52 protein-coding genes and 1 riboswitch (2 of these 53 cut by a window edge) are annotated in these 57671 nt (G+C 70.7%); of the genes, 26 read left to right on the top strand and 26 right to left on the bottom strand.

The features are described from left to right. From G3I78_RS13605 to fahA, 7 genes are all read right to left on the bottom strand, one after another. Nucleotides 1-133, bottom strand: partial view of an ABC transporter ATP-binding protein gene (locus G3I78_RS13605; RefSeq protein ID WP_164423906.1) — the 5' portion only. Its footprint begins 656 nt before the window's first position; only the first 133 of its 789 coding nucleotides appear in the window; it begins with the start codon at nt 131-133; the stop codon falls past the left edge of the window. Further along, the gene (locus G3I78_RS13600; RefSeq protein ID WP_164423904.1) at nt 117-1007 is read right to left on the bottom strand and encodes an ABC transporter permease; all 891 of its coding nucleotides are present in this window, start codon (nt 1005-1007) and stop codon (nt 117-119) included. Before G3I78_RS13600 ends, G3I78_RS13605 begins: the two co-directional genes overlap by 17 nt. After that, a complete protein-coding gene (locus tag G3I78_RS13595; RefSeq protein ID WP_164423901.1) occupies nt 1004-2341 on the bottom strand; it encodes an ABC transporter substrate-binding protein in 1338 nt (445 codons plus the stop codon). The genes G3I78_RS13600 and G3I78_RS13595 overlap by 4 nt, the downstream gene beginning before the upstream one ends. Nucleotides 2342-2358: 17 nt before the next feature. Next, nucleotides 2359-2586, bottom strand: a complete 228-nt coding sequence (locus G3I78_RS13590) for a ferredoxin family protein (RefSeq protein ID WP_164423899.1) — start codon at nt 2584-2586, stop codon at nt 2359-2361. 40 nt (nt 2587-2626) lie between these two features. Next, nucleotides 2627-3412 carry a GntR family transcriptional regulator gene (locus tag G3I78_RS13585; protein WP_164423897.1) on the bottom strand — a complete coding sequence of 262 codons (786 nt, stop codon included), beginning with the start codon at nt 3410-3412 and terminating at the stop codon, nt 2627-2629. Between the two features lie 156 nt (nt 3413-3568). Further along, nucleotides 3569-4510 (bottom strand): M56 family metallopeptidase, encoded by a 942-nt coding sequence (locus G3I78_RS13580; protein ID WP_164423895.1) that lies wholly within the window; start codon nt 4508-4510, stop codon nt 3569-3571. Nucleotides 4511-4725: 215 nt separating this feature from the next. Further along, on the bottom strand, nt 4726-5946 hold the full coding sequence (fahA, locus tag G3I78_RS13575) for a fumarylacetoacetase (protein WP_164423893.1): 1221 nt from the start codon (nt 5944-5946) through the stop codon (nt 4726-4728). Nucleotides 5947-6194: 248 nt separating this feature from the next. On the opposite strand from fahA, the gene G3I78_RS13570 reads away from it, so the two are divergent. Together G3I78_RS13570 and G3I78_RS13565 are read left to right on the top strand one after the other, a co-directional pair. Further along, nucleotides 6195-7433, top strand: coding sequence for an ATP-grasp domain-containing protein (locus G3I78_RS13570; RefSeq protein WP_164423891.1), 1239 nt, complete (start codon nt 6195-6197; stop codon nt 7431-7433). A gap of 50 nt (nt 7434-7483) precedes the next feature. After that, nucleotides 7484-8683, top strand: a complete 1200-nt coding sequence (locus G3I78_RS13565) for an FAD-dependent oxidoreductase (protein WP_164423889.1) — start codon at nt 7484-7486, stop codon at nt 8681-8683. A 64-nt stretch (nt 8684-8747) separates the two neighbouring features. Here the strand turns inward: G3I78_RS13565 and G3I78_RS13560 are convergent, their stop codons facing one another. The 3 genes from G3I78_RS13560 to G3I78_RS13550 form a co-directional block, all read right to left on the bottom strand. Beyond that, on the bottom strand, nt 8748-9152 hold the full coding sequence (locus tag G3I78_RS13560) for a hypothetical protein (protein WP_164423887.1): 405 nt from the start codon (nt 9150-9152) through the stop codon (nt 8748-8750). A gap of 131 nt (nt 9153-9283) precedes the next feature. Beyond that, on the bottom strand, nt 9284-10432 hold the full coding sequence (locus G3I78_RS13555) for a glycosyl hydrolase 53 family protein (protein ID WP_164423885.1): 1149 nt from the start codon (nt 10430-10432) through the stop codon (nt 9284-9286). A 64-nt stretch (nt 10433-10496) separates the two neighbouring features. Then, nucleotides 10497-12497, bottom strand: a complete 2001-nt coding sequence (locus G3I78_RS13550; RefSeq protein ID WP_164423883.1) for a beta-galactosidase — start codon at nt 12495-12497, stop codon at nt 10497-10499. A 266-nt stretch (nt 12498-12763) separates the two neighbouring features. Here G3I78_RS13550 and G3I78_RS13545 point away from each other — a divergent pair, with 266 nt between their 5' ends. The 5 genes from G3I78_RS13545 to G3I78_RS13525 all read left to right on the top strand — a co-directional run bounded on the left by G3I78_RS13545 (nt 12764) and on the right by G3I78_RS13525 (nt 18106). Beyond that, nucleotides 12764-14101 (top strand): sugar ABC transporter substrate-binding protein, encoded by a 1338-nt coding sequence (locus tag G3I78_RS13545; RefSeq protein ID WP_164423881.1) that lies wholly within the window; start codon nt 12764-12766, stop codon nt 14099-14101. Next, a complete protein-coding gene (locus G3I78_RS13540; RefSeq protein WP_203614873.1) occupies nt 14098-15093 on the top strand; it encodes a sugar ABC transporter permease in 996 nt (331 codons plus the stop codon). The genes G3I78_RS13545 and G3I78_RS13540 overlap by 4 nt, the downstream gene beginning before the upstream one ends. Beyond that, complete coding sequence (locus G3I78_RS13535) at nt 15090-15956, top strand: carbohydrate ABC transporter permease (RefSeq protein WP_164423879.1); 867 nt, start codon at nt 15090-15092, stop codon at nt 15954-15956. The genes G3I78_RS13540 and G3I78_RS13535 overlap by 4 nt, the downstream gene beginning before the upstream one ends. 40 nt (nt 15957-15996) lie before the next feature. Then, complete coding sequence (locus tag G3I78_RS13530; RefSeq protein ID WP_164423877.1) at nt 15997-17025, top strand: LacI family DNA-binding transcriptional regulator; 1029 nt, start codon at nt 15997-15999, stop codon at nt 17023-17025. Between the two features lie 268 nt (nt 17026-17293). Next, the gene (locus G3I78_RS13525) at nt 17294-18106 is read left to right on the top strand and encodes an HAD family hydrolase (protein WP_164423875.1); all 813 of its coding nucleotides are present in this window, start codon (nt 17294-17296) and stop codon (nt 18104-18106) included. 3 nt (nt 18107-18109) lie between these two features. On the opposite strand, the gene G3I78_RS13520 is transcribed toward G3I78_RS13525, so the two are convergent. The 3 genes from G3I78_RS13520 to G3I78_RS13510 all read right to left on the bottom strand — a co-directional run bounded on the left by G3I78_RS13520 (nt 18110) and on the right by G3I78_RS13510 (nt 22566). After that, a complete protein-coding gene (locus tag G3I78_RS13520) occupies nt 18110-18592 on the bottom strand; it encodes a transglycosylase SLT domain-containing protein (RefSeq protein WP_164423873.1) in 483 nt (160 codons plus the stop codon). Between the two features lie 5 nt (nt 18593-18597). Then, a riboswitch (cyclic di-AMP (ydaO/yuaA leader) is annotated at nt 18598-18770 on the bottom strand. Between the two features lie 271 nt (nt 18771-19041). Beyond that, complete coding sequence (locus tag G3I78_RS13515; RefSeq protein ID WP_164424201.1) at nt 19042-21048, bottom strand: CocE/NonD family hydrolase; 2007 nt, start codon at nt 21046-21048, stop codon at nt 19042-19044. Between the two features lie 15 nt (nt 21049-21063). After that, a complete protein-coding gene (locus G3I78_RS13510; RefSeq protein WP_343243735.1) occupies nt 21064-22566 on the bottom strand; it encodes a peptide MFS transporter in 1503 nt (500 codons plus the stop codon). Between the two features lie 208 nt (nt 22567-22774). Between G3I78_RS13510 and G3I78_RS13505 the strand changes: the two genes are divergently transcribed. The 5 genes from G3I78_RS13505 to G3I78_RS13485 all read left to right on the top strand — a co-directional run bounded on the left by G3I78_RS13505 (nt 22775) and on the right by G3I78_RS13485 (nt 28367). Further along, on the top strand, nt 22775-23785 hold the full coding sequence (locus G3I78_RS13505) for a polyprenyl synthetase family protein (RefSeq protein WP_164423871.1): 1011 nt from the start codon (nt 22775-22777) through the stop codon (nt 23783-23785). Between the two features lie 110 nt (nt 23786-23895). After that, nucleotides 23896-24948, top strand: coding sequence for a CHRD domain-containing protein (locus G3I78_RS13500; RefSeq protein ID WP_164423869.1), 1053 nt, complete (start codon nt 23896-23898; stop codon nt 24946-24948). Nucleotides 24949-25177: 229 nt separating this feature from the next. Then, nucleotides 25178-26425, top strand: a complete 1248-nt coding sequence (locus tag G3I78_RS13495; protein ID WP_164423867.1) for an outer membrane lipoprotein carrier protein LolA — start codon at nt 25178-25180, stop codon at nt 26423-26425. 36 nt (nt 26426-26461) lie between these two features. Then, on the top strand, nt 26462-27478 hold the full coding sequence (locus tag G3I78_RS13490; protein ID WP_164423865.1) for an ABC transporter ATP-binding protein: 1017 nt from the start codon (nt 26462-26464) through the stop codon (nt 27476-27478). Then, nucleotides 27465-28367 (top strand): ABC transporter permease, encoded by a 903-nt coding sequence (locus tag G3I78_RS13485; RefSeq protein ID WP_164423863.1) that lies wholly within the window; start codon nt 27465-27467, stop codon nt 28365-28367. Before G3I78_RS13490 ends, G3I78_RS13485 begins: the two co-directional genes overlap by 14 nt. Here the strand turns inward: G3I78_RS13485 and G3I78_RS13480 are convergent. From G3I78_RS13480 to G3I78_RS13470, 3 genes are all read right to left on the bottom strand, one after another. Beyond that, a complete protein-coding gene (locus G3I78_RS13480; protein WP_164423861.1) occupies nt 28357-28947 on the bottom strand; it encodes an NAD(P)H-dependent oxidoreductase in 591 nt (196 codons plus the stop codon). The genes G3I78_RS13485 and G3I78_RS13480 overlap by 11 nt on opposite strands. Nucleotides 28948-29009: 62 nt before the next feature. Next, nucleotides 29010-30230 carry an amidase gene (locus G3I78_RS13475; RefSeq protein WP_164423859.1) on the bottom strand — a complete coding sequence of 407 codons (1221 nt, stop codon included), beginning with the start codon at nt 30228-30230 and terminating at the stop codon, nt 29010-29012. Between the two features lie 30 nt (nt 30231-30260). Next, entirely contained in the window at nt 30261-30722 is a 462-nt protein-coding gene (locus tag G3I78_RS13470; protein WP_164424197.1) for a DUF6668 family protein, read from the bottom strand. 133 nt (nt 30723-30855) lie between these two features. Between G3I78_RS13470 and G3I78_RS13465 the strand changes: the two genes are divergently transcribed. Continuing rightward, nucleotides 30856-32700 (top strand): hypothetical protein, encoded by a 1845-nt coding sequence (locus G3I78_RS13465; RefSeq protein ID WP_164423857.1) that lies wholly within the window; start codon nt 30856-30858, stop codon nt 32698-32700. A 179-nt stretch (nt 32701-32879) separates the two neighbouring features. Here G3I78_RS13465 and G3I78_RS13460 read toward each other — a convergent pair whose 3' ends face one another. From G3I78_RS13460 to G3I78_RS13445, 4 genes are all read right to left on the bottom strand, one after another. Beyond that, nucleotides 32880-33830, bottom strand: coding sequence for a M28 family metallopeptidase (locus G3I78_RS13460; protein ID WP_164423855.1), 951 nt, complete (start codon nt 33828-33830; stop codon nt 32880-32882). Between the two features lie 150 nt (nt 33831-33980). After that, complete coding sequence (locus G3I78_RS13455; protein WP_164423853.1) at nt 33981-34448, bottom strand: VOC family protein; 468 nt, start codon at nt 34446-34448, stop codon at nt 33981-33983. A gap of 85 nt (nt 34449-34533) precedes the next feature. Beyond that, a complete protein-coding gene (gene rarD, locus G3I78_RS13450) occupies nt 34534-35463 on the bottom strand; it encodes an EamA family transporter RarD (RefSeq protein WP_239157816.1) in 930 nt (309 codons plus the stop codon). A 186-nt stretch (nt 35464-35649) separates the two neighbouring features. Further along, a complete protein-coding gene (locus G3I78_RS13445) occupies nt 35650-36504 on the bottom strand; it encodes an SDR family oxidoreductase (RefSeq protein ID WP_164423849.1) in 855 nt (284 codons plus the stop codon). Between the two features lie 163 nt (nt 36505-36667). Between G3I78_RS13445 and G3I78_RS13440 the strand changes: the two genes are divergently transcribed. Further along, nucleotides 36668-37057 (top strand): helix-turn-helix domain-containing protein, encoded by a 390-nt coding sequence (locus tag G3I78_RS13440; RefSeq protein WP_164424195.1) that lies wholly within the window; start codon nt 36668-36670, stop codon nt 37055-37057. Nucleotides 37058-37285: 228 nt separating this feature from the next. Then, nucleotides 37286-37855 (top strand): DUF6082 family protein, encoded by a 570-nt coding sequence (locus tag G3I78_RS13435; protein ID WP_164423847.1) that lies wholly within the window; start codon nt 37286-37288, stop codon nt 37853-37855. A gap of 20 nt (nt 37856-37875) precedes the next feature. Here G3I78_RS13435 and G3I78_RS13430 read toward each other — a convergent pair whose 3' ends face one another. From G3I78_RS13430 to G3I78_RS13405, 6 genes are all read right to left on the bottom strand, one after another. Further along, complete coding sequence (locus G3I78_RS13430; RefSeq protein WP_164423845.1) at nt 37876-38133, bottom strand: hypothetical protein; 258 nt, start codon at nt 38131-38133, stop codon at nt 37876-37878. 194 nt (nt 38134-38327) lie between these two features. Next, nucleotides 38328-39407, bottom strand: coding sequence for a 2-oxoacid:ferredoxin oxidoreductase subunit beta (locus G3I78_RS13425; protein WP_164423843.1), 1080 nt, complete (start codon nt 39405-39407; stop codon nt 38328-38330). After that, a complete protein-coding gene (locus G3I78_RS13420) occupies nt 39400-41328 on the bottom strand; it encodes a 2-oxoacid:acceptor oxidoreductase subunit alpha (RefSeq protein ID WP_164423841.1) in 1929 nt (642 codons plus the stop codon). The genes G3I78_RS13425 and G3I78_RS13420 overlap by 8 nt, the downstream gene beginning before the upstream one ends. A gap of 306 nt (nt 41329-41634) precedes the next feature. Further along, nucleotides 41635-42294: a response regulator transcription factor gene (locus G3I78_RS13415; protein ID WP_343243745.1), complete on the bottom strand. Its 660-nt coding sequence runs from the start codon at nt 42292-42294 to the stop codon at nt 41635-41637. Between the two features lie 496 nt (nt 42295-42790). Further along, nucleotides 42791-44140 (bottom strand): sensor histidine kinase, encoded by a 1350-nt coding sequence (locus G3I78_RS13410; RefSeq protein WP_164423837.1) that lies wholly within the window; start codon nt 44138-44140, stop codon nt 42791-42793. Between the two features lie 143 nt (nt 44141-44283). Further along, nucleotides 44284-45591, bottom strand: a complete 1308-nt coding sequence (locus G3I78_RS13405; RefSeq protein ID WP_164423835.1) for a sensor domain-containing protein — start codon at nt 45589-45591, stop codon at nt 44284-44286. Between the two features lie 205 nt (nt 45592-45796). Here G3I78_RS13405 and G3I78_RS13400 point away from each other — a divergent pair, with 205 nt between their 5' ends. The 11 genes from G3I78_RS13400 to htpX all read left to right on the top strand — a co-directional run. Continuing rightward, nucleotides 45797-46189, top strand: coding sequence for an NADH-quinone oxidoreductase subunit A (locus G3I78_RS13400; RefSeq protein WP_343243734.1), 393 nt, complete (start codon nt 45797-45799; stop codon nt 46187-46189). Continuing rightward, nucleotides 46180-46962 carry an NADH-quinone oxidoreductase subunit B gene (locus tag G3I78_RS13395; protein ID WP_164423831.1) on the top strand — a complete coding sequence of 261 codons (783 nt, stop codon included), beginning with the start codon at nt 46180-46182 and terminating at the stop codon, nt 46960-46962. The genes G3I78_RS13400 and G3I78_RS13395 overlap by 10 nt, the downstream gene beginning before the upstream one ends. Further along, a complete protein-coding gene (locus tag G3I78_RS13390; RefSeq protein WP_164423829.1) occupies nt 46959-48665 on the top strand; it encodes an NADH-quinone oxidoreductase subunit C in 1707 nt (568 codons plus the stop codon). The genes G3I78_RS13395 and G3I78_RS13390 overlap by 4 nt, the downstream gene beginning before the upstream one ends. Then, nucleotides 48662-49630, top strand: coding sequence for a complex I subunit 1 family protein (locus tag G3I78_RS13385; protein ID WP_164423827.1), 969 nt, complete (start codon nt 48662-48664; stop codon nt 49628-49630). The genes G3I78_RS13390 and G3I78_RS13385 overlap by 4 nt, the downstream gene beginning before the upstream one ends. A 2-nt stretch (nt 49631-49632) precedes the next feature. Next, complete coding sequence (locus tag G3I78_RS13380; RefSeq protein WP_239157788.1) at nt 49633-50256, top strand: NADH-quinone oxidoreductase subunit I; 624 nt, start codon at nt 49633-49635, stop codon at nt 50254-50256. Nucleotides 50257-50279: 23 nt separating this feature from the next. Continuing rightward, entirely contained in the window at nt 50280-51098 is an 819-nt protein-coding gene (locus G3I78_RS13375; protein WP_239157815.1) for an NADH-quinone oxidoreductase subunit J, read from the top strand. After that, the gene (gene nuoK, locus G3I78_RS13370; protein ID WP_164423826.1) at nt 51098-51514 is read left to right on the top strand and encodes an NADH-quinone oxidoreductase subunit NuoK; all 417 of its coding nucleotides are present in this window, start codon (nt 51098-51100) and stop codon (nt 51512-51514) included. Before G3I78_RS13375 ends, nuoK begins: the two co-directional genes overlap by 1 nt. After that, the gene (locus G3I78_RS13365) at nt 51511-53505 is read left to right on the top strand and encodes an NADH-quinone oxidoreductase subunit L (RefSeq protein ID WP_164423824.1); all 1995 of its coding nucleotides are present in this window, start codon (nt 51511-51513) and stop codon (nt 53503-53505) included. Before nuoK ends, G3I78_RS13365 begins: the two co-directional genes overlap by 4 nt. A 6-nt stretch (nt 53506-53511) precedes the next feature. Further along, nucleotides 53512-55086, top strand: coding sequence for an NADH-quinone oxidoreductase subunit M (locus G3I78_RS13360; protein ID WP_164423823.1), 1575 nt, complete (start codon nt 53512-53514; stop codon nt 55084-55086). Further along, the gene (locus tag G3I78_RS13355; protein WP_203614870.1) at nt 55083-56636 is read left to right on the top strand and encodes an NADH-quinone oxidoreductase subunit N; all 1554 of its coding nucleotides are present in this window, start codon (nt 55083-55085) and stop codon (nt 56634-56636) included. The genes G3I78_RS13360 and G3I78_RS13355 overlap by 4 nt, the downstream gene beginning before the upstream one ends. A 191-nt stretch (nt 56637-56827) precedes the next feature. Then, a protein-coding gene (gene htpX, locus G3I78_RS13350) for a zinc metalloprotease HtpX (protein WP_164423821.1) crosses the window boundary here: on the top strand, nt 56828-57671 show its 5' portion. 20 nt of this gene lie beyond the right edge of the window; the window shows 844 of its 864 coding nt (coding positions 1-844); its start codon is at nt 56828-56830; its stop codon lies off the right edge, out of view.

Raw genomic sequence — 57671 nt, 5'->3', positions numbered from 1 at the left:
CGAGGTCGACACCGGAGAGCACCGGCGCGTCGGGACGGCCGAGACCGGCGGCGGTGAGGGTGAGGCGGGTGCCGCGCGCGGGCGACGGCGCCTGGGCCGCCGTGTCGACGACGGTGTCAGACGAGGTGCTCATCGCGTGCCTCCTCCGGCTCGGATGCGGGTTTCCGGGCAGTGCGGGAGGGCGTCGGCGCGGGGGACTTGGGGGCCTTGGGCCGGCCAGGCCCGTACGACGTCCTCGGCAGCCACCGCGTCAGGCGGCGCCCCAGCAGTTCCACCGCCGTGGAGGTGAGCCAGCCCAGGACGCCGATGGTGACCATGCCGACGAAGACGCCGGCGTAGTTGACGACGGTGTAGTCCTGCCAGGTCCGGTAGCCGACGCCGTACTGGCCGGAGATCATCTCGGCGGAGATGACACAGATCCACGAGACGCCGATGCCGACCGAGAGGCCGCCGAAGATGCCGGGCAGGGCGCCCGGCAGGACGACCGAGGCGAGGATCCGCCACCGGCCGCCGCCCATGGTCAGCACCGCCTCCTCCCACACCGGGGTCAGCGCGCGGACCGCGTGCCGGGTGGAGACCAGGACCGGGAAGAAGGCGGCGGTGAAGGTGATGAAGACGATGCCCTGCTCGTTCGAGGGGAACAGGAGGATCGCCACCGGTACCAGGGCGATCGCCGGGATCGGGCGGATCACCTCCAGCACCGGTCCGAGCAGGTCCTCGGCCAGCCGGGAGCGCGCCACGAGCACGCCCGTGGCCACGCCGAGCACCGCTGCGAGCAGGAACCCGGTGAGGATGCGGGTGAGGCTGTCGGTGAGGTCCGTCCAGTAGTCGGCGCCGGAGAGGCGGTCGGCGAAGGTGCGGGCCACATCGGTGACCGTGGGGAACTGCGAGAAGCGCAGCCACAGGTCGATGTCCAGGCTGGTCAGCAGCTGCCACACGCCGAGGGCGACCGCGAGCGAGGCCGCCCTGAGCGCGTACCGGCCGGCTTTCGGGAGGGGCCGGCTCACGACGCCTGCTCCAGGGCGTCGGCGTACGTGACGACACGGGCACCGCCGTGCGCGGCGACGTAGGCCCGCGCGGTCTCCGGGGCGACGAAGGGCAGCAGCCGGGAGCCGTCGGCCACCCAGACCGCCTTGTCGGCGAACCAGAGGGTGCCGGTGGTGGCGTCGGGGACGTAGGCGGCGCGGATGCCGTCCTTGTGCGCGGAGACGTACTTCAGCACCTCCGCGGGTGTCTTGAAGCTCTGCGTCTCGGTGGCGCCCTTGGGCCAGACCTCGCCGGCGGAGGCGGCCGGGGCGGCGGCGAGGCGCTTCGCGTACCCGGACCCCAGGGCCTTCTTGACGTACTGGTCGTCGACGAAGGAGTCCACGTCGATGTCGCCGGTCAGCTTGGCCGCCTTCAGGACCGAGACGTCCTGCTTCAGCGCGGAGACCAGCTGGGGCTTGACCGCCGGGTCGAAGGTGGCGATGCCGTGGGCGCCGTTGTAGAGGTAGACGACCTCGGCGGGCAGCCCGGTGGCCTTCGCGACCGACTCGGCGGCGGCGACCGGGTGGTCGTTGAGGTAGTCCGTGGCCTCGGCCTGGGCCTTCAGGAACGCCTCCAGGACCGCCGGGCGCTGCTCGGCGAAGTCCTCGCGGGCGGTGACCCCGTGGAAGGTGGGGAGGTCGAGCTCGGCACCGTCGTAGAGCGCCTTCGCCTTGCCCTGGAAGGTGAGGAGGCCCGGCCAGGCGACGAACTGGGAGAGCGCGTCCGTGCTGCCCGCCGTCAGGGCCGAAGCACCCACCGCGGGCTGCTGGTTGAGCTTCTCGATGCCCTTGTCGGGGTCGATGCCGGCGCGCTGGAGGGCCCGTACGAGGGTGCCGTCGGCGGCGGAGCCGACGCTGGTGGAGACCTTCTTGCCCTTCAGGTCGGAGAGGGCGGCCAGTTTCGAGTCCGGGGAGGTGACGATCGTGTTGAGGCCGCCGCGGAGGTTGTAGCCGGTGACCGAGACCAGGCGGGTGGGCTTGCCGAGCTGCTTGCCGCGGGCCGCGTTGATGAGGAGCGGGAAGTCGCCCATCGAGCCGATGTCGATCTTCCCGGCGGTCATCTGCGCGGTGATGGGGGCGCCGGTGGCGTAGTCCTGCCAGTCGACCTTGTAGGTCTTGCCGTCGTGCAGGGAGTTGAGCTGCTTCTCGAAGTAGCCGAGGGAGCGCAGCAGGGTGCCGGCGGTGACCGTGTTGATGGTCTTGGACTGGTAGCCGACGGTGACGGTGACCGTGGAGCTGTCACCGGCCTGGGCGCTGCCGCAGGCGGCCAGCGGCGCGAGCAGCAGCAGGACGGCGATGACTGGTTTGTGTTTCATGGGAGTTCGGGGGCCTCTCACCGCAGCAGATAGGGCATGTTGACCGTCACGGCTCCGGTGGGACAGCGGGCCGCGCACGGGCCGCAGTACCAGCACTCGTCGACGTGCATGTAGGCCTTGCCGCTGCTGGTGTCGATGGCGAGGGAGTCCAGCGGGCACATGTCCACACAGAGCGTGCAGCCGTCGATGCACTTCGACTCGTCGATGGTCACGGGCACGTCGGCCCGCTGGGGCGACAAGGGCATGGCTGTCTCCAGGAATGTGCGAGCAGGGGGTTCTACGGGTCTACAGAGAGCGGTGCAGCAGGCCGCTCATGGTGATGCGGTCGCCGCGGAAGCGGATGAACTCCAGGTCGACCGGGCGGCCGTCGGCGAGGTGCGTGAGGCGTTCCAGCATCAGTACGGCGGCGCCGCGCGGCGCTTCCAGTACGGCGGCGGAGTGGGCGTCCGCGTTCACCGCCTCCAGGGTGATCTCGGCGTGGCCGAGGCCCTGGCCGGTGATCGTCTCCAGGAGGCGGAAGACGTCGGTGTTCTCCAGGTCGGCGCCGAGCAGGGCGGTGCCGATGTCGAGGGGGAGGTAGGTGAGGTCGAGGGAGAGGGGCAGGCCGTTCAGCCGGCGCAGGCGCTCTATGTAGAGGACATCGGTGCCGGGGGCGACCTGGAGGCGCTGGGCGGCGGCGAGGGGGGCGGGGGCGGGGCCCATGGTGCGGACCTCGTTGGTGACCGTGCCGTGTTCGCGGAGGGTTTCCGCGAGGCCCATCAGACGGTCCAGGCCGTGCGGGTACTTCTGGCCCACGACCACGGTGCCGACGCCGGGCAGCCGCTCGACCAGGCCTTCCGCGCGCAGCAGGTCCAGGGCTTGGCGGACCGTGTTGCGCGAGGCGCCGTACTCGGTGGCGAGGGTGGACTCGTGGGGGAGGGTGCCGCTCTCGAACCCGCCGGTGAGGACCTGCTGGCGCAGCAGATCGGCGAGCTGCCGCGCCTGGTCCGCCCGCAGCCGGCGCCGGGCCCGGGCGGCGACGGTGGTCGCGCCCTGCCCTGCGTGGTCCCGGATACGGTCGGTGGCTGGCATGGCTGGAACCATACCTACCTGGTAGGAAAAGCTGTGTTGCGGGATTGTTGCGCCACCTGACGGGGTGACGGATAAGGCCCTGACCTGCGGTTTCGGGTGCTGCGAGGTGAGATGTGCCACCTGTGGGGGAGCGCAGGGGTGCCTGCGACCCACCCTCTACGCCAACGCCGACAACCCCGGCCCGAAGACGATCAGCAACGGCAGCAGCGGTACCAGCGTCGCCATCGCCGTGGTGAGAGCCCGTTGCCGGCGAAGCAACCTCGGCGGCGGCTCCAGCAACCGGTCCACCCGCTCGCCCAGCAGCCGATGGCTGGACGCACAGGACAGCACCCCCCGATGCTGGTTCAAGGAGATCAGCGCCAACGCCGTCGTCAGATGCCCGCACCGCCGGGACGCGGTGTCGTCCGCCGCCAGCTCCACCAGCCGATGCGTCTGGTCACAGAAGTGGGCGAACAACGGCACCCGCGGAAACCCCGTGGCCAGCGCGGTCGACAGATGCAGCAACCAGTCGTGACGGGCCCGCGCGTGCCCCCGCTCATGGGTGAGTACGGCGTCCAGCTGATGGTCGGTGAGCCGGTGCAGCGCCCCCGTCGTCACGATCAGCTGCGCCGGACTGCCCGGCATCCACCAGGCGTCCGGATACTCGTCCTCCAGCACGAGCAGCGGCCCCCGCGTCAGCGCCCCGAGCCCGGCCGGCAGATCCGGCGCCCGCTCCCGCAGATGCGCCCGGGCGGCCCCGCGCCGCCGCCGCGCCTCGACCAGTTCGCGGGCCAGCATCGCCGTGGTCCACCCGGCACCGGCCGCCAGCAGCAGTGTCAGCGTGACCGCCCAGACCGGCGCGGCCGAGAGGTCGTAGGCCGCGGTCACGGCCGGCGGGGCCGGGGCGAACACATGGTCGCGGACGGTGTGGAAGACCGCGGCCGCGCCCAGCACCAGCGCCGTCAGACAGCACAGCAGCACCGTGGCGACCAGGCACTGCCACACCCACAGGCCGACCACCGGCTCCCGTTCGGGCCACGCGGCCCGGGTGAGCGCACGCGGAACCGGCACGGCGGCCGCCACGGCGACGGCGCTCAGAAGGAGCAGGCAGAGAGTCATGCCACGGGCTCCGGATCCTGATCGGAGACAGGGGAGGTGGGGCTGTGCAATGAGGCGGTGAGACGGTGAGGCAGCGAGACGGTCCGGGGCGGCCGGTACGTCGTCCCACGTATGCCGCCCGCCGCCAGTATGCCGTGAGCCGACGCCCTACGGCAGGACTCGAACAGCCCCGGACACCTCACACACCCCCGAACACCCACCGGCCACCAGCCACCTCACACACCCCCAGCCACCACCCGCCCCACGACATCCCCCAGCCCCACCCTGACCCCGTCCGGCCCCGGCGCCCACGCCGACAGCGTCACCACATCCCCGTCCTCCAGGAACGTCCGCTTCCCGTCCGGGAGTTCCAGCGCGTCCCGTCCGTTCCAGGTCAGCTCCAGCAGTGAACCCCGCTCGCCCGCGGAGGGCCCGCTCACCGTGCCGGAGCCGTACAGGTCGCCGGTCCTGAGCGACGCCCCGTTCACCGTCATGTGCGCCAACTGCTGGGCCGCGGTCCAGTACATGGTGGAGAAGGGCGGCTCGGACACCACGTGGCCGTTGACCGCGACGGAGATCCGCAGGTCGTAGCCGCCCGGCTCGACCTCGGGGGCGGAGTCGTCCAGATACGGCAGCAGTTCGTGCGTGCGCGCCGGGGGTGCCACCCGGGCCTCCTCCAGCGCGTCCAGCGGGGTGATCCACGCCGACACCGACGTGGCGAAGGACTTCCCGAGGAACGGTCCGAGGGGGACGTACTCCCAGGCCTGGACGTCCCGCGCCGACCAGTCGTTGAGCAGGCACAGCCCGAAGACGTGCTCGCGGAAGTCACCGAGCCCGACCGGCCGGCCCAGCTCGGACGGCACGCCGACCACGAAGCCGACCTCCGCCTCGATGTCGAGCCGTACGGAGGGGCCGAAGACGGGTGCCGCGTCCGGGGCGGGCCGGCGCTGCCCTGAAGGCCGTACGACATCCGTCCCCGACACCACGACCGTGCCCGCGCGGCCGTGGTAACCGATCGGCAGGTGCTTCCAGTTGGGGGTCAGGGAGTCGGGGGCGTCGGGCCGGAAGATCTGGCCGACGTTCCGCGCGTGGTGCTCGGAGGCGTAGAAGTCGACGTAGTCCGCGACCTCGAAGGGCAGATGGAGGTCGACCGCAGACAGCGGGTGGAAGTGGTCCGCGATCGCCTCCCGGTGCGCCGGGACCGTCACCCACGCGGTCAGCGCGCGCCGGACGTCCGACCAGGCGGTGCGGCCCGCGGCCAGCAGGGGGCCGAGCGACGGCCGGGCGAGCAGCGAGGCATAGGGGGAGCCGAGAGTGGTGGCCGCCGCGCCCGCGTCGAGGACGTGGTCGCCGAGCCGGACGCCGACGGTCCGCGGGGAGGACGCGGTGGAGAAGACGCCGTAGGGAAGGTTGTGCGGGCCGAAGGGGTCGCCCTCGGGGACATCGAAGGGGGGCATGGGGTGCTGCCTCACTCTCGAGCGTGCCGTGCGGTCCGGATGGTCGCGCCACACGTTACGTCCGAGCCGCCGCCGACGGGAGTGTCTAAAGGGTTAGCAATGTGACCAAAGAGTTGGCAATGTCCCGTTAAGGCATAGTCGGAGCGGACCATTCCGGCTTAGCGTCCTTTGCGAGACACGGACGGGATGGGTGGGGTCGCGTCCGTTGGGGGACGCGTGGGGGGACCGTGGCCAGGAGCGCGAGCAGTGTGCCATTCGGGGCCGACCAGGAAGTTCCGGCCCTGATCGTCAAGTTCGGCGACTATCCGCTGCACCACGGCGGGGTCGGCGCGATCCGCAGTCTGGGCCGCCTCGGCGTGCCCATGTACGCCATCACGGAGGACCGCTGCACACCGGCGGCCGCCTCCCGGTACCTCACGCGTGCCTTCGTCTGGCCGACGACCGGCACCGAGGACCCGGGCCGGCTGGTCGAGGGACTGATCCGGATCGGGCGCCGCATCGGCCGCCCCGCCGTCCTCGTGCCGACCGACGAGGAGGCCGCGGTCCTGATCGCCGAGCACCAGAACGACCTGCTCGGCCGCTTCCTCTTCCCGCGCGTGGAGCCCGGCCTCCCACGGCGCCTGGCCAGCAAACAGGGCCTGCACGAACTGTGCGTGGAGCACGGCATCGCGAGTCCGGAGGCCGCCTTCCCGCAGTCGTACGACGACATCGCCGCGTTCGCCGAGAAGGCCCGCTTCCCGGTGGTGGCCAAGAACCGCGAGGCGTTCGTGCGGCGCCGACATCCCGCCGTGAACGGCACCACGCGCATCGCCACCCGCGAAGGGCTGCTCGCCCTCGCCCGTGACTGGGGCGAGCGGCCCGGGGTGATCCTCCAGGAGTACCTGCCCAGGGAGGAGGCCGAGGACTGGATCGTGCACGCCTACTTCGACCAGGACTCCACCCCGCTCGCCATGTTCACCGGCGTCAAGGTGCGCTCCTGGCCACCGCACGCGGGCATGACGGCCAACGCGTACGTCGTCGACAACCCGGAACTCGCCGACCTCGCCGCACGTTTCATCAAGCAGATCGGCTACACCGGCATCATCGACCTCGACCTGCGCTTCGACCGGCGCGACGGCCAGTACAAGCTCCTCGACTTCAACCCCCGCATGGGCGCCCAGTTCCGGCTCTTCGAGAGCGAGTCGGGGGTGGACGTCGTCCGTGCCATGCACCTGGACCTGACCGGGCGGACCGTTCCGGAGGGGGAGCAGCGGGCCGGGCACCGCTATGTCGTGGAGAACATCGACCTGCCCGCCCTGCTGGCCTACCGCCGCAGCGGCTATACGACCCCGCACGCGCCGAAGCGGCCCAGCGGGACCGAGCTGGCCTGGTTCGCGGGTGACGACCCGCTGCCGTTCCTCACCATGCTCGGACGCTTCGTGCGACCCGGCGCCAAGCATCTCTACCAGCTGTGGCGCGCCAACCGCCGCGGCAGCGCGACCCATTGAAGAGCGGTACCACCACGAAGTGACGAAGTGACGTCCTGGGGAGGGACTTCGTGATCCATCCGGTAGCAGTCATCGGTGCCGGGCCCTTCGGCCTGTCGACCGCGGCCCATCTGCGGGCGCGCGGCATACCCGTGCGCGTCTTCGGCGACCCCATGGTCAGCTGGCGCGACCACATGCCCGCGGGCATGCTCCTGAAGTCCACCCCGGCCGCCTCCAACCTCGACGCGCCCCAGCCAGGACACACCCTCGTCGACTACTGCGACGCGGCGGGCATCCCGCGACTGGTGACCGACGAGGACATCGTGCCTGTCGAGACCTTCATCGCCTACGGCCAGTGGTTCCAGCAGAAGCTGGTGCCCGAGCTGGAGCAGGTGCGGGTCGTCTCCGTGGACCGCGCCGAGCGGGGCTTCACCCTGAAGCTCGACTCCGGGGAGTCGTTCACCGCACGCGCGGTCGTCGTCGCCACCGGCCTCTCCGGCCTGTCCCACCTGCCCCCGGAGCTGGCCGGAGCCGCCCCCGACGGCCCGGCGCCCACCGCCCCGGTCTCCCACAGCTCCCAGCACCACGGCCTCACCCGGTACTCGGGCAAGGAGCTGATCGTCGTCGGCGCCGGCCAGTCCGCGCTGGAGACGGCCGTCCTCGCGGCGGAGGCGGGCGCGCAGGTCAGGGTGGTCGCACGCGGACGCGGCAGCGTGGACTTCGGGGCGCCGCCGTGGAAGCAGCCGAAGCTGCGCCCCGAGTCGCCCTTCGGCCGGGCCTGGTCGCTGTGGGCGCTGACCTACTACCCGCACCCCTACCGACTGCTCCCGGCCGGCACCCGCCACTACCTGGTCCGCCGGGTCCTCGGACCCCTCGGCGCCTGGTGGCTGCGCGACCGCTTCGAGGGCAAGGTCCAGGTCACCGAGGTGGACCGGATCGTCGCGGCGGACGCGGCCGGCGGTCACCCGTCCCTGGAGGTGCTCACCGCCACCGGCACCAGGGACCGCCTCTCCGCCGACCATGTCATCGCGGCCACCGGCTACCGCGTCGACCTCGCCGCGATGGACTTCCTCGGCCACGAACTGCGCACCGCGCTCGCCGTCAGCCGCGGCACGCCCAGGCTCGGCGCCGGATACGTCTCCTCCGTGCCCGGCCTGTACTTCACCGGCCTGCCGGCGGCGGCCTCCTACGGCCCGGTGATGCGCTTCGTGTGCGGCACCGAGTTCGCCTCACCACGGCTGGCACGCCACCTGGCGGCGGCCCACGGGTAGCGGCGGAAGCGGGGTGCCCGGGACGCCGGTGGTCCGGTGTCCCGGCCCGCCTGAAAAACGCGTGTCACGACGTGCAGACGTCCTTCAACCGGTCCGCCGCCGCGTCGATCCTGCTGGAGTCCGGGCTGGTGTCGCCGTTCAGGATGGACTTGTTGTAGTCCTCGATCGCCTTGTCGAGGTCCTTGACGGCCTTGTCGACCTCGCTGTCGTCCGAGTCGCCCCGGACCTTGTTGATCCTGTCGACGTTCTTGTCGATCGTGTCGATGGATTCGTCGGTCCGCGACGGGTCCTTCACCGCGTCCCAGCCGGCCTCGTGGATGGCCTTGACGCTGTCCGCGATGGTGTCGGCGTTGGACACGCAGTCCAGGGAGTTGTCGATGTCGTCCGGGTCGCAGCCCGTGACGAGGACGGCGGTGAGGGCGACGGCGGTCAGGGCGGTGACGACGGTGAGGCTACGGCGACGGCGCATGGCTGTGGCCAACCCTTTCTCGGGGCGGGATTCGATGCCCCCAACGATTCCGTCGCCCGCCCGCCGCCACGAGGGAGCTGTCCGGCGTATGCGAGGTGTAGGTGTCTACACCTCGCCGACCCGCAACGCGACTACGACCGGTAACGCCCCAGCGTCCGCAGCCCCGGCAGCTCCCGGTCCCTGAAGTCGAACAGCGCCAGGTTCTCCCACGCGTTGCCCGAGGACGCGTCCGCCGGGTCCCAGCCGCTGCCCGCGCGGTAGGTCCACAGGCCCTCCCAGTAGCAGTAGCCGAGACCCTGCCCGTCCGGCACCCCGGCCGCGAGGTCGGCCACCGCGCGCAGCCACGCGGCCTGGCCCTCGGGCGTGGCCGGGAAGCCCTCGGTCAGCTGCGCGGGGTCGTTGAGGATGTCGTTGACGGCGTCCTCGCTCTTCAGCGTGAACGGGTACGCCGTCTCGGCGATCACGCACGGCTTGCCGTAACGCACCGTGATGTCGGCCATGTTGGCCGCCGCGTCCGCGATCGGGCCGTGCCAGAAGGGGTAGTAGGAGAGCCCGATGACGTCGAAGTCGACGCCGTACGACACCATGTTGTCGAACCACCAGCGGTACAGCCCGTTGTCGCCGCCGTTCGCCAGGTGCAGGATCGTGCGGACGCGGGGCGTGGTGTCGCGCGCCGCGCTCAGACCGGCCTTGAGGAAGGCGGTCATGGTGTCGAAGTGCTCCCAGTTGCCCTCGGGCCAGATCAGGCCTCCGTTCAACTCGTTGCCGATCTGGACGAGTTGGGCCGGGGTGCCCTGCCGCTTCAGCGCGCCGAGGACGTCGGCGGTGTGGTCGTACACCGCCCTGGTCAGGCCCGTCACGTCCAGGCCCGCCCACGCGGCCGGCTTGGTCTGGTGCGCCGGGTCGGCCCAGCTGTCGGAGTAGTGGAAGTCGATCCAGATGCCGACCCCGGCCCGCTTCAACCGCCGTGCCAGCGGCAGGATGTGCGCCTTGTTGTTGTAGCCGTCGACGGGGTTCACCCACACCTTGAGGCGCGCGTGGGTGACACCGGCCCGCGCGATCAGCCGGACCGGGTCCGCACGGTGGCCGTCGGCCGCGCGGTACACGGCCCCGTGGTCCTCGTTCTTCGGCAGCGAGGAGATGTCCACGCCACGGATCTCCAGCCGGTTCCGCTTCACCGCGGCCGGTGCGGCGACGGCCGGTGCGGCCCCCAGCACGGGAACGGCCAGTGCGGCGGCCCCAGCGGCCCCGGCGGCGGACAGAACAGTACGTCTGCGCATGTCAAAGTCCCTTCACAGTGAAACGAACGACACGGAAAAACGGAGGGAAGGAAGCGGGACGACCTCAGCGAGGCTCGCGGAACACCTCGACCGCGCCCGCCCCCACCACGGCCCTGCTCCCGTCCGGCAGCACGACCTTCACCTCGGCGTCGGTGTGGTTGACCGCGAACCGGAACACCTCCGACTCGCCCTCCCGTACGACGAGTTCGACGTCCCGGGGAAGATCAGCGGGCTCGACCCCCGCGTCCGCGAGGGCCAGGTCCACGACCGCCGCCAGGTCGGCACCGGTCAGCCGCGTGGCCAGATACCAGGCCGCCCCCTCGCCGAGCGCGCGCCGGGTCAGCGCCGGGCGCCCCGCCGTACGCCCGCCCTCGAAGACGGCGACCGTCTCGCAGCCGGCGCCGGGGACGACGTACTCGGACCACAGGTCGGCCTGGAGGACATCCCCTTGAGACGTCCGTACGGCGACCCGCTCGCCCGGCAGCAGGGGGTCGAACTCCTCGACGGTCAGGCCGAGTACGTCGCGCAGCGCTCCCGGGTAGGGCCCGGGGTGCACGGTGTCGTGTGCGTCGACGATGCCGGAGAAGAAGGAGACGAGGAGGGTGCCGCCGCGGGAGACGTACCGTTCGAGGTCCGCCGACAGGCGCGGGTCGGCCGAGTACAGCTGCGGGACGACCAGCAGCGGGTGGCGCGCGGGGTCCAGCTCCGCGACCGCGTCCGGTGCGAAGAAGTCCACCGTCAGGTGCCGGTCGTACAGCGCCTCGTAGAACGCGTCGAGGCGTTCCCGCGCGTCCAGGTCCTGGCTGGGCCGCCACTCCAGGCTCTGTGCCCACCAGGACTCCCAGGACCAGACCATGGCGACGTCGGCACGTGTGCGGGTGCCGCGCAGGTCGGCGAGGTCCGCGACCCGGTGCCCCAGGTCGCACACCTCACGCCACACGCGGGTGCCCGTGCCGCCCTGCGGGAGCATCGCCGAGTGGAACTTCTCGGCGCCCTGCCGGGACTGCCGCCACTGGAAGAACATCGCGCCCTCGGAGCCGCGGGCGACATGACCCAGGGAGTTGCGGGCCAGCTGGCCCGGCTCCTTGGCCGGGTTGTGCGGCTGCCAGTTGACGCCCGAGGGGGAGTGTTCGAGCAGCAGCCAGGGCTCGCCGCTCGCGAGGGAGCGGGTGAGGTCGGCGGCCAGGGCCAGGTTGACGTGGGTGCGGCGGCCGTCGGTGATCAGGTAGTGGTCGTTGGTGACCAGGTCGACCTCGCGGGCCCAGGCCCAGTAGTCGACGGCCGAGCACTGGCTGGGCGCGGCCATGAAGTTGGTGGTCACGGGCACGCCGGGGGAGAGGCGGTGCAGGATGTCCCGCTCGGCCACGAAGTTGGCGCGGGCCTGCGAGTCGGCGAACCGCTGGTAGTCCAGCTGGTGGGCGGGGTTGGCCACGGTCGGCGTCGCGCGGGGTGCCCCGATCTCCTCCCAGTCGCCGTAGAGCTGGCCCCAGAAGGCCGTGCCCCAGGCCCGGTTGAGGGCGTCGAGGGTGCCGTGGCGGTCCCGGAGCCAGCCCCGGAAGGCGGCGGCGCAGGTGTCGCAGTAGCAGGCGAGGACGGGGGCGCCGTACTCGTTGTGGACGTGCCACAGGACGACGGCGGGGTGGTGGCCGTACCGCTCCCCGAGCCGCTCGGTGACCGCCGAGGCCGCCGCCCGGTACGCGGGGTCGGAGTGGCAGATCGCCCCGCGCGACCCGAACGCCAGCCGCACCCCCTCCCGCGTCACCGGCAGCGCCTCGGGGTGCGCCCGGTAGAACCACGCGGGCGGCACGACGGTCGGCGTCGCGAGGTCCACGGCGATGCCGGCCCCGTGGAGCATCCCGATGATCCGGTCCAGCCAGTCCCAGTCGTACGCGCCGGGCCGGGGCTCGATCCGGGACCAGGCGAAGATCCCCAGCGAGACCATCGTCACACCGGCCTCGCGCATCAGCCGTACGTCCTCCTCCCACACCTCTTCCGGCCACTGCTCGGGGTTGTAGTCGCCCCCGAAGGCGAGTGGCAGGCGGTCGTGCGGGGCGGCGGAGGGCATGCGATGGCTCCCAGGAATGGGCGGGATGACGTCGGGTTTCTGTGATCGTGCACAGCAGCGAGAACAGCCGACATCTGCGAGCAACAAGTAGGTAACCCCACGCCCCCGCCATTGACAAGGGGACGAAACAATTCTCTACTGTGCACGATCACAGAGCCGCGCGGCCCTCGCGCACAGCCTCTCGGTCACGTCCGCAGAACCTCCCCCCACGGCGGTTGCCGCGAACGCGCGACGTCCCGAGACCGGCTGGTTCCAAGTCAGGGGAGATGAAGATGTCGATCAACCGCCGCCAGATCAGCAGGCGCAGCATCCTTGCCGGGGCCGCAGCCCTCGGCCTCACCAGCACCCTCGCCGCCTGCGGCGGTTCCGACGACAAGGACTCCGGCGAGAGCAGCGGGCCGGTCAAGCTGACCTACTGGGCGTGGGCGCCCAACATGGAGAAGGTCGCCGCGATCTGGAACAAGAAGAACCCGGACATCACGGTCACCGTGTCCAAGCAGGCCAGCGGCGGCGAGATCGTCTCCAAGCTGATCACCGCGAAGAAGGCCGGCAACGCCCCCGACCTCATCCAGGTCGAGTACCAGTCCCTGCCGACCCTGGTCTCCAACGACGTCCTGGCCGACATCACCAAGTACGCCGGTGACACCAAGTCCCAGTTCGCCGAGGGCCTGTGGGGCATGGTCACCCTGGGCACGGACGCGCTCTACGCGATCCCGCAGGACGCCGGGCCGCTGATGTTCTACTACCGCGAGGACCTCTTCAAGAAGCACGGCCTGACCGTCCCGAAGACCTGGACGGAGTTCGCCGAGACCGCCCGCGCCGCCAAGAAGGCCGTCCCGGATGCGTATCTGACCACCTTCTCCTCCAACGACCCCGGTCTGTTCGCGGGCCTCTCCCAGCAGGCCGGCGCCAAGTGGTGGACCGTCGACTCGGCCGGCAAGTGGACCGTCGGCATCGACGACGCGGCCACCGAGCAGGTCGCCGAGTTCTGGGGCGGCCTGGTGCAGGAGGGCGTCATCGACAACCAGCCGATGTACACCCCGGCCTGGAACAACGCCCTCAACAAGGGCACCCACCTGGCCTGGGTCTCTGCGGTCTGGGCGCCCGGTGTGCTGGTCTCCTCCGCGCCCGACACCAAGGGCAAGTGGCGCATGGCCCCGCTCCCGCAGTGGAAGTCCGGCGAGAACGTCACCGGCAGCTGGGGCGGTTCCTCCACCGGTGTCTCCACCGACTCCAAGCACGCCGAGGCCGCCGCCAAGTTCGCCACCTGGCTGAACACCGACCCGGAGGCGCTGGCCGCCCTGGTCAAGGAGGTCGCGATCTACCCGGCCGCGACCAAGGGCCAGTCCGGCGACGTCCTGACCACGCCCGAGTTCTTCTCGAACCAGGCGGACTTCTACACCACGGCCGGTGAGATCGCCGCGACCACGGCCGCCGCTGCCTGGGGCCCCAACGTCAACACGGCGTACACCACCTTCCAGGACGCCTTCGGCAAGGCGACCAAGGCGAAGAAGGAGTCCCAGTTCGACTCCGCCCTCGCCACCATGCAGTCGAAGACCTTCGCCGACATGAAGAAGCAGGGCTTCGAGGTGACCGAGGCATGACCAGCGCGCCGCTCAAGGGCGCCGACCTCACCGAGGTCGGGCCCTTGGCGGACGGCACCGGCACTGCCCAGTCCGTCCGCCCCAGCCGCCCCCGCCGCCGTGGCCGCGGCGCACCGTACTGGTTCCTGGTGCCCACCCTCACCCTCTTCGCCGCCTTCACCGTGGTGCCCATCGGGTACGCGATCTGGCTGAGCCTGCACCGGGTCCAGGTCAAGGGCATCGGCCTCGGCAAGGGAGCCCGGCAGCAGGTCTGGAACGGCATCGGCAACTACACGGACGTCCTCAACGACTCCGAGTTCGGCCACAGCGTCCTGCGCGCCTTCGGCTACGGCCTCATCGTCATCCCGACCATGCTGGGCCTCGCGCTGCTGTTCGCGCTGATGCTGGACACCCCGAAGGCCCGCAGCGCGCCCTTCGCCCGGCTGATGATCTTCCTGCCGTACGCGGTGCCGGGCATCATCGCCGCCCTCATGTGGGGCTTCCTCTACCTGCCGGACGTCAGCCCCTTCTACTACCTGCTCGACAAGTTCGGCCTCCCGCAGCCCGACCTGTTCGACGGCGGCAACCTCTACCTCTCCTTCGCGAACATCGCGGTCTGGGGCGGCACCGGCTTCAACATGATCGTCATCTACACCGCGCTCAGGGCGATCCCGCCGGACATCTACGAGGCGGCGAGGATCGACGGCGCGTCCGACCTGAAGATCGCCCTGCGGATCAAGATCCCGATCGTGATGCCCTCCCTGGTCCTCACCTTCTTCTTCTCCGTGATCGCCACCCTCCAGGTCTTCACCGAGCCGATGACCCTCAAGCCGCTGACCAACGGCCTGCCCAGCTCGTGGAGCCCCCTGATGGCCATCTACGACAAGGCCTTCCTCCAGTCCGACATCTACGGCGCCTCCGCCACCGCGGTCGTCCTGGCCCTGGCCACGTTCGTCCTCTCCTTCACGCTGCTGCGCATCTCCGACCGCTACACCCGGGAGGACCGGGCATGACCCCCCTCACCCTCACCGCCAAGCCCGACAGCGGTCGCCGCACCGCCTGGGTGCCCACGATCGTGCTGATCCTCGGCGCGCTGTACTGCCTGGTCCCCATCGCCTGGGTGGTCGTCGCGGCGACCAAGGACCGGTCGGAGCTCTTCTCCACCTTCACCTTCGCCCCCGGCACCGGCTTCTTCCAGAACCTCAGCGACCTGACCGCCTACCGCGACGGCATCTTCTGGAAGTGGATGGCCAACTCGGCCTTCTACGCCGGTTTCGGCGCCCTTCTCTCCGCCGCGGTCTCGGCGGCGGGCGGCTACGCGCTCGGCCGGTTCGCCTTCCGCGGCCGTGAGGCCATCTTCAAGATGATCCTGGCCGGCGTCCTGGTCCCGTCGATCGTGCTCGCCGTACCGCAGTACCTGCTGCTGTCGAAGCTCGGCATGGCCGACTCGTACTGGTCGATGCTGCTGCCGTCGATCCTCTCGCCCTACGGCGTCTACCTGGTCCGCATCTACGCGGCGGCCTCGGTGCCCGCCGAGCTGATGGAGGCGGCCCGCATGGACGGCGCGAGCGAGTGGCGGATCTTCTCGCGGATCGCCGTACCGATGATGATGCCGGGCCTGATCACGGTGTTCCTCTTCCAGTTCGTCGGCATCTGGAACAACTTCCTGCTGCCGTACGTGATGCTGGCCGACGACGAGAAGTTCCCGATCACCCTCGGCCTCTACACGCTGCTCGCCCAGGGCGCCTCGCAGCCGGCCCTCTACACCCTGGTCATCACCGGCTGTCTGCTCGCGATCCTCCCGCTGATCGCGCTCTTCCTGGTGATCCAGCGGTTCTGGTCCCTGGACCTGCTGAGCGGCTCGGTCAAGGCCTGAACAACCCTTCTCTTGCTGACGTCTCTAGCTGACGAGGAACATGACCACCAGCGCGAACGGCCGCCGCAGGCCCCCCACCATCCACGACGTGGCCCGCGAGGCGGGCGTGTCGCGGGGGACCGTCTCCCGCTTCCTGAACGGCGGCCACTACGTCTCGCCCGCCGCCGGGCGGGCCGTGGAGTCCGCCATCAAGAAGACCGGCTATGTGGTCAACCGGCATGCGCGCAGCCTCAGTACGGGCCGCTCGGACTCGGTGGCGTTCCTTCTGACGGAACCGCAGGAGAAGTTCTTCGAGGACCCCAACTTCAACATCCTGCTGCGGGGCTGCACCGAGCGGCTCGCCCAGCACGACATCCCGCTGCTGCTGATGCTCGCCGAGAGCGACGACGACCGGCGGCGCCTGACCCGGTACATCACTTCGGGTCACGTCGACGGGGTGCTGCTGCTGTCCAACCACAGCGGTGACCCGGTCGCGGCCGAACTGCACGACGCCGGGATCCCGTTGGTGGTCTGCGGCAAGCCGATCGGGCTCGGCTCCAAGGTGAGTTACGTGGCCGCCGCCGACCGCGAGGGCGCGCAGGACATGGTCCGGCATCTCCTCGACGGCGGCCGCCGGCGCGTCGGCATGGTCACCGGGCCGCTGGACATGCCGGGCGGGCCCGACCGGCTCGCCGGGTACCGGGACGTGCTCGCCGAGGCGGGACTGCCGTACGACGCGGCGCTCGTGGTCGAGGGCGACTTCCGGCGCAGCGGCGGCGAACGGGCCGCCCGGCGCCTGCTCGCCCAGGCCCCCGACATGGACGCGGTGTTCGTCGCCTCCGACCTCATGGCCCTCGGTGTCGTGGGCGTCCTTCAGCAGGCGGGCCGTTCGGTCCCCGACGACATCGCTGTCGGCGGCTTCGACGACTCCCCGGCGGCCACCGCCATCGCCCCCGCCCTCACCACCATGCGCCAGCCCTTCGACCGCATCAGCGCCGAGATGGTCCGCATGCTCCTCGCCCAGATCGCGGGCGAGGACACGGCGGGGGTGATACTCCCGACGGAACTGGTGGTGCGGGACTCGGCGTAGCGCTCCGCGAGGGAGCGGGAGCCGACGGCACGCGGGCAGCGGGACCGACCGTCGCCGCGTCACGTCGGCCGCCGTCACAGCCGTCGCGCCCCGCCCGACCGCATCCGGTCGACAGGCGGCATGTCGCCTGGCACGCCCGGTCGTGGTGCGGCCGTTCCCGACGCGCCGCGTCACGCCCCGGAACCGGAACTGCCGTCAACGGATGTGAAAGCAGCAGCCGTCCGGTTCGCGTCGAGTCGGAGGGGCCAACCATCCGTATTCTCTGATCATGGCCGCCTCCACCGCATATTCACTCATCGCCACCGACCTGGACGGAACGCTGCTGCGCGCCGACGACACCCTCTCCGACCGGTCGCTGGCCGCGCTCGCGAGGGTGGCCGCCGGCGGCGCCCGGCATCTCGTCGTCACGGGACGGCCGGCGCCCAGAGTGCGGCCGCTCCTCGACGACCTCGGCAGCACGGGGCTCGCGGTGTGCGGGCAGGGCGCGCAGGTGTACGACGCCGGCGCGGACCGTCTGCTGTGGTCGGTGACCCTGGACCGGGAGCTGGCCGAGACCGCGCTCGGCAAGATCGAGGCCGAGGTCGGGCAGGTGTACGCGGCCGTCGACCAGGACGGCGTGGACGGGCTCACCCTCATCGAGCCGGGCTATCTGATGCCCCATCCGACGCTGCCCGCGGTGCGGGTGGGCCGCCGCGACGACCTGTGGTGCGAGCCGATCAGCAAGGTGCTGCTGCGTCACCCGTACCTGTCCGACGACGAGTTGGCAGTCACGGCCCGCTCCGTGGTCGGCTCACTGGCCACCGTCACCATGTCGGGACCCGGGACCGTCGAACTCCAGCCATGCGGCATCACCAAGGCGACCGGCCTCGCGCTGGCCGCCGAACACCTGGGCCTGGGCCCCGAGGTGACGATCGCCTTCGGGGACATGCCCAACGACATCCCGATGTTCGACTGGGCGGCCCACGGTGTCGCGATGGCCAACGCCCACCCCGAACTCAAGGCCGTGGCCGACGAGGTGACCCTGTCGAACGAGGACGACGGCATCGCCGTCGTCCTCGAAAGACTGTTCGGTGAGGCGTAGTTCCTAGTACGCGCCCCACACGTTGTCGATGGACCCGTACCGCTGCGCCGCGTAGTTGCAGGCCGCGGTGATGTTGGCGACCGGGTCGTACGGGTCCCACGAGGTGTTGGCCACGTGGTAGGCGTTGAAGGTCGGGTCGATCACCTGGAGCAGGCCCTTGGACGGGGTGCCGGCGGCCGCGTTGGAGTCCCAGTTGTTGATGGCCCACGGGTTGCCGGAGGACTCGCGGATGACGTTGCGGTAGATGCCGTCGTAGGAGCCCGGGATGCCGTTCTCCGCCATGACGGCGAGGGAGGCCCGGATCCAGCCGTCGAGGGTGTTGGAGTAGCCGAGCGTGGTCGCGGTCTGCACGGCCGGGGTGGCCGCGGACGCGCTGGTCGCGCCGATGAGCGGGAGGGCGAGCACGGCGGCCCCGGTGCCGAGGACGGCGAGCTTGCGGGCGAGACGGTTCTCGCGCTTGAGACGGTGCTGAGCGGCAGCAGGCATGGCGAAGTTCCTCTCCGTCGCCTGCGAGGTGAGCTGTCGGGTTCGGGCGGGAGATGCCCGGCCATGCCCGCGAAAGGCATGACTTCACCCCAAGCCTTACCGGTCTGTCCGAAGACGCCCGGTCCGGCGACTTACCTGGGTCCCCCGCTCCTGCCCTGGTTCTCGGTGGGTGTGTACGGGCGGTGGCAGGATTCGGCGTCCGCCCGACAGGCCCGGAACGTATGCGAGAGCACATGTCCGGAACAAGTGGCGAATTCACATGCGGTGCCTATTGACCTTGGTAGGAGGCATTTGAGGCGCTTGATCCTTTGCGGTCGCCAAGCCTCAACTCGCGCACGGGCAAAGGCGGATCGGCGCATTCCGGATGCCTGCCGATCCGCCTGCCCGAGTGGGCCAAGTCACAGCCGAGTGCAAGAGGGGTAAAACGGGCAAGAATGCCCAACTCGTGGTCAACCGGCCGTCCGTGGAATCCGCTTCTCCCACGTCCGGTGGAACACCACCTCGTCGCCGTCGGTACAGATCACCTCGTTCGAGGTGAGGAAGTCCGTCCCGTCGCAGCTGATCTCCGAGCGGGTGCGGACGGTGGTGTCCCAGGCGAGCTCAGGGCGGTGCAGCCGGATCGACCAGTCCGAGCGGGCGTGCGCCGACAGCGGGTCCGCCTCCTGGATCGTGTACGTCTCCAGCGCGTCCTCGGTGAACTCCAGACCGTCTGGGTACACGCGCGTGCCGCCGTACCGGGGGTCGACCTCCAGCCGCCACTCACCCTTGGCCACGTCCCGCACGACCAGGCGCTCGGGGCGGGGTTCGTCGAGGGTCGCGGGGAAGTTCACGCCGAGGGGTGGGGACTGCTCAGGCTCCTCGAAGGAGATCTCCGAGTCCATGCCCGAGGCCGCCTCACGCGCGCGTACCGGCAGTTCGAGGAAGCTCCCCGCCGGATCCAGCGTGAACCCGGCCCGCGACTCCGGCTGCGGCCAGATCCACGGCCAGTACGCTGAGGACACGGCGAGCCGGATGCGGTGTCCGGGCGGGAAGGCGTGCCCGATGCCGTTCAGCTCGAAGGACACCTCCTCGGCGGCCCCCGGCTCCCAGGGCACGGACCGGTCCCGCCCGAGCCGCGCCGAGAGATTCAGCACCCCTCGCGTGACGAGCGTCGACGAACCGTCCGGCGCGACATCGCAGAGCCGCGCGACGACCTGCCCGCGCGCCACCTCCGAGCTCACCCTGAGCCGCACCCGGGGCCGCCCCAGCACCCACGTCTCCTCACCCACCGCGAACTCGAAGCAGACCGAGCGGGCGTCCTCCTCCCGCTGGTCCGGCGGCAGGTCGGCGTCGTTGCCGAAGGGGAAGAAACGGCCGGCGTCCACGCCCGTGTGCTGCGGGGAACGGACCGGAACAGGGGCGCCCTGAAGGCCGTACGACACCGTGGTCACGTTCGGGGAGGGCCACGCCGGTTCGCCGACCCAGCGGCCCGGCAGGGTGTCGTACACCGTGGCCGGAGGGTGCGAGTCGCTGACGTAGGCCCGCAGGAGCGGTTCGCGCATGACTCCGGTGTCGGCGCCCTTGAGGTGCTGGTCCCACCAGCGCAGGGTCTCCTGGAGGAAGCCGATCGCCGGGCCGGGCGGCAGACCGCGGTCGGGGTACTGGTGGGACCAGGGGCCGATCAGGCCGCGGACGCGGTCCTCGGGCAGATGCTCGACGAGCCGCAGGACCGTGTCGCGGTACGGGTCGTGCCAGCCGCCCACCGCGAGGACGGCCGCGCCGATCGCGCCGTAGTCCTCGCAGACGCTGCCGTGGCGCCAGTAGGCGTCACGGGTCTGGTGGTCGAGCCAGGTGTGGATGAACGGGTCGACGCCCTCCAGGCGCTTGAGCCACAGGTCCCGCCACTCCGGTCCCGCGTAGTGCGGATCCGGCGGCCGGGAGACGAACGCGAGCATCGTCGCCGCCCACGCGTGCATGTCCACCGCGAGGACGGAACCTCCCATGTAGTGCACGTCGTTGTCATAACGGTCGTCGGTGGAGCAGACGGTGACGACCGCCTTGAGCGGCTCGGGTGCGAGGGCCGCGATCTGGAGGGAGTTGAAACCGCCCCAGGAGATGCCGAACATGCCGACCCTGCCGTCGCACCAGGGCTGCGCGGCCAGCCAGTTGACGACCTCGACGCCGTCGGCGAGCTCGGTCGCCGAGTACTCGTCGCCCGGCATGCCCTCGCTGTTGCCGTGCCCGCGCACGTCCACGCGGACCGAGGCGTAGCCGTGGCCCGCGTACCAGGGGTGGCGCTGCCAGTCGCGGGGCGCGGTCCAGTCGGTGAGCCGGTACGGCAGGTATTCCAGGATCGCGGGTACCGGTTCGGGGGTGAGGGGCCGCCACACGCGCGCGTAGAGGAGCGTCCCGTCCGGGAGCGGGATGCGGACGTCCTCGTGGGCCGTCTCGTAGGGGAAGGACGTACGGATGTGGATGCTCATCGGGTGACCTCAGTGGACGGGGTGCATGGTGCGGCGCAGCCAGGGTGCGGCGGCCATCACGGCGAGGCCCGCGGCCACCGCGATCGCGCCGTTGACGCCGAAGTACGCGGGCTTGGAGACGTCGTCGTAGAGCTTCACCGTCTGGGCCTGGATGCCGTTGGCGAGCGCGAGCGACAGGAACCACAGGGACATGGTCTGGCTGGAGAAGGCCACCGGGGCGAGCTTGGTGGTGGCCGACATGCCGGAGGTCTCCAGGAGGATGTCACCGAGGCCGAGCAGGAAGTAGGAGCCGACGATCCACCAGGCGGACATCAGGTAGTCGTCGCCGGAGTGTCCGCTGGTCGGCAGGGTCATCAGCAGGAACGACAGGCCGCCCAGGACGACCCCGATGGCGATCTTGTTGGAGGCGTGCGGCTGGCGGCGGCCCATGCGCACCCACAGCGCGGCGACCACCGGCGCCAGCCCGACCTCGAAGGCGCCCAGCGCGGAGGCGTACCAGCTGGCCGGGAAGTCGAAGCCCAGGATGGCCGTCTCGGCGTTCGTGGAGGCCAGCAGCATCATCGTCGAGTAGGCCTGGAACAGGATGAAGTTGAACACCGTCGAGGCCAGGAAGAGCACGATGTACGGCCTCAGACGGCCGCGTTCCTCCGCGGTGACCCGGGGGCTGCCGAACATCACCGCGAAGTAGACGACCGGGGCGATCACCGAGATGAGGGTGAGCAGGTCGACGAAGCGGTCCATGGTGAGCGAGCCGGCGAGGACGAGCAGGGTGGCGGCCAGGGCGACGACCGCCGTTCCCGCGATGATCAGACGCACGGTCCTGCGCATCGCCCGGGGCGCGAGCGCGAACTCGGCCGCGTTCTTGCGCCCCGCCAGATGTCCGCGGCCCAGGACGTACTGGATCAGCCCGAAGGTCATGCCGATCGCCGCCGCCGAGAAGCCCCAGTGCCAGCCCTTGTGGTCGCCGAGCCAGCCGGTGATCAGCGGGCCCGCGAAGGCGCCGATGTTGATCGCCATGTAGTACAGCGCGAAACCGGCGTCCCGGCGCTCGTCGTCGGTGCGGTACAGCTTGCCGACCATGGTGGCCACGTTGGGCTTCAGGAGCCCGGTGCCCGCGCTGATGAGGCCGAGGCCCACCCAGGTCATGGTCCCGGTCGGCACGGCCATCGCGTAGTGGCCGCAGGCGATCAGGATGCCGCCCCACAGCACCGCGCGGTACGAGCCGAGGATGCGGTCGGCGAGCCAGCCGCCGGCGACGGAGACCAGGTAGACGAGGGTGCCGTAGGCCGCGGAGACGGAGGCGGCGGTTCCGGCCGACATGCCCATGCCGCCGTGCGCGACCGTGTCGGCGAAGTACAGGACGAGGATGGCCTGCATGCCGAGGAACGAGAAGCGCTCCCAGACCTCGAGACCGGAGAGGGTCAGCAGGCCCTTGGGCTGGCCGAAGAACGCGGTGTCGTCCTCGGGAGGCGGCTGGTCGTCGGGCGGGATCACGACTTCGGTTCGGGACACAGGCCGCTACTTCCCTACAAGTCGATAGATATCCGTTCTTTTCAGTTGATCAAAAACATACCGGTCGTGATCCGATACCGCCTGGCATGGACGGGGCGGGCGCTATCGGTGATCCAAAGGTGACCGGATACGCTGACTTGAGTGATGGCAGCGACCTATCGACATTCCGCATAACCGCCAGTGGACACCAGCAGACAGGAGACCCCTCGTGACCGTCGTCGGGCCGTTCGGGCTGAGCGTGCGGGACCAGGCTCTGGAAGCCGATGTCCAGGCCGGAATGACGGCTGTCGAGGAGGGACTGCTCGAAGCCACCAAGAGTGAGGTCCCCTTCATCACGGAGGCCGCCCAGCATCTGGTGCGCGCGGGCGGAAAGCGGTTCCGTCCGCTTCTCGTGATGCTCGCCGCCCAGTTCGGCGACCCCTACGCGCCGGGTGTGGTGCCGTCGGCCGTGGTGGTCGAGCTGACCCACCTCGCGACGCTGTACCACGACGACGTCATGGACGAGGCGGCCGTCCGGCGGGGCGTGGACAGCGCCAACACCCGCTGGGGCAACTCGGTGGCCGTGCTGACCGGCGACTTCCTGTTCGCCCGCGCCTCGCACATACTGGCCGACCTCGGCCCCGAGGCGGTCCGGGTGCAGGCCGAGGCGTTCGAACGCCTGGTCACCGGCCAGATCCTGGAGACCGCGGGCCCGATGGACGGCCGCGACCCGGTCGAGCACTACCTGGACGTCCTCGGTGGCAAGACCGGCTCGCTGGTCGCGGTCTCGTGCCGCTTCGGCGCGATGATGTCCGGCGCCGACGAGACGGTCGTGGACGTCCTGACCCAGTACGGCGAGCGGCTCGGCGTGGCCTTCCAACTGGCCGACGACGTCCTGGACATCGCCTCCGACTCCCACGAGTCCGGCAAGACCCCGGGCACCGACCTGCGCGAGGGCATCCCCACCATGCCGGTGCTGCGGCTGCGCGAGCGGGCCGAGCGCCTGGGCCTCGCCGAGGACATCGCCCTGTGCGCGCTCCTCGACTCCGACCTCACGGACGACGCCCGGCACGCGGAGGCGCTGGCCGCGCTGCGTGCCCACCCCGCCCTTGAGCAGGCCCGCAGGGACACCGTGCGCTACGCGGAGGACGCGCGCGCGGCGCTGGCCCCGCTGCGGGAGTGCGACGCGAAGGCGTCCCTGATGGAGCTGTGCGACGCGGTGGTGCACCGCGCGGGATAGTGACGCACGTCACCACCTTGGACTAAATCCAAGCTGAGATCTCCTCCGAATTGCATGCACAGAAGCCGACGCAGGGGGCGTCGGCCGCAATACGGGGAGAAAACAGAATCATGGGCATCAACACGACGTTCTCGAACCGCCGTAAGAGCCTGCTCGTCACCGCCGTCGCGGTGGCGGCCGCCGGTGGCATCGCCGCCGCGGTGATACCCGCCTTCGCCGCCGGAGGCGCCCGTGCTGACCACGCGGGGCACTCCGGCATGGACCACTCCGGCATGGACCACTCCGGTGTGAGCCGCTCGGAGATCGTGAGCCAGTCCGCCTCCGGTGCCGCGTCCGGCGGCAAGGGCGGCACGCTGCTCGCCGCGAGCCTCCGCGGAGCCAACGAGGTACCCGTCGCCGGCGGCCCCGCCGTGGGCGACCGGGACGGCGCCGCGCTGGAGTTCATCAAGGTCAAGGGCGACAAGGTCTCCGTCGCCGTGAAGTGGGCCGGAGTCGCCAAGCCCACCGCGCTCCACATCCACCAGGGCGCGCGGGGCGTCAACGGCGGCATCAAGGTCGACTTCACCGACCTGCTGAAGGGCAGCCGCAACCACACCGTCACCGGCACCGTGAAGGTCAAGGACAAGGCCCTGCTGGGCCGCCTCAAGGCCGACCCGAACTCCTTCTACGCCAACCTGCACACCGCCGAGTTCCCCGGCGGAGCCGTCCGCGGCCAGCTCCACAAGGTCACCGTCGCCGACTTCGACTTCCGGGACGCGCTGCACAACTTCCAGGCGTCCGTGGTCAAGGGCAAGCAGATCTACCAGTGCAAGCCCGCCGAGGGCGGCGGGTACGCCTTCGCCCAGCGGGACGTGGCCGCGGTGCTCGGCGGACGGATCGCGCACTCCTTCGTGAAGCCCAACTCCGGGACCCCGCAGTGGATCGCGCCCGACCGCAGCGCGGTCACCGGAGCGCTCGTCTCCAAGACGGCGAACGGGGAGAGGAACATCCCCGAGCTGGACCTGAAGGCGACTCAGTCCGGCCGCCACCACGGCCTGCTCGCCGACACCGTGGAGATCCTGCGGCTGAACACCGTCGGCGGGGTCGCCCCGACCGGCTCCTGCACACCGGGCACGATCGTCGGGGTTCCCTACCAGGCCGACTACGTGTTCCTCCAGAGCTGACCCTTCCCTCAGAGGGGCGCCCCCTACGGGTCGTAGGGGGCGCCCGCATGTCGTGTCATACCCCAGGTGTACACGGAGTTGGCCCCGAGGGCTGACGCATGCTCATGGCCGATTTGGTCAGATGGACACCACGGAAAACACCACTCCTCACCGATTCGGGTGAGAATGGCGGCTACGGGGTGGACGCAGGGGAGCTACAGCCGCCGCCGACGACGGAGGTAAGGCACACATGGCACCGTACGAATCCGACGACAGCGCGACTGCCGCTGACGCCGAGGAGCTGCGCTCGGCGCGCCGGCGCAAGGCCGCGCGATACGTCGTGCCGGCCACCGTGGTGGGAGTCGCGGCGGCGACCATCGGGCTCGTCCCGGCACTCGCCGACTCCGGAGACCCCGACCTGCCGAAGGTCAGCGCACAGGAACTCATCGAGAAGATCGCCGCGTCGGACGTCCAGCAGCTGTCCGGCACCGTGAAGATCACCACCGACCTCGGCCTGCCGGACCTCGGCGGCCTGGAGAGCTCGCTCGGCTCCGCCGCCGGACCCTCCGGTTCGGGCGACGGCGCCTCCGCCGACCCCTCCACCAAGCTCACCGAACTCGCCTCCGGCACGCACACGCTGCGCGTCGCGGCGGACGGCGAGAACAAGCAGAAGGTCTCGCTGCTGGAGAACGCGGCGGAGTACAGCCTCATCCACAACGGCAAGGACGTCTGGGGCTACGACAGCAAGTCCAACTCCGTCTTCCACACCACGGTCGACGAGAGCGACGGCAAGCAGAAGGAAGAGCTCCCGGCCACGCCCAAGGACCTCGCCGAGCAAGCCCTCAAGGCCGCCGACAAGACCACCTCGGTGACCGTCGAGGGCACCGCGCAGGTCGCGGGGCGGGACGCCTACCGCCTGGTCATCAAGCCCAAGGACGAGGGCTCGACGGTCGGCCAGATCACCGTCGCCGTGGACTCCAGGACCGGCCTGCCGCTGAAGTTCACGCTCACCCCGGCCAGCGGCGGCGCCGCCGTCGTGGACGCCGGCTTCACCCAGGTCAGCTTCGCCAAGCCGGCCGCCTCCACCTTCGACTTCACCCCGCCGAAGGGCGCGAAGGTCGAGGAGGAGGACGCGGCGAAGGCCTCGGAGCACTCCGAGGACTTCGGCAAGGGCGCGCCCAAGGGTGCCCCCGAGGACCTGGGCAAGGACCTCGGCAAGGACTTCGGCAAGGACGGCCTGAACGTCATCGGGGACGGCTGGGACTCCATAGCCACCTTCGACACCGGCGGCCAGGGCATGCCGTCCGGCGCCGAGGCCGGCGGCGGCGACATCGGCGGCTTCCTGGACTCGCTCGGCGACAAGGTCTCCGGCAAGTTCGGCGAGGGCACCGTCTTCAAGACCCGCCTGATCAACGCCCTGATCACGGACGACGGCAAGATCTACGTCGGCGCGGTCACCAAGGACGCGCTGGTGAAGGCGGCCGACGCGGGCAAGTAGCTCCCGCGGTACCTGTACGACGAATCGAGGGAGCCGATGGACCAGCCGTCCGCCACGGAGCCGGATCCGGAGGGATCGGGTGACAGCGCTTCGGAGGGAGCGGATGAGTCGCAGGGAGCGGATGAGAGCGTCATCCACACCCACGCCCTCACCAAGCGCTACCGCGGCGGACAGCTCGCCGTGGACGGTCTCGACCTGACCGTCCCGGCGGGCAGCGTCTTCGGCTTCCTCGGCCCGAACGGCTCGGGCAAGACCACCACCATCCGCATGCTGATGGGCCTCATCGAACCCACCTCCGGCTCGGCGCGCGTCCTGGGCAGCCCCATGCCGCGCGCCTCCCGGACCGTACTCCCGCACGTGGGCGCACTGATCGAGGGCCCGGCCCTCTACGGCTTCCTCTCCGGCCGCGACAACCTCGTCCGCTACGACGCCGCCGACCCGACCGCCGACCCCCGCACCCGGCGCGCCCGCGTGGGAGCGGCCCTGGACCGGGTGGGCCTGTCGGCCGCCGCGGGCAAGAAGGCGAAGGCGTACTCCCTGGGCATGAAACAGCGCCTGGGCCTCGCGGCGGCCCTGCTCCAGCCCCGCCGCCTCCTCGTCCTCGACGAACCGACCAACGGCCTCGACCCCCAGGGCATGCGCGAAATCCGCTCCCTGGTCAGGGAGTTGGCCTCCGACGGCACGACGGTCTTCCTCTCCTCCCACCTGCTGGACGAGATCGAACAGGTCTGCACCCACGCGGCGGTGATGGCCCAGGGCCGCCTGATCACCCAGGGGTTGGTGGGGGACCTGGCGGCGGGGGCGAGGGGGAGACTGGTGGTCACGACTCCGGACACGGCGGATGCGGCGAGGGTGCTTAAGGAACAGGGCGTTGCAGACGTGGTCATCGCGGAGGACCGGGTCACCTCCGAACCACCGGAAGGTGAACTGGCCGACGTCAACGCCGCGTTGGTGGCGGCAGGGGTCCGGGTGCGAGGCTTCGCAGTGGAACGAGCTTCCTTGGAGGATGCCTTCGTGGCGCTGACGGGGGAGGGCTTCGATGTCGCAGGCTGACCTGAAGGGGCGCGGGGAACTGCGCGCTCAACCCCCACAACGCGCAAGCCGCCGTACAACCTTCTACGGCACCCTCTTCCGCAACGAACTCCTCACCACGTTCCGCCGCTGGCGCACCCTCGCCCTGCTCGCCGTACTAGCCGCGGTCCCCATCCTCGTAGGCATCGCGGTGAAGATCGAGACCGGCGGCGACTCCCCGTCCAGCCCCAGCGGCAGCGGACCCGCCTTTATCTCCCAGATCACCAACAACGGCCTGTTCCTGGTCTTCACCGCCCTCGCCGCGACCCTCCCGTTCTTCCTCCCGATGTCCATCGGAGTCATCGCGGGCGACGCGATCGCGGGCGAGGCCAACGCCGGCACCCTCCGCTACCTCCTCGTCGCCCCCGCCGGCCGCACCCGCCTGCTGCTCACCAAGTACGCGACGGTGATGACGTTCTGCCTGGTGGCCACCCTCGTGGTGGCGCTCTCGGCGCTGACGGTAGGAGCGATCCTCTTCCCGCTCGGCGACCTGACGACGATCTCCGGCACCCAGATCACCTTCGCGGAGGGCCTCGGCAGAGCCCTGCTCATCGCCCTGGTCGTGGCTGCGTCACTGACCGGCGTGGCGGCCCTCGGCCTGTTCGTGTCGACGCTCACGAACAGCGGCATCGCGGCGATGGCCACGACGGTCGGCCTGCTGATCACGGTCCAGATCCTCGACCAGATCCCCCAACTGCACGCCCTCCAGCCGTACTTCTTCTCCCACTACTGGCTGTCCTTCGCCGACCTCATGCGCGAACCGGTCTACTGGGACGACCTGGTGAAGAACCTCGGCCTCCAGGCCCTGTACGCAGGGGTGTTCGGCTCGGCGGCGTGGGCGAGGTTCATGGCGAAGGACATCACGGCGTGAGCTGTTCGTAGGGGAAGCGGGCGAGCGGCGCCTCCTGGTCGAAGAAGGTCTTCGCGCGGGTGAGGGCGTCGGTGTCCCGCAGGACGTCCCCGCGCTTGCTGCCGTTGCCGAGGAGCACTCCGCCGAAGCGCATGCCCATGTACGCGGCCGAGTTGCTGAGCGTCCCGACCAGCGGGTCGGCGACCTCGGCCTCCTCGTGCGCCAGCGCGGTGACACCCCAGAGCGTGCGCCCCGCCACGTTCGCCTTGAACTCCACACCCGGCGTGCGCAGCCAGCCCGACCAGTGGTCCAGGTAGCGCTTGACGTGCGCCGACACCGAGTACCAGTACAGCGGCGACACGATCACGATGTCCGTCGCCGCGAGCGTCGCGTCGAAGAGCAGTGCGGTGTGGCCGATGGTCGGACGCACATGGTCGGTGTCGTGCCGGAGGTCCTCGAAGTCGGGCAGCGGATGCTCCGCCAGGTCGATCCACTGCTGCTCGACGTCCCCGGGCAGTTGCTCGGCGGCCCGCCGGGCCAGCATCTCGCTGTTGCCCTCGCTGCGGCTGCTGCCGAGCACGAACAGGAAGCGGCGCGTCATGGAGAACTCCTGGATCATCGGCGTACGGAGACATGGAGACGTACGAAATACTCGCACGTGCATTATATGCGTACGCAAGTAACTGTCCAGAGCGGACCGCCCGCACACGTCTCCGCACACGTCTGCGCCGCCCGGGCCACGTCCAGCAGCAGCGCCTCGCCACCGCGCCGGGCGACCAGCTGAAGTCCGACCGGGCAGCCGTCGGGCCCGAGTCCGGCGGGGAGGCTGAGCGCCGGGTGCCCGCTGAGGTTGAACGCCCAGGTGAGAGCCGTGGAGTAACGGTTGCCCGGGCCTTCGTGACCGTGCGGAGGGTTGGGGGTGGTCGGGGTCAGCAGCAGATCGGCACCGGCGAAGAGCGCGTCGAGCCGCCGGTCGTTCCCGGCCCGCACCCGGTCGGCGTCCCGCGGGTCCGAACCCGGGGTGCGGAGGGCCAGCCAGGCGGGGGCGGGGTCGTGCAGGCGTAGCGGCGCGCGGGGTGCGGTCAGCCGTACGACACCGGCGCCGGCCAGTCGTACGACCGCCGCGTGGGCGATCTCGACGATGCCGGGGTCGGGGGCGGCGAAGCCGAGGTCGGGGGACCAGATGGCGAGGGCCGGGGCAGGGAGGGGCTGGGGTTGCGGTGCCTCGGTGTTTCCGGACATCGCGTGCCAGTAGGCGGCGAGGTCGGCGGCGTGGCGGACGAGGACTCCGGGGGCGGTGAGGCCCGAGCCGGTGCGGCTCTCTCCGGAACCGCCCCCGGTGTTCGTCGTCTTCAGCCCGATCACCCCGCACCAGGCCGCCGGAATCCGGACCGACCCCGCCCCGTCGCTCCCGGTGGCCATGGGGACGAGCCCCGCGGCCACCGCCGCCGCGGAACCCGCCGAGGAGCCGCCCGGTGTGCGGTCGGCGCGCCAGGGATTGACGGTACGGCCGTGTGCACCGAGTCCCCAGGTCTGCCAGGGAGTCCCGGGACCGGGCACGGAAGTGGCGCCTACGGGCACGCACCCGGCGGCGAGGAGCGGCCCCGCACCACGCAGCCCGTGCCGCCCCTTCACCCCGATCGGCACCCCGGCGAGCGGCGGCCGTTCACCGGCGTCGACGCGGCGATCGACCTCGCGGGCCCGTCGTAGCGCCTCCTCCTCCCACACCTCGGCGAACGCGCACAGCTCGGGATCGACGCGCCGGATCCGTTCCAGCGCGGCGGCGACGAAGTCGACGGCACGCGCGGAGGCGGACCGGGACCGTACGGCGGCGGCGATCTCCGTGGCGGAGAGGGAGGCGGAGTCGGGGGTGAGGTCCGTCATGAGGTGATTCTCGGCCCCGGAAGGCGGTGTTCAGCCGGTGGGGCGGGTGAGGCGGGCCAGCGCCTCGGTGCCGCGCGGCGGGGTGCGGTCGGGTTCGCCGAGGCGCCAGGCCGTTACCCAGGGCACGCGGTACACGTCGACGGCCGCCTCGATCTCCCGGATCTGCCGGGCCAGCGGGCGCGGGAGCCGCCCGGGGGCGTCCGCGACGAGGACGACGGCGTCGAGGTCCAGGCCCGGCGGGTGCTCGCCGCGCCGGAAGAGGTCCAGGGCGCGGTGGACGGCGAGCAGCCCGGAGGCGTGGGTGCGGGCGACGAGCAGCACGGAGGTGGGGGCGCCGGGGCCCGGCCAGTCGCGTCCGCTGTCGTGACCGCCGTAGACGGTGGCGAGGGTGGAGACACCGGCGCCACCATGGGTGGCGACCCATGCGAAACTCCGCCCGGGCGCGGCCACCGGTCCGCGGATCCAGATCTCGGGTCCCTGCCCCTGCTGCACGTTCTCCACCTCTCGCCGTACGTCGATCCACCTGCCCACCGGCTCCTGGAACAGGCCTGTGACATCACGGTGACGTGAGAACCGGGGGCGAGCGGAGAGACTCGACAGTACGTGCACGACCGTGAGGGATGAGATGTCTCGACTCAGCCGCGAAAAGAAGCGGGACCAGCAGCGGGGGGCGGCCCCGATCGACGTCCGGGTTCCCCTGACGGGCGAGCCCGCGATGGTGGCCGGCACCCCGGTCACCGCGCCCCCGGGCTCGGAACTCCACCAGGCCGTCCTCACCCACCTCCACCACCTCGCCCTCACCACCGGCCACCCCATCCACGCCACCATCCACGACGCCCGCATCGGCTACGTCGTCCCCCTCGAAATCGCCCCGGACGGCTCCAGCCGCTTCAGCGCGGAGCCGGTACGGATGGCTCCGCCGGGGGACGAGTCGTGGGGGAGCGGTGCGGGGGGCGCCGGATCGGGCGGGCGCGAGCCGGGTGAGCAGGGTGAGCCGACGGCACCGGAGGCTTCCGGCCCGGGTGTGCCGGAGGGCCCTTCGCCGGTGTCGGGACTTGGCGGTATGGCAGCAGCCGAGGCTTCTGCCGCGCCGGAGGACCCGGACGGCCTGGCCCATCCGCTGCGACCGCTGCCGGACCCGTCCCCGACATTCCGCATGCGCACCGTGGCCGAGCCGCACCCGGAGGCCGACGAACCGGTCCCGACCCAGGTCCTACGACAGCTCCCGGACACCCGGCCCACCGTCCCGGCTCCCGGAACGGCCGTTCCCCCGACGGGCGAGTTCGGCCCACCGCCGGTCATGGACGCGTCCCCGGCATCGACCGCCACCCCTTACCCACGGACCGGCTTCACCCCGGCGCCGCTGCGGCCCGATGCCGTACAGCCCTCCACGCCCGTCTGGCCCGAGCCCGACTCGGACCCGGAACCTGACCCGCTCCCGTCGACCGGTACCGCTCAGGCCTCCGCGTCGCCCAAGTCCGACGCGACATCGACACGAACACCTTCCTGGGCCGACCTCGACTCCACCTCGGAGCCCGGTCCGCGGCCATCGGCCGGTACCGCTCCGCCGCAGCCGGACGCCGCACCGGCTCCCGAGCCTGTCTGGCCCGACCCCGAAACCGACCCCGAAACCGACTCCGAGCCCGGCTCCGCCCCATTCCCGTCGGCAGGCTTCCCGTCCGGGCCCGCCCTGCTGCCGTCGCCCGGTTCTTCGTCCGCCCCGGCCCCTGGCCCTGGCCCGGCCCCGGCTCCCGCCCCGTCGCCGGTGTTCCCCTCCACCCCGACCCCGACCCCGCAACCACTCACCACCCCCACCCCGATCGTCGACGCCACCCCGACCCCCCTCCCTCTCCCCACCGAACCCGGCACCACCACCCCCACCCACCGCCCCACCCCCCTCATCGACCCGGTCCCGCATCTGGAGGACCCCGACCCCAAGCCGGCCCCCGTGCGCGGATTCGACGCCGTCGCCGAGTGGGTGCTCGGTGAGGGCGACGTTGGTGGGGGAGCGGGCGGTGTACTCGCGGAGTCCGTCGGGCGGATCAGTGAGGCCGTGCGGGAGGGGCGGATAGACGTCGCCGGGGAGCTGGCGGAGGAAGTCGGGGACGAGGGCGCCCGGACCCTCGGGGCGGAGCACCCCGAGGTGCTGCGGGTGCGTGAACTCGCCGCCTACATCGCCTACTTGGGCGGCGAGCCGGTCCGCGCCACCGAGATCTCCCTCGACCTGGCCGGTATCCAGCACCGCGCCGGGGACGCCGAGGCGGCCTACGGCAACGTACAGAGCGCGGCCACCGCCTGGAGGGCCGTACGCGACCCGCTGAAGGGCCTCGCCCTGGGCAGCGACCTGCTCACCCTGTGGACGGAGATGGCCGCGGGACAGGGCCCGGCCGCCGACGACCCGGACCGCCTGGAGTCGGCCCGCACCCGCATGCTCCGCCTCGCGGAACGCGCCCGGAACGCCAACTCCTAGCCCTGGCAAGGGAGTCCACGGCCAGGAAGACCACGGCCCCGGACACGGACGAACCCGGACACGCACGGCCCCGGACACGCAAGGGCCGGGAGGGACCCATCGCCCCTCCCGGCCCGCTTCCGCGTCACCCCCGACGACTCGATCCGCCGGAGAACCCGGAGAACGCCCCTAACCCCGCGTCACTGCGACAGCGCCCACACCGCGTACGCCACCGCGTCGCTGTTGCGGTCCAGCGCCGTGTCGTCGATGTTGGCCGTGGTGTCGCACGACGAGTGGTAGCAGCGGTCGAAGGCCCGCCCCGACGTGCCGCCCCACTTGGCCGCCTGCGCCGCCGTCTTGACGTAGTCGGCGCCGCTGAACAGCCCGCCCACCGGCACGCCCACGTTCTTGAACGGCGCGTGGTCGGAGCGGCCGTCGCCCTCCGTCTCGATCTCGGTCGGGACGCCGAGACCGGCGTAGTACTCCTTGAACGTCTTCTCTATGGCCGGGTCGTCGTCGTAGACGAAGTAACCGGGGTTCGGCGAGCCGATCATGTCGAAGTTGAGGTAGCCGCTGATCCGTGAACGGTTCGCGGTGGAGAGGCTGTTGACGTAGTACCTCGACCCGACCAGGCCCAGCTCCTCCGCGCCCCACCACGCGAATCTCAGATGCTTGGTGGGATGGAACCCGGCCCGGGACACGGCGAGCGCGGTCTCCAGGACGGCGGCCGAGCCGGAGCCGTTGTCGTTGATGCCCGCGCCCGTCGTCACGCTGTCGAGGTGCGAGCCGGACATGATCACCTGGTTGGTGTCGCCGCCGGGCCAGTCGGCGACGAGGTTGTAGCCGGTGCGTCCCGAGGACGTGAACTGCTGGATCGTCGTGGTGAATCCGGCGGCGTCCAGCTTGGCCTTCACGTAGTCGAGCGAGGCCTTGTAACCGGCGCGGCCGTGCGCGCGGTTGCCGCCGTTGGCGGTGGCGATGGACTGGAGCTGGGTCAGATGCGCCTTCACGTTCGCCACCGGGATGTCCGGGGCCGCGGCCAACGCGGGCTGTCCCGCGGGGGCCGCGCCGGCTATGGATCCGCCGGCCAGGAGTGAGACGGCCGCGACGACGGCGGTGGCCGTGACGCGTCCGGGAACCGAGAGCTTCATGTGGGGGGCTCCGAATTCCGAGGGAATCCCCGAACTCACAGGGATTCCACAGCGATTGGGTGCCTGGATGGTGAAGCTGAGGTTGACCCACCGTCAAGAGCGCGATCCGGTCAGCCCCGTCCGCATACCGGACCCCGCTGGCCCGCCCCCTCACTGCACACAGAATTCGTTCCCCTCCGGATCAGCCATCACCACCCACTCGCCGCCCATCTCCTTCACCTCGCGCAGCACGCTCGCCCCGAGCCCCGTCAGCCGCTCGACCTCGGCCGCCCGCTGCCCGTCCCCGGCATGCAGGTCCAGATGCAGCCGGTTCTTGACGCTCTTCGCCTCCGGCACCCGCTGGAACAGCAACCGCCGCCCACGCCCGGTCCCGGTCTCCTCGTCATAGGGGTCGTCGGGATGCCGTACGGCGATCAGATCCCGGAAGGCGAGCCGCCCGTGATACTCCACGGTCGCCTCGGGCTCGACCGCCCCGAACCCCGTCAGCCGCCGCACGAGCGCGTCATTGTCCTCGGCCAGGTAGTGCAGGGCGGCCGCCCAGAAGTCGGCCTGGGCATGCGGATCGGCGGCATCGACGACGAGCTTCCAGTGCAGCGGCGCGGGCGAGGTCTGAGTCATGCCTCCACTTATATCGCCGGGCACTGACAACGCCGTACGACCACGCTCGCGAGGGCCGAAGCCGACGCGGCGGGGGGCGGACGGGCTACGGCTTCGCGGCGGCCTCGGCATCCACCTGCCGTACGACCTCCACCGAGCCCATGGCGACGCCCGTACCCCCGCTCACCCCGACCACCATCGCCCTGCGGGCCGCCCGCGCCGTACGCAGCGCGTCCCACGTGAGGAGGGTCAGGGCCAGCCAGACCAGGGAGAACCCGGCCCAGCGCTCGGGCGGCATGGCCTCGTGGAAGTAGAAGATGCCGAGCAGGAACTGGAAGACCGGGGCCAGGTACTGGAGGAGCCCCAGGGTGGACAGCGGTACGCGGATCGCCGCCGCGCCGAAGCAGACGAGGGGGAGGGCCGTGACGATGCCGGTGGAGGCGAGGAGTACCGCGTGCCCCGGGCCCTCGGCGCTGAAGCTGAGGTCGCCCCGCGAGCTCAGCCACAGCAGATAGCCGAGCGCGGGCAGGAACTGGATCGCGGTCTCGGCGGCCAGGGACTCCACGCCCCCGAGGTTCACCTTCTTCTTGACCAGGCCGTACGTGGCGAAGGAGAAGGCGAGCGTGAGGGAGATCCACGGCGGCCGGCCGTATCCGAGGGTGAGCACGAGCACCGCGGCGGCGCCGACCCCGACCGCCGCCCACTGCACGGGCCGTAGCCGTTCCTTCAGCAGCAGCACGCCCATCGCGATGGTGACCAGCGGATTGATGAAGTACCCGAGGGACGCCTCGACCACATGGCCGGAGTTCACGGCCCAGATGTAGACGCCCCAGTTCACGGTGATGACGGCCGCGGCGACGGTGACGAGCGCCAGCTTGCGCGGCTGCCGCAGCAGCTCCCCGGCCCAGGCCCAACGCCGTACGAAGACGAGCGCGACGGCGACGAAGACGAGCGACCACACCATCCGGTGGGCCAGGATCTCCCCGGCCCCGGCGGGCTTGAGCAGGGGCCAGAACAGGGGGACGAGCCCCCACATGCCGTACGCCGCGAAGCCGTTCAGCAGACCTATGTGCCGTTCGCCTCTCGACTTCACGGATCCTCCTTCTCGCGCCGTCCTCGCCAGCAAGAAGGTAACGCCGAGCACCCCCGACTGTCATGCCCGTATCGCTATACGGTCATGACAGCCGGGGGTGGTGCGCCTCAGGGCCCTTCGGGGGAGTGATCAGCCCTTGAGCGCGGCCGTGATCGACTCGGCGATCGGGGTGGCCGGACGGCCGGTCAGCCGGGCCAGGTCCCCGGAGGAGACGACCAGCTCGCCCTTCTCGATGGAGGCGTCGACACCGGCGAGGATCGCGGCGAGCGGGGCGGGCAGCCCGGCGCCCGCGAGGATCGCGGTGAAGTCCTCGACGGAGACGGCGTTGTAGGCGATCTCCTTGCCGGTCTGCTTGCTCAGCTCGGCCGCGTACTCGGCGAAGCCCCAGGCGTCGTCGCCGCCCAGCTCGTACGTGGAGTTCTCGTGGCCCTCACCGGTCAGCACGGCGACGGCCGCGGCGGCGTAGTCGGCACGGGAGGCGGAGGAGATCCTGCCCTCTCCGGCCGCCTGCACGACGGCGCTGTGCTCCAGGGTGGGGGCGAGGTTCTCGGTGTAGTTCTCGTTGTACCAGCCGTTGCGCAGCAGCGAGTAGGGCAGGCCGGAGGCGAGCAGCGCCTTCTCGGTGGCCCGGTGGTCGTCGGCGAGCGCGGCGGTGAGGGTGCCGGGGGCGCTGGTGTACGCGAGGAGCGCCACCCCCGCGGCCTTGGCGGCGTCGATGACGACCTGGTGCTGGCCGGGGCGGCCCTTGTCGAACTCGTTGCCGGAGATCAGCAGCACCTTGTCGCCGGCGGCGAAGAGGCTGCCGAAGGTCTCGGGGGCGTTGTAGTCGGCGACCGCTATCTTGACGCCCTTCTCGGCGAAGTCGGCGGCCTTCTCCGGGGTACGGACGACGGCGGTGATCTGCTCGGCCGGAACCTTCTCGAGCAGCTGCTCGACGACGTGGCGGCCGAGGTGTCCGGTGGCTCCGGTGACGACGATGCTCATGGTGTGCGATCTCCTTGTGGGGTGCGTTGCCACTAACCATAGGAGAAGCGCTAACTAAGCGAAAGTACCCACTTTGAAGTAAGGTACTGGCATGTCGGTAAGCACAGAGCGATTGATCTCGATGGCGGGGACGCCGGAGGTGGCGGGGACGGCGACAGGGGTGATGGCGGGGTCGGCGGCGGGCGAGGCCATGTGCCCCCACCGCCTGGTCCTGGAACACGTGACGAGCCGCTGGGGTGTCCTGGTCCTGATCCAGCTCCTCGACCGCCCGTACCGCTTCAGCGAACTCCGCCGGGCGATCGGCGGCTTCGGCCGCGGCGTCAGCGAGAAGATGCTGACCCAGACCCTCCAGACCCTGGAACGCGACGGCCTGGTCCACCGCCACGCCCACCCCGTGATCCCGCCGAGGGTCGACTACTCCCTCACCGACCTGGGCCGCGAGGCGGCGGAACAGGTACGGGGGCTCGCGGAGTGGACCGCGCGCCGGATGAGTGCGGTGCAGGAGGCGCGGGAGGTGTACGACGCGCGGAAGAGGGGCTCTGAGCAGGAGTGATGTCCCTGGCTCGGCCCGCCTGAAGGCATGTACACGGCGCCAGGGGGCACACATATGTCAGGGCGTTGGTCGACATGCGAGACACGTCCATCCATGCGCCCCCTCTCCGCCTCCCACGCCGACTTGAGTCGACGGGCACGCTGGATGCGGAGTGCCACGCCCACCGTGCACCGACCCGCGATGCCACCTCCCGGCGCACGGTCACCGGATCCAGGGGGATGCCTTGACATGGCCACACAGACTCCGGCCGGACGCACCAGGCGTATCGGTTCTGCTGTTACGGCGGGACTCGGTCTGATGCGAGCCTTCTTCACCCCGGGCGCCCGCCGCCGACGCCAGGAGGAGACCCTGCTGGGACTGCTCGGCCAGCTCACACTGATGACGGAGGAGATTCACCGGGCGAACCTGATCCAGCAGTACCGGCTGACGCTGGAACAAATGGACCGGATGGTCGACGACCCCTCCATGGCCGAGGTCGCGAGCACCCTGTCGGGACTCTCGGAGGCCAGGCGGCGCCAGATGATCTTCGCCAACAGGCAGTACGGCAATCTCTTGCTGTCCCATCGCGTCGGTGCCTGCGACTGGGACGAACTGCTCGGCCATTTGCGCGTGCTGTGCCGCAATCCCCTCTTCGCCGAATACTGGGACCGTACGGTCGAGCACCGCAGGAGTCTTCCGTCGGATTCGTTGGAGGCGCAGGTCGGCGCCGCCGTGGATGTCATGTTGGAAGAACTCGCCGACGACCCGGACGAATGGTGGATCGTCGGTCCGTCGTCGCCCACCGAGCGCAAGTCGTGAGAAATCCGATGTCGTCGCGCTCAGGCGTCAGGGATGTCCCGCTTGGCCCGGATGATGGTTTCCCGGTCGATCACCACGATCCGCTCGTGGGCGGCCCGTGTCACGCCGTGCGGGAGGAGGTCGTCCAGGGTGGCGGTGGCTTCCGTACCGATGACTGCGAAGCGGCCGTCACTCAATTCGAATACATCCGGACAGGTCTCCGCGGTCTGACTACCCCGGGCCTTGGGTGGGTCTCCGATACGACGGACGATGCTGAGGGCGGCGAATTCGCGGGGCACTTGGGGGCCTTCTCTAGTAGAACAAGATCATTTGGGTATCGGCAGCTTGTATGACCGGTGGGCCGAATTTCCCGCGCCGCACCAGAATTTCGCTCTCTTTTAGCCCTAATGCACCAATGTGAAAGCACCCCGCCCCCGTGGAGAGGCCCGAGGTGCGAGCACACCTCGAGCCCTCGTCGATCACACCCGACTGGTCAGCCCACGACAGTCCATGTGTCGCCCCCCGCCAGCAACGCCCCCAAGTCCCCCTTGCCGTTCTGCTCGATGGCAGAATCCAGCTGATCTGACATCTGATCGTCGTACACCGCCCGCTCCACCGACCGCAGCACCCCGATAGGCGTGTGATGCAGCGTGTCCGGGTCCGCCAGGCGGGACAGGGCGAAGGCTGTCGTAGGAGAGGACGCGTGGGCGTCGTGGATGAGGATCTCCGCCTCGTTCGACGGCGTCACCGGCACCACCTTCAGGTCCCCCGTCGCCGCATCCCGGACGACCCCCTTGGACAGGTCCGCGCCGAACCGGATCGGCCGGCCGTGTTCGAGACGGATCACCGCCTCCTCGGCCTGCTGCCGGTCCTTCAGCACCTCGAAGGCCCCGTCGTTGAAGATGTTGCAGTTCTGGTAGATCTCCACCAGCGCCGTCCCCGGGTGGGCGGCCGCCTCCCGCAGCACCGACGTGAGGTGCTTGCGGTCCGAGTCGACCGTCCGGGCCACGAAGGACGCCTCCGCGCCGATCGCGAGGGACACCGGGTTGAAGGGCGCGTCCAACGACCCCATCGGCGTCGACTTCGTGATCTTGCCGACCTCCGAGGTCGGTGAGTACTGCCCCTTCGTGAGGCCGTAGATCCGGTTGTTGAAGAGCAGGATCTTCAGGTTCACGTTCCGGCGCAGGGCGTGGATCAAGTGGTTACCGCCGATCGACAGCGCATCGCCGTCGCCCGTGACCACCCACACCGACAGGTCGCGGCGCGAGGCCGCCAGCCCCGTCGCGATCGCCGGGGCGCGCCCGTGGATCGAGTGCATGCCGTACGTGTTCATGTAGTACGGGAACCGGGACGAGCACCCGATGCCCGAGACGAAGACGATGTTCTCCTTGGCCAGCCCCAGCTCCGGCATGAAGCCCTGGACCGCCGCGAGGATCGCGTAGTCGCCGCAGCCGGGGCACCAGCGGACTTCCTGGTCGCTCTTGAAGTCCTTCATCGACTGGCGGGCCTCGGCCTTGGGGACGAGCGAGAGTGCCTCGATCGTGTCCGTGCCTTCCGTGGACGTCTCAGCCATCGATGGCCTCCTTGAGAGCCGTGGCGAGCTGTTCGGCCTTGAACGGCATGCCGTTGACCTGGTTGTAGCTGTGCGCGTCGACCAGGTACTTCGCCCGGATCAGCGTCGCGAGCTGCCCGAGGTTCATCTCCGGGATGACGACCCTGTCGTACGCCTTCAGCACCGCGCCCAGGTTGCGCGGGAAGGGGTTGAGGTGGCGCAGATGCGCCTGCGCGATCGACTCGCCGGCCGTCCGGAGGCGGCGGACGGCGGCGGTGATGGGGCCGTACGTCGATCCCCAGCCCAGCACCAGCGTGCGCGCCTCGTGCGGGTCGTCGACCTCCAGATCCGGTACGTCGATCCCGTCGATCTTGGCCTGCCGGGTGCGGACCATGAAGTCGTGGTTGGCGGGGGAGTAGGAGATGTGGCCCGTGCCGTCCTCCTTCTCGATCCCGCCGATGCGGTGTTCGAGACCCGGCGTGCCGGGGACCGCCCAGGGGCGGGCGAGGGTCTGGGGGTCGCGCTTGTACGGCCAGAAGACCTCGGTGCCGTCGTCCAGGGTGTGGTTCGGGCCCTGCGCGAACTGCACGGTGAGGTCCGGGAGTTCGTCGATCTCGGGGATCCGCCACGGCTCGGAGCCGTTGGCCAGGTAGCCGTCCGACAGCAGCATCACCGGCGTGCGGTACGTCAGCGCGATCCGGGCCGCCTCCAGCGCCGCGTCGAAGCAGTCGGCCGGGGTGCAGGGCGCGACGATCGGCACCGGCGCCTCGCCGTTGCGCCCGAACATCGCCTGGAGCAGGTCGGCCTGCTCGGTCTTGGTGGGCAGACCGGTGGACGGCCCGCCTCGCTGGATGTCGATCACCAGCAGCGGCAGTTCCAGCGAGACCGCGAGACCGATCGTCTCGGATTTCAGCGCCACCCCCGGACCGGAGGTGGTGGTGACGGCCAGCGAACCGCCGAAGGCCGCGCCCAGCGCCGCCCCGATGCCCGCGATCTCGTCCTCGGCCTGAAAGGTCCGTACACCGAAGTTCTTGTGCCTGCTCAGCTCGTGCAGGATGTCCGAGGCCGGGGTGATCGGATACGACCCCAGGAACAACGGCAGGTCCGCCTGGCGAGACGCGGCGACCAGTCCGTAGGACAGCGCGAGGTTCCCGGAGATGTTGCGGTAGGTGCCGACCGGGAAGGCCGTCGTCGCGGGGGCGATTTCGTAGGAGACGGCGAAGTCCTCGGTGGTCTCGCCGAAGTTCCAGCCCGCGCGGAACGCGGCCAGGTTCGCCTCGGCGATCTCCGGTTTCTTCGCGAACTTCGCGCGCAGGAACTTCTCCGTGCCCTCGGTGGGCCGGTGGTACATCCATGACAAGAGGCCGAGCGCGAACATGTTCTTGCTGCGCTCGGCCTCTTTGCGACTGAGGTCGAAATCTTTCAGGGCCTCGACGGTCAGCGTGGTCAGGGGGACCGGATGAAGGCTGTAACCGTCGAGCGATCCATCCTCCAGCGGCGAGGCCGCGTACCCCACTTTCTGCATCGCCCGTTTGGTGAACTCGTCCGTGTTGACGATGATCTCCGCACCGCGCGGCAGGTCGGCGATGTTCGCCTTGAGGGCCGCCGGGTTCATGGCCACGAGCACATTCGGCGCGTCACCCGGCGTGAGGATGTCGTGGTCGGCGAAGTGCAGCTGGAACGAGGAGACCCCTGGCAGGGTGCCTGCGGGGGCCCGGATCTCGGCCGGGAAGTTGGGAAGGGTGGACAGGTCGTTGCCGAAGGACGCCGTTTCCGAAGTGAAACGGTCACCGGTGAGCTGCATTCCGTCACCGGAGTCGCCCGCGAAACGAATGATCACCCGATCGAGGCGGCGGACATCCTTCACACCGGCCTCTTTGCGCTGCTCTCCCACGACGGTTCCGTCGGCCTGCTCCGCTGCGCTGCTGACCTGACTGGTCACTGAACTGGACCTCCCTCGAGGCGGCTGTTCGGGAGCGGCCTTCCCGCAGGCCTTCCCAGGATCAACCCTACGACCGCAGGGGTCGCCTTCCCCCGACCATTCGCATGATGGACGGGGTTTTGAGACGGTACGACGCCCTGACTTGTCATGTTTTACTCGCCCCCCGGCGCTTTCCTTGAAGACGCTCCCTTTCGTCCCGCGGTTCTCAGGCCCGGCGGCCCCCGTTCCCCCGATCCCTGACACGGAGGTAGAGGCTCACGAGCTGATGGCGCTCACGAGTCCATGGCGTTCAGGGGTTCACGGCGCTCATGAGTTCAGATAGGTGAGGACGGCCAGCACCCTCCGGTGGTCCCCGTCGCTCGGCGAGAGCCCGAGCTTCAGGAAGATGTTGCTGACGTGCTTCTCGACTGCTCCGTCACTGACCACGAGCTGCCGCGCGATGGCCGAGTTCGTACGGCCCTCCGCCATCAGCCCGAGAACCTCCCGCTCCCGTGGCGTGAGATTGGCGAGCACGTCCTGCTTACGACTGCGTCCCAGCAGCTGCGCGACCACCTCGGGGTCGAGAGCGGTACCGCCCTCGGCCACCCGCACCACCGCGTCCACGAACTCGCGCACCTCCGCGACCCGGTCCTTGAGCAGGTACCCCACCCCGCGGCTGGACCCGGCCAGCAGCTCGGTGGCGTACCGCTCCTCGACGTACTGCGACAGTACGAGTACCCCGAGTCCGGGATGTGCCTTGCGCAGTTGTACGGCGGCCCGCACACCCTCGTCGGTGTGTGTCGGCGGCATCCGCACATCGGCGACCACGACGTCGGGCAGCTCGCCCTGGGCGTCCAGCTCACCGATGGTCTTGACGAGCGCGTCCCCGTCACCGACCCCGGCGACGACATCATGCCCGCGGTCGGTCAGCAACCGGGTCAGGCCCTCCCGCAGCAGCACTGAATCCTCGGCGATGACCACCCGCACCCTGTCCTCCACGACTCTCGGCCCCCCAGCCCACCGCCGGCCCACCCGCCGGACAGCCCCAGCATTCCAGCAATCCCACCCGCCTGCGCCCGGCCAGCGGGAATCAGGGGCAGGAATAAGGGGGGAGGGGTTGGGTTTTCGGCCTGGGAGGGGGTCGGGGAGAGGCGGGCCGGGGAGAGGGGGGCCGGGGGAGGGGGCCGCGAGGAGGCACGTCACCTCTGGCACACCGGCCCAGGCACCTTCAGCCCGTCCGGCGTTCGAGGACGAGGCCCTTCAGGGGCCGATGGGGGGCTGGGGGCGCAGCCCCCAGGAGCGGGATCGGGGCCGAAGGGGCGGCAGCCCCTGGAGATGGGACGGGTAGGGGCGCCGGGGGCGAAAACCCCCGACGCCCACGCCGACCGTCACCGAGCCCCCGTCACCGAACCGCCCTCACCGCCCCCTGTCACCGAGCCCCCGTCACCGAACCGCCCTCACCGCCCCTGTCACCGAACCCCCGTCACCGAACCGCCCGCTCCCCCCGCCAAGGCAACTCCGCGGTGACCCGGGTAGGCCCCCCCACCGGAGAATCCACCACCAGAATCCCGTCGACGGCATCCAACCGCTCAGCCAACCCCGCGAGCCCGGACCCGGAGGACACATCGGCCCCGCCCACCCCGTTGTCCACGACCTGGAGCAGCAGCCGGTCCTCCACCCGCCACACATCCACCGCCGCCCACGTGGCCCGAGAGTGCTTGCTGATGTTCTGCAACAGCTCCGACACCGTGAAGTACGCGATCCCCTCGATCGCCGGCGCCGGCCGGGCCGGCAGATCCACCTCCACCTGCACCGGCACCGTGCACCGGGAGGCCACCGAGGACAACGCCGCGTCCAGCCCCCGGTCGGTCAGTACCGCCGGATGAATCCCCCGCGCCAGATCCCGCAGCTCCTGAAGCGCCGTCTTCACCTCACCGTGCGCCTCGTCCACCATCCGCGCGGCCGCCCGGGGATCCTCCGCGAGCTTCTCCTTCGCCAGCCCCAGATCCATCGCCAGCGCCACCAGCCGGGCCTGCGCACCGTCGTGCAGATCCCGTTCGATCCGCCGCAGGTCCGCAGCCGCCGTATCGACCACGACCCCCCGGTCGGACTCCAGCTCCACGACCCGCGCGGACAGCCGCGACGGCCCCAGCAGCCCGTGCACCATCACCCGGTCCACCGTCGTCAGCGCCCGCACGATCCACGGCGTGGCCAGCGTGAACAACAGCCCCACCAGCGCGGTCACGCCGATCTCGAACGGGTTGTCCAGATAGATGTGGTGCGTCTCGTCGCCGTACAGCTGAAGCCCGCCCTGACCGCCGTACACCGGGAAGAGCCAGAACCACAGCGGATACGTCAGCAACGCCCAGCCGTAGGCCCAGAAGTTCACCGCGACGACGAACGAGAAGATCGCCCACGGCAGGTGCAGCACCGAGTACAGCAGGGTCCGCCACGACGTCCCGCTCTTGAGGACCGCCCCCATCCACGACATGAACCCGGACTTCCGCATCCGCAGCGGCTCCGGATCGCCGACCTCGAGACCGAGCAGCGCCCGCGCCCGCGCCCGCTCCAGCGCCCCGAGGCCCCGGCATCCCGCGAGCCCGGCGGCGAAGACCGGGATGCCGAGGAAGGTCACGAGCAGGCCCGCGCCCAGCGAGACCATCGTGACGGCGTAGGTGAACAGCAGGACGCTGATCGGCAGGCTCAGCAGCACATAGCCGAACTCCCGCCAGGTGCGCCCCTCGAACGGCGCCCGAAGCCCCGCCGGCACCCGGTGCCGCCGTACCTTCTCGGGGAACCCGAGCCCGCTGTCGTACCCGTAGTCCGTGGCCATCGACGTCGTCCTTCTTCTCTCGTCCCGCGCCTGTGGTGTCGTAACCGGTGTCGTACCTCCACCCTGCTGCGCCGCAGCTCAACGGACCATGGAGGCCGTCGGCGTCTTGGAAGGGGGGTTTTCCCCACCCCTCCCACCCGCCGCTACGACCGCTCGGGCGCCCGGTCCCGCCACGGGAGCTCCGCCGTGACGACCGTAGGGCCGCCGGGCGGGGAGTCGACGACGAACAGGCCGTCCACCGCGTCGAGCCGCTCCGCGAGCCCGCGCATACCGGTGCCGCCGTCGAGGTCGGCGCCGCCGCGGCCGTCGTCCCAGACCTGGATGAGCAGCCGGTTCTCCGACCGCCACACGTCGACCGACGCCGACCGCGCCCCGCTGTGCTTGCTGATGTTCTGGAGCAGTTCGGAGACGGTGAAGTAGGCGATGCCCTCGATGGCCTGGACCGGCCGAGCGTCGAGGTCGGCGGTCACCTTGACCGGGACCGTGCAGCGCGAGGCGACCGAGGAGAGGGCCGCGTCGAGACCGCGGTCGGTCAGTACGGCGGGATGGATGCCCCGCGCCAGGTCCCGCAGCTCCTGGAGCGCCAGCTTCACCTCGCCGTGCGCCTCCTCGACCATCGCCTGCGCGTACTCCGGGTCCTCCAGGAGCTTCTCCTTGGCGAGGCCCAGGCCCATGGCGAGGTTGACGAGCCGGGCCTGCGCACCGTCGTGCAGGTCGCGTTCGATCCGCCGTAGATCCGACGCTGCCGCGTCCACCACGACCCCACGGTCCGACTCGAGTTCGGCGATACGGCGTTCCAGCTCGTCGGAGGGCGACAACAGGCCGCGCACCATCGCCCGGTCGACGTTGGCGAGGCCCCGCGCGATGAACGGCAGCACCGGCCACAGCACGAACAACGAGGTCAGCGTGACCGTGAAGGTCAGGATGCCCCACGGCAGCCGGATGAAGTCGTACAGCACCGTCCGCCAGCCGACCGGGTCCTTCAGGCCCAGCCACAGCTGGGGGAAGAAACCCGCCCCGCCCTTCTTCGTGCGCCACGGCAGCGGACTCGGTTCGTCCACATGCAGCCCGAGCAGCGCCCGGGCCCGCGCCCGCTCCATCTTGCCCAGCTGACGGGCGCCCAGCAGACCCGCCGCGAGCAGCGGGAACCCGATCACCGTCACGGTCAGCCAGAAGCCGGTGAGCAGCACCGTCACGACGTAGGTGAAGCCGAGGACCGACACCGGAAGGTTCGCCAGCAGATGCGCGATCTCCTTCCAGGTGTGCGCGTCGTAGGCGAAACGTGCCGGTGGCAGCCGCCCGCGGTCCGCTCCTGGGGCGGCTCCGCGGCCGGTTCCCGGGGCGGCTCCGAGGTCGGCCCCTGGGGCGGCCCCGCGGTCGGCACCTGGGGCGGTTCCTCGGTTTGTGCCGGTGGTCGTGGCACGGCTCGGGGACGAGTGGCGATCGGTCATATGGGCTAGCGTGCCGCGCGAGACCGCCGCGCGCCATGAGGCGGACCGCCGCGGCTTGCTGGGGAAAACCCCACCCCTGTCCTCCCGACTGTTTTCAAGGGGTGACGGGCTGCTTACCGTCCCTTTATCAGGGCCTAGACTCCCGTTGCGTACAGATCGTCGAACAGTGGTGTTCCGTGGTGTTCACAGGGAGCGAGGGGCGGACGTGCCGGAACCGACCGTCGTGGCGTCGGACTACTTCCAGTCGTACTCGGTCGTCGGACTGCTCGCCGTCGTCGGCGTGCTGTTCGTCGCGGTCGCCTTCGGCGCCGGCCGGCTGCTGCGACCCGTGGTCCCCACCCCCGAGAAGCTCCTGACGTACGAGTGCGGAGTCGACCCCGTCGGCGAGGGCTGGGCCCACACCCAGGTCCGCTACTACGTCTACGCCTTCCTGTACGTCATCTTCGCCGTCGACTCGATCTTCCTGTTCCCGTGGGCGACGGTCTTCGCCGCTCCCGGTTACGGCGCGACGACCCTGGTCGAGATGTTCATCTTCCTGGGCTTCCTCGCCGTGGGGTTGCTGTACGCGTACAAGAAGGGTGTCCTGGCATGGACGTGACCCCCTCGGAGCCTGTTCTGCTCCCTGAGCCGAAACGTCTGGGCGCCCTCTCCCGCCTCGCCCCCGAGCCGATGAAGGTCGTCCTCAACTGGGGCCGCCGGTACTCCCTCTGGGTCTTCAACTTCGGCCTCGCCTGCTGCGCCATCGAGTTCATCGCCGCGTCGATGGCCCGCCACGACTTCATCCGCCTCGGCGTCATCCCCTTCGCCCCGGGCCCCCGCCAGGCCGACCTGATGGTCGTCTCCGGCACGGTCACGGACAAGATGGCCCCGGCCGTGAAACGCCTCTACGAACAGATGCCCGAACCGAAGTACGTCATCTCCTTCGGCGCCTGCTCCAACTGCGGCGGCCCCTACTGGGACTCGTACGCCGTCACCAAGGGCGTCGACCAGATCATCCCGGTGGACGTCTACGTCCCCGGCTGCCCACCCCGCCCCGAAGCCCTGCTCCAGGGAATCCTGAAGCTCCAGGAGAAGATCGCGCGCGAGTCGCTGGGGGAGCGGTACGGGGTGAACGGGGGGCGGGCTTCGGTGGCCGCGCTGGAGAGTGGGTTGGTGAGGGGGCCGGGGGCGGGGCCGCGGTCGGGGTCGAGGCCGGCTGGGGCTTCTGGTGGAGCGGTGGCTTCGGGTGGAACGGTGGCTTCGGGTGACGGGGTTGCGGCTGCGGGGGGTGTTGTCTCCGGCGGGGGTTCGGGTTCTGGTGGCGGTTCGGGTTCTGGTGGGACCGCGGGTTCTGACAGGCCCGGGACTTCCGGTGAGGGGGAGACGCGGTGACGGCAGTCGGCTGGCTCCCCGCCCCCGCCGAGGAACTCTTCGGCCCGGAGGCCACCGCTGAGGAGTCGTACGAGGTCCTGACGGTCGACGTCCCGCCCACCGCCTGGCTCACGGCCCTGCGAGTGGCCCGCGACGACCTCGACTGCACCTACTTCGACTGGCTCAGCGCGGTCGACGAACCCGGCACCGGCTTCCGCGTGGCGGCCCACGTGGTGGCCATGTCCCCGGTACGACGCCTGCTCCTCCGCACGACGGTCCCCCACGACACCCCCGCCCTCCCCACCGCCGTCGACATCTACGCGGGCGCCGCCTGGCACGAACGCGAGACCCACGAGATGTTCGGCGTCACCTTCGACGGCCACCCCTCCCTCGCCCACCTCCTCCTCCCGGAGACCTTCGAAGGCCACCCCCTCCGCAAGGACTTCGTCCTCGCCGCCCGAGTGGCCAAGGCCTGGCCCGGCGCCAAGGAACCGGTCGAGTCCGACCACGGCGGCCCCAAGCGCCGCCAAATGCTCCCCCCAGGAGTCCCCGACCCCAACGAATGGGGCCCCATGAAGGGCCAACTCCCCACAGCCCCACCCCGCCCCACCCGAACCACCCCCCGCACCCCAGGCACCCCGGCGGACCGCCCGGCCCGCAGGGCACGTACGGCGTCGGAGGGTTCGGCGAGCCAGGCGGAGGAGTCGGCGGGAACGCCGGCGGGGCCTGCGGCGGCTGGTCCTCGGCGTGCGGGTACGGCGGCGGAGGGATCGGCCAGCCAGTCGGAGACGTCGACTGGTGCGGGCGGGGCAGCCGCTGCTGGCCCCCGACGTGCGCGTACGGCGGCACAAGGGTCCGTGAGCCAGGCGGAGACGTCAGCCGGTGCGGGCGGGGCAGCTGCTGCTGGCCCCCGGCGTGCGCGTACGGCGTCGGAGGGTTCGGCGAGCCAGTCGGAGGAGTCGGCGGGAACATCGGCGGGGCCTGCGGCGGCTGGTCCTCGGCGTGCGCGTTCGGCGGCGCAAGGGTCCGTGAGCCAGGCGGAGACGTCAGCCGGTACCGGCGGGGCAGCGGGAGCCGGCGCTCGCCGGGCACTTTCCGCGGCGGACGGCTCCGCGAGCCAGTCGGCGGCGTCCACCGGGCCCGCCGGAACTGAACCGGGTCGCGCACCCACGACCCCCGAGGGCCCCGCGAGCCAGACCGCACCAGGGACCACGGAGTCGGCCGAGGACACCCCGGGCACTTCGACGCCGGGTACCTCGGGGGCGGCTGCCCCTGGAACCGACGCCTCTGCGTCCGCTCCCCCCGCGTCCGACACCCCCGCACCCCAGCGCCCCCGAGCCGCCGGCGCCCCATCCGGCCCCCGTCGAGCGCGCAGTGCCTCGGCAGGTTCCGCGAGCCAACGCGCGGCAGCCGACCCCGAACCGCCCGCCGATGCCCCGAACCAACCCCCGGCATCCCCCAAGCCCCCCACCGCACCCCGCAGCTCAGACGCCCCCTGGCACCACGCCCGCCCGGCCTTCGACGACCCGGCACCTGACCGAAGCCCCACGTCGAAGAACCCAGAAGCCACGGAGACCTCCGAGCAGGCCGAGAAGTCCGAGCAGTCCGATGGGGCCGAGCTCCCCGAGAAGGCCAACGGAACCGCGGAGCCCACAGGCCCCGAGGAACCCGACACCCCGGATACCCCGGACACCCCCGACCACCCCACTGGAGGCCCGCAGTGAACGACGCGCTAGACGTCGCCCTGCGACTCCTGATCGTCTTCGTCGTCTTCCTCACCTTCCCCCTGATCATCGGCCAGACCGAGCACAAGGTGATGGCCCACATGCAGGGCCGCCTCGGCCCGATGTACGCCGGTGGCTTCCACGGCTGGGCCCAACTCGTCGCGGACGGCGTGAAGTTCGCCCAGAAGGAAGACGTCGTACCGGCGGGCGCGGACCGCCGTATCTTCCAACTCGCCCCCGCCGTAGCCCTCCTGCCCTACCTCCTCGTCCTCCTCGCCATCCCGATCGGCCCCGCCGAGGGCGCCGTCGGCGAGGTCGTCGACGCGGGGGTGTTCTTCGTGCTCGCCGTGATGGGCGTGGGCGTCCTCGGCTCGCTCATGGCCGGCTGGGCCTCCGCCAACAAGTTCTCCCTCCTCGGCGGCCTCCGCACCGCCGCACAGCTCCTCGCCTACGAACTCCCGATGCTGCTCACCGCCGCCTCCGTGGCGATGGCCGCCGGAACCGTCTCCCTCCCCGGCATCCTCGACGCCTTCGAGTGGTGGTGGCTGCCCTGGCAGATCGTCGGCGCGATCGTCTTCTTCGTCGCCGGCCTCGCCGAACTCCAGCGCCCGCCCTTCGACATGCCCGTCGCCGACTCGGAGATCATCTTCGGTGCCTACACCGAGTACACCGGCCTCCGCTTCGCCCTGTTCCTCCTCGCCGAGTACGCCGGAATCGTCGTCCTGTGCGGCCTCACCACCGTTCTCTTCCTGGGCGGCTGGCACGGCCCCTGGGGTGCCGACGGTCTCGGCTGGGTCTGGACCCTGCTCAAGACGGCCGTGCTCGCCTTCGTCGTCATCTGGCTCCGCGTGACCTATCCCCGGCTGCGCGAGGACCAGCTCCAGAAGCTCTCCTGGACCCTCCTCGTCCCCCTCTCCCTCGCCCAGATCGCCCTCACCGGCATCGTCAAGGTGGTGATTCAGTAACCATGGCCCCCATTCCTGGAAGTGGCCTCGCCAAGGGCCTGGCCGTCACCCTCCGCACGATGACGAAGAAGACCGTCACCGAGCAGTACCCCGACACCCAGCCCGACCTCCCACCCCGCACCCGCGGAGTGATCGGCCTGTTCGAGGAGAACTGCACGGTCTGCATGCTCTGCGCCCGTGAGTGCCCCGACTGGTGCATCTACATCGACTCCCACAAGGAGACGGTCCCGGCGGCGACCCCCGGCGGCCGCGAACGCAGCCGCAACGTCCTCGACCGCTTCGCCATCGACTTCTCCCTCTGCATGTACTGCGGTATCTGCATCGAGGTGTGTCCTTTCGACGCCCTGTTCTGGTCCCCGGAGTTCGAGTACGCCGAGACCGACATCCGCGACCTCACCCACGAGCGGGACAAGCTCCGCGAGTGGATGTGGACCGTCCCGGCCCCACCGGCCCTCGATGCCGGCGCCGAGGAACCGAAGGAGATCGCCACCGCCCGCAAGACCGCCGAGAAGCTGGCGGCGGCACAGGCCGAACCTCAGCCGGATCAGCGGCCCGAACAACGGCCCGAGCAGCAGCCCGAGCGGCGGCGCGTACAGAGGCCCGAGCAGCAGGAGGGGGACGCGTGAGCCTCACCCCCGCCGCGCTGACCATGGCCGCCGCCGAGACGCACGGCTTCCTCTCCCCGACCGGCGTCGAGATCGCCTTCCTGCTCGTCGGTCTGGTCACCTTCGGCGCCGCGATCGTCACCGTGACCACCAGGCAGCTGGTGCACGCCGCCCTGTGGCTGGTGGTCGCCCTCGGCGGCCTCGCCGTCGAATACCTCCTGCTCACCGCCGAGTTCATCGCCTGGGTGCAGGTCCTCATCTATGTCGGCTCCGTGGTCGTCCTCCTTCTGTTCGGTCTGATGCTCACCAAGGCCCCCATCGGCCGCTCCCCGGACGCGGACTCGGGGAATCGCTGGGCCGCCCTCGCCGTGGCCGTCGCCGCGGCGGCAGCCCTGGTCTGGGTGGTCGTCGATGCCTTCCGGGCCACCTGGATCGACCTCGACGGACCCGCCGCCGGCTCCACCGAGGCCACCGGCGCGAGCCTCTTCCAGAACTGGGTCCTCCCCTTCGAGGCCCTCTCCGTCCTGCTCCTCGCGGCACTGGTCGGCGCGATCGTCCTGTCCCGCAAGGCGAAGGCGGAGTCGAGCTCTCCCCCTGTGAACTCCCGGGGAGCGACCGGTAGTTCCCCATCCGTCCCGGATTCCCGTAATCACCCGATCGGGCGAAATGGGTCGGACACGGGAACTGAGCAGGCCAGGGCCACCGCGTCCGCCAGGACTACCGCACCCGCCACGGCAACCAAGTCCGCCCAGGGAGCCGAGTCCGCCAAGGGCACCGCACCCGCCCCGGCGACCGCCCCCGCCAAGAGCACCGAGTCCGCCGAGGGAACAGAGTCGGCCGAACAGGAAGGCGGCGCCCGCTGATGCACCTCGCCTATCCCGCCGTACTCGCCGCCCTCCTCTTCTGCACCGGCCTCTACGGCGTCCTCGCCCGCCGCAACGCGATCCTCGTCCTGATGTCGGTCGAGCTGATGCTCAACGCCGTCAACCTGAACCTGGTCGCCTTCGACGTCTGGCTCAGCAGGGCCGCCGAGGAGACCCTGCACTCCGGCCAGGCCCTGACCCTGTTCACCATCGCCATCGCCGCCGCCGAGATCGGCATCGGCCTCGCGATCGTCCTAGCCGTCCACCGCAACCGCGGCACCGCCGACATCGACAGGCTCCGCGACACGGCCGAGGGCCACGACCCCGACGATTCCGACGGCTCCGACAGTGACGCCCGCACGGCCGAAGAGGCCGCACGGTCCGGGCGGACCGGGAAGGCTGAGGCCACCGCGTGACCACGACCACCCTCGCCGTCCTCGTCCCCCTCCTGCCCTTCCTGGGCGCCGCGGCCGGTCTGCTCCTGGGACGCACCGCCCCCGGCTTCGTCCGCCCGCTCGCCGTCCTCCCGCCGCTGGCCGCCCTCGCGCTCGCCCGGGTGGTCGCCGTGCGCCAGGGCGGCGACCAGGCCGTGGACGCCGCCACCGAACTCACCCCGACCGGCTCGGTCCCGATCGAACTCGCCCTGCACATTGACGGCTTCGCCGCCCTCGTCGCCGTCCTGGTCGCCTTCGTCGCCACCTGTGTGCAGATCTACTCGACGGGCTATCTGCGCGACGACCCGCGCTACCCCTCGTACGCCGCTCTCGTCTCCCTCTTCACCTCCGCGATGCTGCTCGTCGTCTACTCCGGCGACCTGATCGTGCTGCTGGTCGGCTGGGAGATCATGGGCATCTGCTCGTACTTCCTGGTCGGCCACTACTGGGAGACCCCGGAGGCCCGCGCCGCCTCCCTCAAGGCCTTCCTGGTGACCAAACTCGGTGACGTCCCCTTCCTCATCGGTCTGTTCGCGCTCGCCACCGACGCCGGCTCCTTCCGGATCACGAAGGTCCTCGACGCCGTCGCGCACGGCGGGCTCGACCACCCGACCCTGATCGCCCTGCTTCTCCTCGCGGGCGTGGCCGGCAAGTCGGCGCAGTTCCCGCTGCACACCTGGCTCCCCGACGCGATGGCGGGCCCGACCCCCGTCTCCGCGCTGATCCACGCCGCGACGATGGTCGCCGCCGGTGTCTACTTCACCGCCCGTCTCCTCCCGGTCTTCGAGGCCTCGCAGGCCGCGATGGTGGTCCTCGCCGTCATGGCCGCCGTGACGATGCTCGGCTCCGGCCTCGCCGCGCTCGCCCAGGACGACATCAAGCGCGTCCTCGCCTACTCGACGATCGGCCAGCTCGGCTACATGACCGGCGCCCTCGCCGTCGGCGACCGCGGTGCCGCCGTCTTCCACCTCCTGTCCCACGGCGCCTTCAAGGCGCTGCTGTTCCTCGCGGCCGGCGTGGTCATCCACGCCGCCGGCACCAACTCGCTGGCCGCCATGTCCCGTATGAAGGATCTGCGCGCCCGCGTCCCCGACGCCTTCTGGACGATGACCGTGGCGCTCCTCGCGCTCGCCGCGATCCCGCCCTTCAGCGGCTTCTTCTCCAAGGAGTCGGTCCTCGGCGCCGCCGAGCACGTGGCCACCGGCCACACCGAGCACGCCCCCGGCGCCGCGGGCTGGATCACCCTCGTCGCCGGTCTCCTCACGGCCCTGCTCACCGCCGCGTACGCGACCCGCCTGTGGCTGCTGGCCTTCCACGGCCGGGGCGTCGAGGCCCCCGACCACGGCCGCCAGCCGCTGCCGATGACCGTGGTCCTGTGGATCCTCGCGGTCCCGTCCCTCGCCCTCGGCGCGTTCGCCTACCGCGTGCTGCCCGACTGGTTCGACGGCCGCGACCTCACCCCGACCCTCACCACCTCCGTCGTCGGCACGGGCGTGGCCCTGGTCGGCGGCATCGTCACCTACGCCGCCTGGCGGCACACCAGCGCGCTCGCCACCCGCGTCCCGCTGGGCGCGGTCGCGGCCCACCCCGACGGCGACGCCGGACTGGTCGAGGCCGAGGCCATCGCCAGCCACGAGCCCGCCTACGGAGACGTAGCCCAAGCGCCGGACCCCGCGGACCCCGGACGCCTGCTCCTCGGCCCGCTGCACCGCCACGCGGCCGTCGGCTTCCACCTGGACGCCCTGTACACGGCGCTCTTCGTCCGCCCGGTCCAGGCCGCGGCCACGCTCGTGCGGTTCCTGGACCGCGAGGTCGTCGAGACCTACGTACGCGGCGCGGGCGCGCTGCCCCGCTGGCTCGGCGCCGCCGTACGACGGGCCCAGACCGGCAATCTCCAGACCTATGTGAGCGCGCTGCTCGCCGGCACCGTCGTCCTCGCGGTCGCCGCAGTCCTCGTCGCCACGGGAGCGTGAGCAGGCGTGATCGATATCAACGAGTCCGTGATGCAGTTCCTTCTGGCGTTGATCGTGGCCGGGCCGCTCCTCGGCGCCGTCACCGCCCTGCTGCCGGCCCCGCCCGGACTGAAGATGAAGTCGCCCGAGCAGGCGGTGCTGCGGCACGGTGTGCTGGTCACCGGAGTGATCCTCGTCGCCGCGATCGCCCTCGCGCTCGGCTTCGACCACGACCATCCCTCGAAGATGCAGGCCACGACCGACATCAGCTGGATCCCCGCACTCGACGTGCGCATCCACCTCGGCATCGACGGCATCTCCCTCCCCCTTCTGGTCCTGACCACGCTGCTGACCTTCCTCTGCGCCCTCTACTCGTACTTCAAGATGCCTGCGGGCCCCACCCCGAAGGCCTTCGTCGCACTGCTGCTCGTCCTCGAGTCCGGTACCCTCGCGACCTTCGCCGTCCTCGATCTGCTGCTGTTCTTCCTCGCGTTCGAGACAGTGCTCATCCCGATGTACTTCCTCATCGCCCGCTGGGGCGGTGCGGAGCGTCAGGCCGCCGCCTGGCGCTTCATCCTCTACACACTGCTCGGCTCGGTCGTCATGCTGCTCGGCCTGCTCCTGATCGGGATCAAGGCGGGCACATTCGACATGGTGTCACTCGCCACTGACAACGGCCGGTCCCTGACCGCATCCGTGCAGGTCATCGCCGTTCTGGCGATCGGAATCGGGCTCGCGGTCAAGACCCCGATGTGGCCGCTGCACAGCTGGCTGCCCGACGCCCACACCGCCGCCCCGACCGTCGGCTCGGTCCTGCTGGCCGGCGTCCTGCTGAAGATGGGCACGTACGGGTTCGTCCGGATCCTCCTGCCGATCGCGCCCGACGGATTCCGTGACTTCGCGCCCTACCTGGCCGCCTTCGCCGTGGTCGGGATCATCTACGGATCCCTGGCCTGCCTGGCCCTCGCCAAGAAGGGCGCCAAGGGCGACCTCAAGCGTCTGATCGCCTACTCCTCCGTCGGTCACATGGGCTTCGTGCTGCTCGGCATCGCGACCATGACCCCGACCGGCGTGAACGGCGCCCTGTTCGCCAACATCGCCCACGGCCTCATCACCGGCCTGCTGTTCTTCCTGGTCGGCGCGTTGAAGGACCGTACGGGCACCACCGACCTGGACACCCTCGCCGAGGAGACCGGCGCCGCCCTCTACGGCAAGGCCCCGCGCCTCGGCGGCCTGCTGGCCTTCGGAGCGGTCGCCTCGCTCGGACTGCCCGGTCTCGCCGGGTTCTGGGGCGAGATGCTGGCGCTGTTCGGCGCGTTCAAGCCCGCCGACGACCTCAGCCGTCCCGCCTTCCTCACCTTCATGGCGATCGGCGCCTTCGGCACCCTCCTGACGGCCGCGTACATGCTCGTCGTGGTCCGCCGGGTCTGCATGGGAGCCGTACCGCAGGACGCCCCGCGGCTCGCCGACGTCCACACGTACGAGTTCGCGGCCTGGACGCCGCTCGTCGCCCTCACCGTCGTGGCGGGCCTGTGGCCGAAGGCCCTCCTCGGACTCACCGACCCGGCCGTGCAGCAGCTCCTCGCAGGAGGCAACCGATGAGCACCCTGGCCTCCTCGGCCGAGCCGCTGACCTCCGCGGTCCAGCCCCTCGCCGCGAACCTCGTCCAGTCCGTCGACTGGCTCGCCATCGCGCCGCCCACCCTCGCGGCGGTCGTCGGACTCGTCGTCCTCGTGGCCGACCTGTTCGTCGGCGAGCACAAGAAGGGCCTGCTCGGCTGGCTGTCGGTCGCGGGCCTCGCGGCCGCCGCACTCCTCCTGCTGCCCCTCCTGGACGGCGACCGCAGCACCTTCTGTCTGACCGGTGACGCCGATGTGTGCAGCTATACGGCCGACCGCTTCACGCTCGTCATCCAGTTCCTCGTTCTCGGCGGCGCCCTCCTGGCCGCCCTGCTGTCGGTCACCACCCTCAAGGACGCCGACAGGACACTCCCCGAAGGGGAGTACTGGTTCCTGCTGCTCTCCTCCGCGGCTGGCGCGGCCCTCCTGCCCGCCTCCCGTGACCTGGCGACCCTCGTCGTCGCCCTGGAGGTCGCCTCCCTGCCCGCCTTCGCCCTCGTCGGCATCCGGCACGGCGACCGGAAGTCGTCCGAAGCCGCCCTGAAGTTCTTCCTGTCCTCGGTCACCGCGACCGCGGTGAGCCTCATGGGCATCAGCTTCGTGTACGCCTCCACCGGCACCCTGTACCTCACCCAGGTCGCGGACCGCATCCAGCACGTCGACGGACAGCTCCACACCCTCGCCCAGACCGGAGTCGTCCTCACCCTCGTCGGCTTCGCCTTCAAGACGGCCGCGGTGCCCTTCCACTTCTGGGTGCCCGACACCTACGTGGGCGCGCCCCTGCCGATCGCCGCCTACTTGTCGGTCGTCGGCAAGGCGGTCGGCTTCTCCGGCCTGATCCTGATCACCGTCGTCGCCCTGCCGTCGTACGCCGACGTCTGGGGCCCGGCACTCGCCGCGCTCGCCGCCCTCACCATGACTGTCGGCAACGTCGGCGCCCTCCGACAGCGGACCACGCGCGCGTACAGCGCCGTACGACTGCTCGCCTGGTCCTCCGTCGGACAGGCCGGCTACCTCCTCGTCCCGATCGCCGCCGCCGCGTACTCGGGCGACGCCGAGCGATCCGTGGGCTCCACCGTCGCCTACGCGCTCATGTACGCCGCCGTGAACCTCGGCGCCTTCGCGGTGGCCGCGCTGGTGGGCCGTACGAAGACCGCGAACCGCATCGACGACTACCGGGGCCTGTACGCCACCAACCCGGTCGCGGCCCTTCTGCTGGGCTTCTTCCTGCTCTGCCTGGCCGGACTGCCGCCGGGCATCATCGGCCTGTTCGCCAAGGTCACCGTCTTCTCGGCGGCCGTGGACGCGGGCCTCGGCTGGCTCGCCGTGGTCATGGCCGTCAACGTCGTGATCGCGCTGTTCTACTACCTCCAGTGGACGACCCTGCTGTTCCGGGCCCCCGACGGCGAATCCACCGCCCACCGCGTCCCCGCCCCCCTCACCGCCGCCCTTGTCCTGACCGGCGTCCTCGGCATCGCCCTCTCCGGGGCGCCCCAACTGGTGCTGCGCTTCGCCGACACCGGACTCTTCTGAAGCCCCTCCCCGAACCGTCACCCGGACGGCCCACCTGGGCCTCCGCGCGCACAAGGGAACTAGTGGCCCTCGCCTGGCGTTGAGCAGAACGGGAGGGTCCACTGGACGTGACACCACGGACCGGTGGCATCGGAAGACATCGGAGACAGCAAGCAAAGGGTTCCCCTGCTGCACGATTTGGAGGGCGTACCGTGCACCGCCGGCACAACGGGCTCAGGACCGCAGTACTCCTCGGGGGACTGTCGGCACTCATCATCGTCATCGGCAGCTTCTTCGGCCGCATGGGGCTGGTCGTCGCCGTCCTGATCGCGCTGGGCACCAACGCGTACGCGTACTGGAACAGCGACAAGCTGGCTCTACGCGCGATGCGCGCCCGCCCGGTGAGCGAGTTCGAGGCCCCGGCCCTGTACCGCATGGTCCGCGAACTCTCCACCCAGGCCCGCCAGCCCATGCCGCGCCTGTACATCTCGCCGACCGAGGCCCCCAACGCCTTCGCGACCGGCCGCAACCCGCGCAACGCCGCCGTGTGCTGCACCGAAGGCATCATGCGCATCCTGGACGAGCGTGAACTGCGCGGTGTCATCGGCCACGAACTCAGCCATGTCTACAACCGCGACATCCTGATCTCGTCGGTCGCCGGCGCCCTCGCCTCCGTGATCATGTTCCTGGTCAACTTCGCCTGGCTGATCCCGATCGGCCGCTCCGACGACGATGACGGCCCGGGCCTGCTAGGCATGCTGCTGATCATGATCCTCGGACCGCTGGCGGCCACCCTCATCCAGATGGCCATCAGCCGCTCCCGTGAGTACGAGGCGGACGCGTCCGGCGCCCAGCTCACCGGCGACCCCCTCGCGCTCGCCAGCGCGCTGCGCAAGCTCGAAGCGGGCACCAAGCAGCTGCCGTTGCCCCCCGAGCCGCGCATCGAGACCGCGAGCCACATGATGATCGCGAACCCCTTCCGCCCTGGCCAGGGACTGTCCAAGATGTTCTCGACGCACCCGCCGATGGCGGAGCGCATCGCCCGGCTCGAGAAGA

Source organism: Streptomyces sp. SID13726, assembly GCF_010548375.1.
In the GTDB taxonomy this organism is placed as follows: Bacteria; Actinomycetota; Actinomycetes; order Streptomycetales; family Streptomycetaceae; genus Streptomyces.
Note: the sequence above shows the minus strand (reverse complement) of the source record. Positions and strands in the feature narration are given on the sequence as shown.

Bases quoted from the DNA above. Each gene is read 5' to 3' on its own strand.
- G3I78_RS13595 (WP_164423901.1), bottom strand. From the start codon at position 2,341: ATGAAACACAAACCAGTCATCGCCGTCCTGCTGCTGCTCGCGCCGCTG.
- G3I78_RS13590 (WP_164423899.1), bottom strand. From the start codon at position 2,586: ATGCCCTTGTCGCCCCAGCGGGCCGACGTGCCCGTGACCATCGACGAG.
- G3I78_RS13585 (WP_164423897.1), bottom strand. From the start codon at position 3,412: ATGCCAGCCACCGACCGTATCCGGGACCACGCAGGGCAGGGCGCGACC.
- G3I78_RS13580 (WP_164423895.1), bottom strand. From the start codon at position 4,510: ATGACTCTCTGCCTGCTCCTTCTGAGCGCCGTCGCCGTGGCGGCCGCC.
- fahA (WP_164423893.1), bottom strand. From the start codon at position 5,946: ATGCCCCCCTTCGATGTCCCCGAGGGCGACCCCTTCGGCCCGCACAAC.
- G3I78_RS13560 (WP_164423887.1), bottom strand. From the start codon at position 9,152: ATGCGCCGTCGCCGTAGCCTCACCGTCGTCACCGCCCTGACCGCCGTC.
- G3I78_RS13555 (WP_164423885.1), bottom strand. From the start codon at position 10,432: ATGCGCAGACGTACTGTTCTGTCCGCCGCCGGGGCCGCTGGGGCCGCC.
- G3I78_RS13550 (WP_164423883.1), bottom strand. From the start codon at position 12,497: ATGCCCTCCGCCGCCCCGCACGACCGCCTGCCACTCGCCTTCGGGGGC.
- G3I78_RS13545 (WP_164423881.1), top strand. From the start codon at position 12,764: ATGAAGATGTCGATCAACCGCCGCCAGATCAGCAGGCGCAGCATCCTT.
- G3I78_RS13540 (WP_203614873.1), top strand. From the start codon at position 14,098: ATGACCAGCGCGCCGCTCAAGGGCGCCGACCTCACCGAGGTCGGGCCC.
- G3I78_RS13535 (WP_164423879.1), top strand. From the start codon at position 15,090: ATGACCCCCCTCACCCTCACCGCCAAGCCCGACAGCGGTCGCCGCACC.
- G3I78_RS13530 (WP_164423877.1), top strand. From the start codon at position 15,997: ATGACCACCAGCGCGAACGGCCGCCGCAGGCCCCCCACCATCCACGAC.
- G3I78_RS13525 (WP_164423875.1), top strand. From the start codon at position 17,294: ATGGCCGCCTCCACCGCATATTCACTCATCGCCACCGACCTGGACGGA.
- G3I78_RS13520 (WP_164423873.1), bottom strand. From the start codon at position 18,592: ATGCCTGCTGCCGCTCAGCACCGTCTCAAGCGCGAGAACCGTCTCGCC.
- G3I78_RS13500 (WP_164423869.1), top strand. From the start codon at position 23,896: ATGGGCATCAACACGACGTTCTCGAACCGCCGTAAGAGCCTGCTCGTC.
- G3I78_RS13495 (WP_164423867.1), top strand. From the start codon at position 25,178: ATGGCACCGTACGAATCCGACGACAGCGCGACTGCCGCTGACGCCGAG.
- G3I78_RS13490 (WP_164423865.1), top strand. From the start codon at position 26,462: ATGGACCAGCCGTCCGCCACGGAGCCGGATCCGGAGGGATCGGGTGAC.
- G3I78_RS13485 (WP_164423863.1), top strand. From the start codon at position 27,465: ATGTCGCAGGCTGACCTGAAGGGGCGCGGGGAACTGCGCGCTCAACCC.
- G3I78_RS13480 (WP_164423861.1), bottom strand. From the start codon at position 28,947: ATGACGCGCCGCTTCCTGTTCGTGCTCGGCAGCAGCCGCAGCGAGGGC.
- G3I78_RS13475 (WP_164423859.1), bottom strand. From the start codon at position 30,230: ATGACGGACCTCACCCCCGACTCCGCCTCCCTCTCCGCCACGGAGATC.
- G3I78_RS13465 (WP_164423857.1), top strand. From the start codon at position 30,856: ATGTCTCGACTCAGCCGCGAAAAGAAGCGGGACCAGCAGCGGGGGGCG.
- G3I78_RS13460 (WP_164423855.1), bottom strand. From the start codon at position 33,830: ATGAAGCTCTCGGTTCCCGGACGCGTCACGGCCACCGCCGTCGTCGCG.
- G3I78_RS13455 (WP_164423853.1), bottom strand. From the start codon at position 34,448: ATGACTCAGACCTCGCCCGCGCCGCTGCACTGGAAGCTCGTCGTCGAT.
- rarD (WP_239157816.1), bottom strand. From the start codon at position 35,463: ATGTGGGGGCTCGTCCCCCTGTTCTGGCCCCTGCTCAAGCCCGCCGGG.
- G3I78_RS13445 (WP_164423849.1), bottom strand. From the start codon at position 36,504: ATGAGCATCGTCGTCACCGGAGCCACCGGACACCTCGGCCGCCACGTC.
- G3I78_RS13440 (WP_164424195.1), top strand. From the start codon at position 36,668: ATGGCGGGGTCGGCGGCGGGCGAGGCCATGTGCCCCCACCGCCTGGTC.
- G3I78_RS13435 (WP_164423847.1), top strand. From the start codon at position 37,286: ATGGCCACACAGACTCCGGCCGGACGCACCAGGCGTATCGGTTCTGCT.
- G3I78_RS13425 (WP_164423843.1), bottom strand. From the start codon at position 39,407: ATGGCTGAGACGTCCACGGAAGGCACGGACACGATCGAGGCACTCTCG.
- G3I78_RS13410 (WP_164423837.1), bottom strand. From the start codon at position 44,140: ATGGCCACGGACTACGGGTACGACAGCGGGCTCGGGTTCCCCGAGAAG.
- G3I78_RS13405 (WP_164423835.1), bottom strand. From the start codon at position 45,591: ATGACCGATCGCCACTCGTCCCCGAGCCGTGCCACGACCACCGGCACA.
- G3I78_RS13395 (WP_164423831.1), top strand. From the start codon at position 46,180: ATGGACGTGACCCCCTCGGAGCCTGTTCTGCTCCCTGAGCCGAAACGT.
- G3I78_RS13380 (WP_239157788.1), top strand. From the start codon at position 49,633: ATGGCCCCCATTCCTGGAAGTGGCCTCGCCAAGGGCCTGGCCGTCACC.
- G3I78_RS13375 (WP_239157815.1), top strand. From the start codon at position 50,280: ATGGCCGCCGCCGAGACGCACGGCTTCCTCTCCCCGACCGGCGTCGAG.
- nuoK (WP_164423826.1), top strand. From the start codon at position 51,098: ATGCACCTCGCCTATCCCGCCGTACTCGCCGCCCTCCTCTTCTGCACC.
- G3I78_RS13355 (WP_203614870.1), top strand. From the start codon at position 55,083: ATGAGCACCCTGGCCTCCTCGGCCGAGCCGCTGACCTCCGCGGTCCAG.